Annotated in this window: 37 protein-coding genes and 2 pseudogenes (1 of these 39 running past the window's edge); 12 read left to right on the forward strand and 27 right to left on the reverse strand. The window is 67.8% G+C overall.

Annotated features, from left to right (window positions below):
- Positions 1 to 1,247 precede the first annotated feature (1,247 nt).
- Positions 1,248 to 1,823 (forward strand): hypothetical protein, encoded by a 576-nt coding sequence (locus IMZ11_RS25435; protein WP_228644862.1) that lies wholly within the window; start codon positions 1,248 to 1,250, stop codon positions 1,821 to 1,823.
- Between the two features lie 209 nt (positions 1,824 to 2,032).
- On the opposite strand, the gene IMZ11_RS25440 is transcribed toward IMZ11_RS25435, so the two are convergent.
- The 5 genes from IMZ11_RS25440 to IMZ11_RS25460 form a co-directional block, all read right to left on the reverse strand.
- On the reverse strand, positions 2,033 to 2,299 hold the full coding sequence (locus IMZ11_RS25440) for a DUF6461 domain-containing protein (RefSeq protein ID WP_228644952.1): 267 nt from the start codon (positions 2,297 to 2,299) through the stop codon (positions 2,033 to 2,035).
- 9 nt (positions 2,300 to 2,308) lie between these two features.
- Positions 2,309 to 2,974 (reverse strand): helix-turn-helix domain-containing protein, encoded by a 666-nt coding sequence (locus IMZ11_RS25445; RefSeq protein ID WP_228644863.1) that lies wholly within the window; start codon positions 2,972 to 2,974, stop codon positions 2,309 to 2,311.
- Positions 2,975 to 3,479: 505 nt separating this feature from the next.
- Positions 3,480 to 5,474 carry a hypothetical protein gene (locus IMZ11_RS25450; RefSeq protein WP_228644864.1) on the reverse strand — a complete coding sequence of 665 codons (1,995 nt, stop codon included), beginning with the start codon at positions 5,472 to 5,474 and terminating at the stop codon, positions 3,480 to 3,482.
- The gene (locus tag IMZ11_RS25455; protein ID WP_228644866.1) at positions 5,471 to 6,634 is read right to left on the reverse strand and encodes a 5'-methylthioadenosine/S-adenosylhomocysteine nucleosidase; all 1,164 of its coding nucleotides are present in this window, start codon (positions 6,632 to 6,634) and stop codon (positions 5,471 to 5,473) included. The genes IMZ11_RS25450 and IMZ11_RS25455 overlap by 4 nt, the downstream gene beginning before the upstream one ends.
- On the reverse strand, positions 6,631 to 7,362 hold the full coding sequence (locus IMZ11_RS25460) for an NUDIX domain-containing protein (RefSeq protein WP_228644868.1): 732 nt from the start codon (positions 7,360 to 7,362) through the stop codon (positions 6,631 to 6,633). The genes IMZ11_RS25455 and IMZ11_RS25460 overlap by 4 nt, the downstream gene beginning before the upstream one ends.
- Positions 7,363 to 7,567: 205 nt before the next feature.
- On the opposite strand from IMZ11_RS25460, the gene IMZ11_RS25465 reads away from it, so the two are divergent.
- Positions 7,568 to 10,150: a LamG-like jellyroll fold domain-containing protein gene (locus IMZ11_RS25465; protein WP_228644870.1), complete on the forward strand. Its 2,583-nt coding sequence runs from the start codon at positions 7,568 to 7,570 to the stop codon at positions 10,148 to 10,150.
- A 96-nt stretch (positions 10,151 to 10,246) separates the two neighbouring features.
- Positions 10,247 to 11,398, forward strand: a complete 1,152-nt coding sequence (locus tag IMZ11_RS25470) for a DUF6461 domain-containing protein (protein ID WP_228644871.1) — start codon at positions 10,247 to 10,249, stop codon at positions 11,396 to 11,398.
- 1,810 nt (positions 11,399 to 13,208) lie between these two features.
- Here IMZ11_RS25470 and IMZ11_RS25475 read toward each other — a convergent pair.
- The gene (locus tag IMZ11_RS25475) at positions 13,209 to 13,847 is read right to left on the reverse strand and encodes a hypothetical protein (RefSeq protein ID WP_228644873.1); all 639 of its coding nucleotides are present in this window, start codon (positions 13,845 to 13,847) and stop codon (positions 13,209 to 13,211) included.
- Between the two features lie 151 nt (positions 13,848 to 13,998).
- On the opposite strand from IMZ11_RS25475, the pseudogene IMZ11_RS25480 reads away from it, so the two are divergent.
- Both IMZ11_RS25480 and IMZ11_RS46310 read left to right on the forward strand, forming a co-directional pair.
- A pseudogene (locus IMZ11_RS25480) lies at positions 13,999 to 14,334 on the forward strand (IS5 family transposase); the annotation flags it as partial.
- Positions 14,335 to 14,449: 115 nt separating this feature from the next.
- A complete protein-coding gene (locus tag IMZ11_RS46310) occupies positions 14,450 to 15,550 on the forward strand; it encodes an integrase core domain-containing protein (protein ID WP_228644875.1) in 1,101 nt (366 codons plus the stop codon).
- A gap of 345 nt (positions 15,551 to 15,895) precedes the next feature.
- On the opposite strand, the gene IMZ11_RS25490 is transcribed toward IMZ11_RS46310, so the two are convergent.
- Genes IMZ11_RS25490 through IMZ11_RS25505 form a run of 4 tightly spaced genes read right to left on the reverse strand, consistent with a single transcriptional unit; the run spans position 15,896 to position 21,086 of the window.
- The gene (locus IMZ11_RS25490) at positions 15,896 to 16,645 is read right to left on the reverse strand and encodes an ABC transporter ATP-binding protein (RefSeq protein ID WP_228644877.1); all 750 of its coding nucleotides are present in this window, start codon (positions 16,643 to 16,645) and stop codon (positions 15,896 to 15,898) included.
- Between the two features lies 1 nt (position 16,646).
- Positions 16,647 to 18,530: a dipeptide/oligopeptide/nickel ABC transporter permease/ATP-binding protein gene (locus tag IMZ11_RS25495; RefSeq protein ID WP_228644879.1), complete on the reverse strand. Its 1,884-nt coding sequence runs from the start codon at positions 18,528 to 18,530 to the stop codon at positions 16,647 to 16,649.
- Between the two features lies 1 nt (position 18,531).
- A complete protein-coding gene (locus tag IMZ11_RS25500; protein WP_037936595.1) occupies positions 18,532 to 19,500 on the reverse strand; it encodes an ABC transporter permease in 969 nt (322 codons plus the stop codon).
- Positions 19,501 to 19,526: 26 nt separating this feature from the next.
- On the reverse strand, positions 19,527 to 21,086 hold the full coding sequence (locus IMZ11_RS25505; RefSeq protein WP_228644880.1) for an ABC transporter substrate-binding protein: 1,560 nt from the start codon (positions 21,084 to 21,086) through the stop codon (positions 19,527 to 19,529).
- Positions 21,087 to 21,325: 239 nt separating this feature from the next.
- Here IMZ11_RS25505 and IMZ11_RS25510 point away from each other — a divergent pair, with 239 nt between their 5' ends.
- A complete protein-coding gene (locus IMZ11_RS25510; protein ID WP_228644883.1) occupies positions 21,326 to 22,993 on the forward strand; it encodes a DUF885 family protein in 1,668 nt (555 codons plus the stop codon).
- Here IMZ11_RS25510 and IMZ11_RS25515 read toward each other — a convergent pair.
- The 13 genes and pseudogenes from IMZ11_RS25515 to IMZ11_RS25575 all read right to left on the reverse strand — a co-directional run bounded on the left by IMZ11_RS25515 (position 22,973) and on the right by IMZ11_RS25575 (position 38,367).
- Positions 22,973 to 24,223, reverse strand: a complete 1,251-nt coding sequence (locus IMZ11_RS25515; RefSeq protein ID WP_228644884.1) for an amidase — start codon at positions 24,221 to 24,223, stop codon at positions 22,973 to 22,975. The two genes, IMZ11_RS25510 and IMZ11_RS25515, sit on opposite strands and share 21 nt — an antisense overlap.
- Positions 24,220 to 25,422 carry a CaiB/BaiF CoA-transferase family protein gene (locus IMZ11_RS25520; RefSeq protein WP_031169941.1) on the reverse strand — a complete coding sequence of 401 codons (1,203 nt, stop codon included), beginning with the start codon at positions 25,420 to 25,422 and terminating at the stop codon, positions 24,220 to 24,222. Before IMZ11_RS25520 ends, IMZ11_RS25515 begins: the two co-directional genes overlap by 4 nt.
- Complete coding sequence (locus tag IMZ11_RS25525; protein WP_228644886.1) at positions 25,406 to 26,635, reverse strand: methylaspartate ammonia-lyase; 1,230 nt, start codon at positions 26,633 to 26,635, stop codon at positions 25,406 to 25,408. Before IMZ11_RS25525 ends, IMZ11_RS25520 begins: the two co-directional genes overlap by 17 nt.
- The gene (locus tag IMZ11_RS46315) at positions 26,635 to 28,575 is read right to left on the reverse strand and encodes a S9 family peptidase (RefSeq protein ID WP_228644887.1); all 1,941 of its coding nucleotides are present in this window, start codon (positions 28,573 to 28,575) and stop codon (positions 26,635 to 26,637) included. Before IMZ11_RS46315 ends, IMZ11_RS25525 begins: the two co-directional genes overlap by 1 nt.
- A gap of 126 nt (positions 28,576 to 28,701) precedes the next feature.
- Complete coding sequence (locus IMZ11_RS46320) at positions 28,702 to 30,315, reverse strand: CdaR family transcriptional regulator (RefSeq protein ID WP_228644889.1); 1,614 nt, start codon at positions 30,313 to 30,315, stop codon at positions 28,702 to 28,704.
- A gap of 304 nt (positions 30,316 to 30,619) precedes the next feature.
- Entirely contained in the window at positions 30,620 to 30,817 is a 198-nt protein-coding gene (locus IMZ11_RS25540; protein WP_374462728.1) for a hypothetical protein, read from the reverse strand.
- Positions 30,818 to 30,995: 178 nt separating this feature from the next.
- Positions 30,996 to 31,238, reverse strand: a pseudogene (locus tag IMZ11_RS25545) (IS5/IS1182 family transposase); the annotation flags it as partial.
- A gap of 63 nt (positions 31,239 to 31,301) precedes the next feature.
- On the reverse strand, positions 31,302 to 32,417 hold the full coding sequence (gene menC, locus IMZ11_RS25550; protein ID WP_228644891.1) for an o-succinylbenzoate synthase: 1,116 nt from the start codon (positions 32,415 to 32,417) through the stop codon (positions 31,302 to 31,304).
- 10 nt (positions 32,418 to 32,427) lie between these two features.
- Positions 32,428 to 33,942, reverse strand: a complete 1,515-nt coding sequence (locus IMZ11_RS25555) for a serine hydrolase (RefSeq protein ID WP_228644893.1) — start codon at positions 33,940 to 33,942, stop codon at positions 32,428 to 32,430.
- Positions 33,926 to 35,131, reverse strand: a complete 1,206-nt coding sequence (locus IMZ11_RS25560) for a pyridoxal-phosphate dependent enzyme (RefSeq protein ID WP_228644895.1) — start codon at positions 35,129 to 35,131, stop codon at positions 33,926 to 33,928. The genes IMZ11_RS25555 and IMZ11_RS25560 overlap by 17 nt, the downstream gene beginning before the upstream one ends.
- A gap of 1 nt (position 35,132) precedes the next feature.
- On the reverse strand, positions 35,133 to 35,951 hold the full coding sequence (locus IMZ11_RS25565; RefSeq protein ID WP_228644897.1) for a CoA ester lyase: 819 nt from the start codon (positions 35,949 to 35,951) through the stop codon (positions 35,133 to 35,135).
- Positions 35,948 to 36,928, reverse strand: a complete 981-nt coding sequence (locus tag IMZ11_RS25570; RefSeq protein ID WP_031169926.1) for a MaoC family dehydratase — start codon at positions 36,926 to 36,928, stop codon at positions 35,948 to 35,950. Before IMZ11_RS25570 ends, IMZ11_RS25565 begins: the two co-directional genes overlap by 4 nt.
- Positions 36,925 to 38,367: a M17 family metallopeptidase gene (locus IMZ11_RS25575; RefSeq protein WP_228644899.1), complete on the reverse strand. Its 1,443-nt coding sequence runs from the start codon at positions 38,365 to 38,367 to the stop codon at positions 36,925 to 36,927. Before IMZ11_RS25575 ends, IMZ11_RS25570 begins: the two co-directional genes overlap by 4 nt.
- Before the next feature lie 187 nt (positions 38,368 to 38,554).
- Between IMZ11_RS25575 and IMZ11_RS25580 the strand changes: the two genes are divergently transcribed.
- The 4 genes from IMZ11_RS25580 (at position 38,555) to IMZ11_RS25595 (ending at position 42,576) form a co-directional block, all read left to right on the forward strand.
- The gene (locus tag IMZ11_RS25580) at positions 38,555 to 39,682 is read left to right on the forward strand and encodes a M20/M25/M40 family metallo-hydrolase (protein ID WP_228644901.1); all 1,128 of its coding nucleotides are present in this window, start codon (positions 38,555 to 38,557) and stop codon (positions 39,680 to 39,682) included.
- Positions 39,683 to 39,696: 14 nt separating this feature from the next.
- Complete coding sequence (locus IMZ11_RS25585) at positions 39,697 to 40,461, forward strand: GNAT family N-acetyltransferase (protein ID WP_228644903.1); 765 nt, start codon at positions 39,697 to 39,699, stop codon at positions 40,459 to 40,461.
- A complete protein-coding gene (locus IMZ11_RS25590) occupies positions 40,458 to 41,777 on the forward strand; it encodes a M20/M25/M40 family metallo-hydrolase (RefSeq protein ID WP_228644905.1) in 1,320 nt (439 codons plus the stop codon). Before IMZ11_RS25585 ends, IMZ11_RS25590 begins: the two co-directional genes overlap by 4 nt.
- A gap of 394 nt (positions 41,778 to 42,171) precedes the next feature.
- Positions 42,172 to 42,576, forward strand: a complete 405-nt coding sequence (locus tag IMZ11_RS25595; protein ID WP_228644906.1) for a DUF6221 family protein — start codon at positions 42,172 to 42,174, stop codon at positions 42,574 to 42,576.
- Positions 42,577 to 43,697: 1,121 nt separating this feature from the next.
- Here IMZ11_RS25595 and IMZ11_RS25600 read toward each other — a convergent pair.
- Together IMZ11_RS25600 and IMZ11_RS25605 are read right to left on the reverse strand one after the other, a co-directional pair.
- On the reverse strand, positions 43,698 to 44,486 hold the full coding sequence (locus IMZ11_RS25600; protein WP_228644908.1) for a hypothetical protein: 789 nt from the start codon (positions 44,484 to 44,486) through the stop codon (positions 43,698 to 43,700).
- A complete protein-coding gene (locus IMZ11_RS25605) occupies positions 44,477 to 45,121 on the reverse strand; it encodes a hypothetical protein (RefSeq protein WP_228644910.1) in 645 nt (214 codons plus the stop codon). The genes IMZ11_RS25600 and IMZ11_RS25605 overlap by 10 nt, the downstream gene beginning before the upstream one ends.
- A gap of 913 nt (positions 45,122 to 46,034) precedes the next feature.
- Between IMZ11_RS25605 and IMZ11_RS25610 the strand changes: the two genes are divergently transcribed.
- Entirely contained in the window at positions 46,035 to 55,064 is a 9,030-nt protein-coding gene (locus tag IMZ11_RS25610) for a DNRLRE domain-containing protein (protein ID WP_228644956.1), read from the forward strand.
- A gap of 433 nt (positions 55,065 to 55,497) precedes the next feature.
- Here the strand turns inward: IMZ11_RS25610 and IMZ11_RS25615 are convergent, their stop codons facing one another.
- On the reverse strand, positions 55,498 to 56,196 hold the full coding sequence (locus IMZ11_RS25615; protein ID WP_228644958.1) for a transposase: 699 nt from the start codon (positions 56,194 to 56,196) through the stop codon (positions 55,498 to 55,500).
- Between the two features lie 60 nt (positions 56,197 to 56,256).
- Here IMZ11_RS25615 and IMZ11_RS46325 point away from each other — a divergent pair, with 60 nt between their 5' ends.
- A complete protein-coding gene (locus IMZ11_RS46325; protein ID WP_228644912.1) occupies positions 56,257 to 57,318 on the forward strand; it encodes an integrase core domain-containing protein in 1,062 nt (353 codons plus the stop codon).
- A 28-nt stretch (positions 57,319 to 57,346) separates the two neighbouring features.
- On the opposite strand, the gene IMZ11_RS25625 is transcribed toward IMZ11_RS46325, so the two are convergent.
- Positions 57,347 to 57,671, reverse strand: the end of a protein-coding gene (locus tag IMZ11_RS25625; RefSeq protein ID WP_228644914.1) for a helix-turn-helix domain-containing protein. The gene runs 464 nt beyond the window's last position; the window shows 325 of its 789 coding nt (coding positions 465–789); the start codon falls outside the window, past its right edge; it ends in the stop codon at positions 57,347 to 57,349.

Here is a 57,671-nt window from a genome sequence, read left to right on the forward strand (position 1 = left end):
AGATACCTGATCAGATTCGGGAAGGTACACCCCTTCCCGTCAGATCCACAGGTTTCAAGCATTGCTCCCTCTTCCCCCGTGACGACCGTGACCCGGACCGCCTGGCCGGTACCGGGCACCGTCGTCGGTCTGAGGCGCCCCGCGTGAGGGGGTCCGTGATCACGCGTGTACGTCGTGGTGCCAGCCGGGTCGGTGGTTATCCCGTCGCCTTTCTTGGGCCTATCGCTGAACCTCGGGGCGTGCCACGCTGCCCCAGAGGAGGCCGCGAAAAGTTCGGACCGAGGACGCCGGACCGGAGTTCCTCAGGAGGCATCTGAAGAAACGACAACGGATGCGTAGTTTGCCGTAGAGGATCTCCCCGACAGGGCGGTCGTGACGCCCTGCTTACGGCAATCCACGCATTCGAACCAGGTGCAGACCAGACCCACGGAGGAAAGCAAGTGAAGAGGACAAGAATGGCGTCGGTCCTCACAGCCGGCGCCCTCGCCATCGGGTTCTTCGGTGCATCGGCGAATGCAGCCACGCCGACGCAGACAGCGACGAGGGCTATGGCAGCGAAGTCAGGCTGCTCAGTCGTGCCCTTCACCCCACGTGTGGAAAAGAACTACAGCGTCGTGGCCACCAACTCCGCGAGCTGCAGGGGGCGGGTGCGCAACGTCCGCGTTGGCGTGAAGCTGTACCAGTACAAGAGTGGGTGGTATGTAGCGGACAAGAAGTCCACCTCCTGGGGAACCGTGTCCGTCTCGCGGTCCGGTTACGTTCAGAAGTGGATACATCCTATCCCAGAAAGAGTCTGCTACAAATATATTACGTATGCCTGGGCAACCTGGACCTATTCAAACGGCAGTCCTGGATCGGCGGGTCTCTATTCCGCCACCAAGAGATTATCGCCAGTCCGTTCCTGCTAGTGCCGTGTCGTGATCACGTGCTCGTCGTCGAAGATTGCGTGGGTCTTTTCGGGGGCGTGAAACAATCGTACTTATGAGGTGTCCTTCGCCTGTGGGTGCTGGAAGCGCAGAGAACTCCCATCATTCCAGGTCGGAGGGCACCTCCCTTCATTTCACGGCATTCAGGTCGGATTCGGATCGGTGCATCCAGGCTTAGTGATCTTGTTTGAAGCGTTCCGAGGCATGGAATCACTACGGGATTGCCGCCCTTAGATGACTTCGCCATTGTGGACCCAACCTCGACGGGCCCCCCAGTAGCACGTAGCGTGCGAGGTGATGACCCCACGAGAGGGAGCAGCCATGGAGCTCGAAACCATCCCTGCAAACCAGTACGGCATCGATCCGCGCACGCTGAAGGCGATGCAGTATCGCATCGAGCGCCAAGTGCCCCGCACCTCCAACGTCGCCACTTTTCACTTCACGCTGCGTGACGCGACCACGCGTGGCTATGAGCCTTTCCGCCAGCACACCGAGGCCAGCACTGGTGCCGGCGTCTACACGGAGGTGAACCTGCAGGGCAAGCTGGTTAGGATCAACTACAGCCACTCCGAGTACGTCTTCGTTCACGGGGATTACTTCACGGAGCTGAAGGAGTCTGAAGAGTGGCCCAGCGTCTATGTCATCGACTGGGTGTTCACTGAGCGCGCCGCCTGTAACGGAGCCTGGTGGGGCAACAAGCACGTCGAGGCCGGGTTCGCACAGATGATCAAGAATCTGGAGACGATACAGAAGTTCGGGAAGTGGGACTTAAACAGTGAGTACGACGACTACGAGGAACGTCCGGACCTGAATATCAGGATCGTAAACTCTTTCAACGCAGACGATGCCAAGGAGGGCATTAAGGTAGCCGTCAACGCCTACAAACGCAGGAATTGACGTACTCCGGGGAATGCTTGAGCGCTGGCCGACCAACGACCCGGCCGCGATACTGATCTTCAATTCGTAGTGTCGACTCCCGTTGTGATGGTCAGCGGCGGCGAGATTGGCCAGGACGCCACGTTTGAGCAGGGACCAGATGCCCTGTGCCGGATCTTGCGTGGAGACAATGACGCTCCACGCGTGTTCAGGATCTTCATAGCGGATCGTCATCGGTAAGGGTCAAGGTGGTCGGTGGGTCCGATCACGGCGGGGTCGGCGTAGCGGGCGGGGGACAGGTGGACGCCCGTGGCCCGTTCGGCAAGGGCGAGGGCCCGGGCGATGGGATTATCGGGGAACTCGGGTCGGTTGCCGTCGATATTCATGTCGAGGGCTTCGACGTCCGCCTGGAGCCGGTCGGGATCAAAACCCCAGCGGTAGGAGTAGGAGTACAGATCGAATGTGGTGACCAGCTGTGCGCCTGCCGAAAACTCTATCCATGCAGTTCAAGCCGCATGTGAGTACTCGTGGAGAACGCGGCCGAGCCGGTCTCGTCGGCGTACGTTTAGGTCGGTGATTCGCCCGGGGTCCATGATCGGATCGGGGACGGTACGCAGTGGGGCGGCTTGGTTCAGGGCTTGGTGGGCTCGGTGCTGGTTGTAGAACTGTTCGTACTCGCGTAGGGCGTGCCGCAGGTGGCCTTCCTGTTTGAGGATCTCCCATACCGTGGACGGTGCGACCTTGATGCCGAGCGTGGCGAGTTCCCCGTGCACCCGCCGATAGCCCCAGCCCGGATTCTCCCGGACCAGACGCAGGATGAGAGCGCGGGTGGAGCGAGCCGTGGGCGGGCGCCCGGGCCGCTTCGGCCTGCAGGTACGAACATGGCGCCGTTTCATCAGATCGCGGTGCCAACGCAGGACGGTGTCCGGCCGGACGAGGAGCCGCAGTCGGCGCAGGGCCTTGCGGGGCAGCGAGGTCAGCAGGGCGGCCAGAAAGGCGCGGTCCTCGGGCGCGAATCTCACCCTGGCGTCGGCGCCGAGTTGGCGTTCAAGCACGGTGATCTGGTGACGCAGGGCAAGTATCTCGACGTCCTTGTCCCGATCGCTCATGGGTAGCAACCGCAGCGCGGCGAAAGTGTTCGTGACGGTGAGATAGGCCAGGCGAAGGAGCACGGCCGATCATCATGCCGCACTTGGTTCCGTCTCCTGGGTCGCCGGAACTCGCGCCGCCACGCGAAGCCCTTGCAGGGTCATGACGTGGGCGGATGTAATTATCGGCAGGCGCAGTCCAAACGATCTACCGCGTGCCCGGACCGTGCCCAAGAGCAGCCAACGAGCAGCCATCGGCCGTCTTCTACTCGGTCCAAGACCGCAGCGAATCGAGAAACCGCAGGTCAGGGGGCGTACTTATAAGTAGGGCGGGTGGGACTTGAACCCACGACCCACGGATTATGAGTCGCCTTGATCAATGCCGCCCTGTGCCTCGGTGTGCCAGTTTCTATCATTCCGTCCGTTGTTGTCCATGCGGACGTGCCAAGCTATGACGGCCCATTTCACCCCGTGCCGCGTACACACGAGCAACCGCCGAGCAACCATCCCGGCAATAGCTGAACCAACTATCGAGCAATCGCCGAGCCCACTCGGCGTTCTGTGAGGAGGGAGGCGGTGTCGCCTATGGTCAGGACTCGGGGGCCTGCATGTCGTCCGTGAGGTTTCGTGTACGGTCCTGTCCGCGCCGGCGTTCCTGCAGAATCCATTCCTTCCCTTCTGCGGCGATCCCTTCCAACACGTGCAAGGTGTGGCGAAGACCTGCGGCGTCCAGCGTTACATCAGATACCGCTCCAGGATGCTCCCCCTGTTGGATCTCCTCCGCGTCCGGGCTGACCCGAACGCGGATTTCTTGCCCGTTGACGAGCGCGAGTTCGAAGGTCCGTTCATCGTTGTCCGCCTGGCGCACTCGTAGGGCCGCGATCGCCTCGAACCGGTAGTTGGCCCGCTGCCGGGCGTGAAAGGTGCCTCGTTCGAAATCGAGGGTGACGGTGAGCTGACGCACTCCATCTTGAGTGAGGACGAAGATGAGGATCTGGTACCTCAGGTAACGCCAGGGGCCGTTCCGCACTCGCGCACGCTTGCTCGACGCGGCGGGCGCTTCGATGAAGGCGTGGGCGATGACGTTGCTCATGGTCAGCTTGTAGTGCTGTAGTGCCTCGCTCAGCAGCACTTTCCGGTCGCAGTCCAGCCAGTCGGCCATTTCCCGGTCTTTGGGCTTGTCAGCCAGCTTCGCCTGCCATCGGGCGAAGGCCGCCTTGCTGTCCTTCAGTACCTGGTCGCTTTCGGACTTGTCAGCCGCGGCTCGGCGACGCTCCAGGGCGATGCGTAGCCAGGCACGGGCGGCGATCCAGCCGCCTGCCAGCGCGAGCAACGAGGAACGCGCCCCGCTCAGGGGAGTGACCAGTACCGCACTGCCAGCCGCCCAGATCCCCCCGCCGAGGAGCACGGTGATCCCGAAGACTGCTGCGGCTTTGGTGGGCGTAGGCGTGGCGAGTTCCCTGCGGTAGCTCCACAGCGTGCCTGTCTCCCAGCGTCGCCTGACGTCGCCGGCCCGGTAACGGATCAGCCAGGCGATCTTCTCGACGCCGACTCTTGTCTCCCGGTACACCTCGACTATCTCGTCGCGGATGCTCCCGCGGATCCCCGCCGTCGCAGCCAGCCATATGTCGCGGTTCGCGCCCCGCGGGACGTATTTGGCGAAGTAGTAATCGAAACGTTGATCCACTTTGCTGGCGAAACCGTCGGATGGAGCGCTCCAGCGCAGATGAGGCGTCGCATACTCCCGGTCCTTGGCGCGGCGTCGCGCTGTGCGGAAGCGCCATTCCACAGTGTTGCGCGCGCCGAAATAGCCGCCGGCGATGCTCAGAAGGTAGGGGAGGAGTGCGGAGATCCGGCCTCCCTGCACCAGCAGGAAACCGATGTGGATCGCCGCGGCGCCGAAAACCGCCGTCGCCGTCACGGCCTGGAGCCAGGTGGTGAAGGGAATCGCGGCCGGCCGTGGTTTGCGCTCCCGAGGGGGAAGCGGATCCGGCTGGAAGAACTTCCAGACCCGGTCTCCCCGCTCGCCGGCTGTCCGGCCGAGCTCAGCCTGGCTGACGGCGCGGTGCCACATCTGCTCCTTGAACGATCCGTCCAGGAACAGTTCCAGGTGCCGGAGAATGAGGAAACGCTGAGAAGAGCCGAGTTCGTCGAACTCTTTGAACAGGAGGCGGAGATCCGCGTCGCGTTTCTCCGCGCACGCCAACAGACGGTGAACCATCCTCACGCCATCCGCCCATGGGTCATCGCCGGTGAGCCGGAGGGTGTTCGGAGCATTCCGCAGCTGGGCTGCCTCTTCCTTGGACAGTTCGAGCCGGGTTCTGCCGCTCATCAGAGCGAGCAGCCAGTAGAAGCAGGCTCTGTTGGTGAGGTGCCCGGTCGCGACGGCTTCGCTGATGAGCTCCCAGGCCCGCCCCGAGGCACCGCTCTCGAGGAAGTGGACACCCGTCTCGAACTTCTCCGCCGGGGAGGCGTTTGGGGACGTCGTATAGGTGTAGATGTCGCCGTGTACAACGCCCGCCTGGACTCCGACGTAGGCGGAATCCCGGGCGATATTAGTTGCGGTGTTGTCGAACGTACTCATGACAGCCCCTGGGCTAAGGCGATGATGACCGCAAGTTCCCCAGCCAGCTCGGCTACGTCGCCGATGAGCCCGCGTACCTTCTTGAGCGCCAGCACCAGCTTGCCCCGGTTTTGCGGCGTGTTGGTCTTCAGTGCCTCGTCGGCCGCGTTAAGTTCTGCCTCCGCCGCCGCGTAGGTGTCTTCGTCCAGGTGTCCGGCGGTTCGTGTGCGCTGGAGCTGGGCGCGGAAGCCGGCGAGCGCCTCCTCGAGATCGGTCGTCGGGGCGTTCGGCTCTAGGGTGATGCGGATGCCGCCGTGCACGGTGCCGGCCTGGACTCCCACCCTTGCGTTCCCCTGTGCGATGTTCCGGGTCGTCTCGTGCATGGGCAAGGTCCTCGTCGTCTCCGCTGCCATGGGCTGGCCGCTGTCCTGCTTCTCGAAGGCCAGTTCTTTGGCCAGAACCGCGGCGAAAGCGGCCGCGTTGGCCACTGCTCGCGGCTGCCACTGCTCGCGGTCCATGGTCTCCTTGGTGCCGTCGGCCCGGTCGCTGATGCCCCGTATCACGACCACCGGCAGCGCCCCGTTGAGGTGTCCGGCCTGCACCACACCGGCGCCTTCCATCTCGATCGCCAGGGCGTCGTTGTAGTGGTCGCGGATCCACCGAGCGTGTGCGGAAAGTCGGGAATTCAGGACCACTTCGCCGGCGGCGATCGGCCCGAAGTGGACTTCCGGCGTATGGCCGCGAACAGGGAGATCACGTATCCACGAGCCGGTACGCGCGATGTGCCGGGCGATCTGGTCGGCGGCGTGCGATGTCTCCCAGACTCGGGGGCGGCTCTTGAACCCGTCGTCCTCGCTTGTCCCACCGTGGAACGCGTAGACGTGCGTCGCCACGACCACATCTCCGAGGGAGATGTGGGAGTGCAGGGCACCCGCCACTCCCACAAAGAGCAGGGCGGCGGGGGCGAACTCGGCGATGGCGCGTTCGGTCAGGACCGCCGCTGACTGATTGCCCTTGCCGACGTGCGCCAGCGCCACTCGGCACCGGCTGTCCACGAGACGGCCGACCTCGAAGCGGGTGCCCTGCTGGTGCCGGTGCAGGCGCGGGTCGACCAACTTCTCCCGGATCGCCTGGTATTCCAGGTCCAGTGCTGTGAGAATCACGATCGGTCGGTGGTTCACTGCTGCTCCTTGTGTGTCGATAACTCGGTGGGACGGACCATCGGCGGATACAAGACCTTGCGCGGGCCTGCTTTGAACAGCCGTGCCGGCCGCCCGGTCGCGGACTTCCGCTCCGAACCGGCCGCGACGATGAATCCGCCGGTCTTCTGGACCTTGCGATAGAAATTCCTGGGGTCGAGCCGGATCCCCCAAACCGCCTCGTACACCTCCTGAAGATCGGTGATCGTGAAGGTGGGCCCGCAGAAGGCTGTCGCGAGCGCGGAATGTTCGAGCTTGACGCGGGCGCGCTCGACGCCGTCCGCCACGATCCGCCGATGGTCGAAGGCGAGCTCCAACTCTCCGGAAAGCACTCGATCGACCGGCTGCCATTCGGCGTTGGCGGCGTCCGTTCCGGCCGTCGGCTCGGGCAACCACGGAGCGATGGCCAGATAGGCAACGGACACCACCCGGCCGCGCGGATCGCGACCTGGATCGCCGTATACGCCCAACTGCTCCAGGGTGAGGGACGCGACGTCCATGTCGGCCTCCTCCGAAAGCTCTCGGTGAGCCGCGGCGGTGATGCTCTCTTCGGAGTGCTGAAGGAAACCGCCTGGCAGCGCCAGCGCACCCTTGTACGGCTCGATCCCGCGCTCGACGAGCAGTATCTGCAGGCGTGACTCACGCAAGGTCAAGATCACCAAGTCGACGGCAAGCAGAACGACGGGAGGTGTCCATTGCTCATCGGTCATGCGGCGAGGCTAGTTTTTTGTCAGATTGACAAAAATAGGTGTGGCGGTGACAGACACCTATCCCTTGTCGTTGACCTCAGGCGTCGGGAGCGATGCTGCGCCTGCCGACATGGCATCCGCGCAGGTAATCCGGCTTGCCGACTTCTCTTGGTGTGCGCCCGCTCCGGCTGCCAGAAGGACCCCGATCGCGGCAGAATGATCACGCGTGCTCTTTCGCCTGGCCTATCTGACCGTCACGAACGCCTTCGCCGCACTGCGGCTGCTTCCGATGGGCGACCGGGACAAGGATGCCGAGATTCTCGCACTACGTCACCAGATCACCGTCCTTGCAACTCGGCGTCGGCGCCAGGGTAAGGTTCGCCCCCGAAGACCGGGCCCTTCTCGCCGCCCTTCTGGCGTCGCTGCCCCGCGAGGTTCTACGCCGAGTGCGGCTTATAGTCCGCCCGGCGGCACCCAGTCGAGTGTGACGGTCCCGTCCGGGAAGCTGACCGATGGGTGGCTAGTCCGCTGGCGTGTCCGCGCTGTCTCAGCGGCTGCTTCCTCTGCCTGGTCGGACTGGCAGTCCTTCACTGTCAGCCTGCCCAAGCCCACCGCTACCGGCCTGGCCATCACCCCGTCGAAGGTGGTGGACGGCGTGACAGTGACCACCACGCTCACGCCCATGCTGGAGGCCACCGTCACCCATCCGACCGGCCAAACACTGCGAGCTGAGGCCGAGATCGAGCACGACCCGACCGCACCGCAGGGACAGGGGAGCGGCCAGATCTGGACCGGGAGCGTGGACGACGTCGCCTCCGGCACCCAGGCCAGCCTCACGGTCCCGGCGGGGGAACTGGCCGACGGGTGGAAGGTGCGCTGGCGCTTGCGCGCGGTCGCCGAGCAGGTTACCTCGGCCTGGTCGGACTGGCAGCAGGTCACCGTCGACGTCACCCAGCCCGGCGAGGAACCTCTGGCGCAGACCACCGGACCGGTGATCCGCACCGACCAGAGCTTCACCGTCGCTGCCTGGCTGCGTTGGAGTGACAAGGACGGCGCGTACACGGTCATCGAGCAGAAGGGCACCCACACCGCACCGTTCCGCCTCGGCAACGATCCCGACCGTGGTCTGGTGTTCACATTCACCAGCGCCGATGGGGCCGACGCGCCGACGGAGGGCGTGTTGTCGGACGTTGAACCGCCGGTGAACGAATGGTTCCATCTCGCCGGTGTCTACGACGCCACGGCAAAGACGGCCACGCTCTACTTGAACGGTGATGTGGTCAAATCAGAGCCAATCAGCTTCCCTGCCTGGAACGCGGAGAGCCCGCTGACCCTCGGCACGAGCATGCGCGGCGACCTCGATGAGGTCCACGCTCTTCAGACAGCGCTTCCGCAGGTGGAGGTGAGCAGACTCTACGGGTTCACCGACCCGGTGGCCGCGAGTCCTGAGAGCACCGCGACTCTCCGGCAGGTCACCATGTTGGCGCGGTCTAGGAAGTTCCCCTACAACCGTCTCACTCACGAGGACTGCGCGACGGCTGTTGGCACTCCCGAGCGCCCCGCGTGGGAGGCCTCACTGCTCGGCCCGATCAGGCGGGCCTTTTACTACAAGAACTCCTACAACATGTGCTACGCCATGTGGATCGGCGAGAGGGAGGAAGACAACGACCTGGAGGACGAGAACGATCTCTTCGAGATTGCCAAGTGGTACGGCCGTCTGACACTGGTCTTCCACACCTACGTAGGCAAGGCACACGGCAACACCCAGGCGCGGGATGCCAAGGCAGGCGTGGACAGTCGGCAGGTCAAGGTCTGGGCGCGGCTGGACAAGGTCAAGTTTGTCGACCCCGACTGGACCGACCGCAAGTTGCGCATCGCGCTCGGTCAGAACGGGCTCAACTGCCGGGCCACCTATGTGGAGGACGGTGTCACCAGGTTGGCGCCGCACGGCAGGGAGGCGTTGGTCACCAACTGGCGGGACGGCGGCGACTTCGAGTTCACGTTGGGCATTCCGTGGGATGGACTTCCGCACGGCGACAAGGTCGGCACATGTAGCGTCGAGCCCTACGTCAACTTCACTTCCAATCCCGACCTGACGGATCGGATGTGGTACCTGAACCCGTTCTTCAGAGACAAGAAATACACCCAGTCTTTCGTCTGCGACAGCGCGGACTGGATTACGGCCTATACAGGTGGCTGTATCGTCGGTTCCGTGGCACCTATCTTCATTCTCGACGCTAATGAGAAGGGAAAGAAGTCGGTCGAGAAGAGCGTCGAGAATATTTACAACTCGCTATATAATCCCGGGGCGACTCTTCCTGTTCCTCCGGCCGGAGTGGTCAAGAAGGTTCCCGGCGCCTGGAACGTCAACAACTACGGTTGCGCCCGAATTGGCACACAGCCAGGGGGCTGTCTGCATCGGACCCGGGATACGGCCATACACAAGAAGAATCGCGACGTAGCCATTCCGGCTTGTCTGGCTCAAAGAGCGTATACGCGCCCGGAAAGCTGCGACGAGTATCCGTTCGCCACCACGCTTGAAGGGGCGGGTTCAGGGCCGCACTTCTCCGTGAAGATCATGCACGAGAGTGACAACTGCTCTTCCGGTTCACGGCTGTCGGTCTTCTACCAACGGCACCGGATCAGAGAGCGGAGTCCGTTCTGGGTCGATGTGATTCAGAAGGGGCACACGCGGCCCGCAAGCGGGGCTCCCGGAATCGTGGCCACCGAAGCAATCTTCCCTGAGGAGATTCTCGATCTCAGAGGCTGCGGTATCGATGGGGTCGACACCCCTATCGGTCCGTGGTGATCAATTAGGATCAGATGATGTTCGACGGCGTTGCCGGGGCAAGCCTGCCCCGGCAACGCCGAACGAGATGCATGCCTGCCAGCCACTCGAGGAACGATGAACGAGGCTCTCGCCTTCTACTCTGACGCCGATCGGCTCTTCGCCGATCCGGTGTGCATAACTTGGATCAGGGGCGTCGCCGTTGAGGACGTGTTGAGGGAGTTCGGCGCTGATCCAGAACAGGCCATCGAGGCGACATGGGCTCAGGTGTACGCCGCGGCTTGGGGTGACGACGATGACAACGGCGCGGAAGCGGACGGCGATGACGGAGAGGACTACGACGGGCTCAGTGGGGTGCTGCTTGCCGCCGCACACGACGGCGGCGTGGTCGTGGTCGAGCCGCTGTCGTGTTTGGGGACCGATAGCGCGTTGTTGCGAGACCTGACGGCCGCGGGTGGTGAGGCGCTCAGCCTCTACTGGACAATCAATCTCCAGGTATCGGTTACGTCGGCGGTCGGCGGTCGCATCGTGGCCACCTTCGACCCGCTGGAACTGTTCGCTGCCAGCGGTGACGACCCCGACGCTGTGTCAGAGTGGTTGCGCTCTTTGCCGGTCACGGAGACGCAGTGGCGGGAGGACTGGATGGCCGTCGCTTTCGCGCTTGGAGAGCGCCTTTCAGGCATTCGCGTCCACAGGGATTGGCTGGCACGACCGCACCTGCTCAGCCGTACCGCCCCCCATAGCAGACGACCTGAGCTGTTCCTGGACGCGCGGATGCGTGCCCTGGTCGCTGCCGACCCTCGTGTCGCGGCCATCGCCGCCCAGCCTGACCACGACAAGCTTCCCGAGATTATCCGGATCGCCGCCGAGATGGCGGTAAGGAGCACTGGCATCCGTGGAGACGTGGTCGACAAGGCGATGAACCTGATCACGACGGGTGAGCGCGGAACTAGAGGTAGGGCGCTCGACGCCGAGCTCGCGCTGATGGCCGATCAACTGCTGAAGCAGGCGCAGGCGGCCCATCAGCGTGACGCGCGAGGTGCCCCCTTCAATCCAGGCCATGACACCGTCTTCGGGCGCCTTCTTCTGGAGCGACAGGCGGTCGAAGCCCTGCGGGGGGCGCTGTACTCCGATCCGGAAACGGCCTCGTCGAAAGCGCTGGACGGCGCGGCCGCCACCCAGCTGAGCCACGACAACGGCGACGACATCCGGTACCGGACGCTCACCGCGATTCGACACTTCATCGTGCATGGCGAAAACTGGCTTTAACTTCAGCTGTCGATGGTTGGGTTCCCTAGCATGAATCCGAGCCAGCCGGTCCCGCCGGGTGGCTCGGGGGGATCTCACCTCCGGGCTCCCATAGAACGGAGAGTGACAATCTCAGCCTTGATTAGCGACACTTTACGGGCCACTCCCGCGCCACCCACCTGGGTGGTGGACGGAGTGCGTCCGCCTGCCGTTCCGGCAGCGTCCGCCGCAGCGTGTCGGCGAGGCCCTCGCGGCCTGATGCTTTTGGTGAACACCTTAGGCCCTCGCGGCCTGATCCACTACATCAGTGGTGTCCGTCGAACCGAATCAAGCCCAGGGTTGACTGGCGTGATCGCTAAGGGGAGCTGATGGGGATGTTGGCCTCTGCCGCCCATCTCTCGATTCTTGGCCAATCGGTGTTCGTCCATGCGCTGCGTTGCAGGGTGCCTGTGGGTGCCAGAAACTCGGCAACGCGGCTGATCTGCGGTTCGACGCTCGAGCGTTCACTGTGCATGATCATGCCGATAGCCGTTCCTCGATCATCGGACGCCAACGATCACAGACGGGCTTGAGCCGTAGGAGTCGGTCTGCTGGGCTTGCCTGGGTCGTGGCAGGCGGGACGATCAGGCTTCAACCTCAGCCAGCTACGGACATGGCTCGTGCGCGGGCGATCATCCCGGAGCCGAGGCCCCCGCCGGAGGCATATTTGATGGATGACGAGCGGCGGGGCCGATGCGATGCGCGTGAACCAGCGCCATATGAGCGGCGTCTCACGATCATGACTCGTACACGCTGGGTCCTGCTTGTCGCGGCTGTCGTCGCTCTGGTCTTGGCGGGGCTGCTGTGGTGGATCACGACCGAGGGCGCCCGGCAGCTTGATGGGCACATACGGCAGGCTCTTGAGAGTTATGAACGGGGGTTCGCAAGGGACGGTGCGGGGGCTACTCCGACACCTCTACCTCTGCGGCGGGATGGGTACGGCCCCCTTCTTGGCGCTCCGTCCGTCAAGAAAGTGACCGTTCACCGGGACGGACAGACGCTCACCGCCGAGTTCACTGGTGGGAAGACCACTGGGCCTTGCGGCGCGGACTACACCGCGCGAGCCGTCGAGTCTACGCATGCGGCCCTGATCGTGGTAGAGGAGCATCCACACGAGAGGGGAAGTAGCTGGGATTGCCTGGATGTGGGATACCGCAGGCAGGTGATCGTACGGCTCAGCCGTCCCCTGGGTGAGCGTGTGGTGCTGGAGGCCATGAGGGGGATGCCCGCGCCTGTTGATCTCATGAGATGACCCGGGCGACGGCGGGTTCGTGGTGGGCTTGGGTGTGGCGGATGCTGTGCACGGCGGGCGGCCCGAGCTGTCGGCGGCCGGAACCGGCCCCCAGGCCGCATGCCCGGCCTACGAACCCTGGCTCTGGTCGGGGCGATCATCCCGGAGCTGAGGCCCGCGCCGGAGCCCGCTCTTGCTCCTGGGGGATGCCTAAGATCACACTGGTCCGTATGGTTCGTGTCTGTCTACTCTTTTGCGCCCTGGCAATGGTTGTGACCACGGCGGCTTCCTCGATGCTGACCTTGTCGAGGAACGACGAGATGGGCCGCGCGTGTTTCCTCGGGGTTTCCGATCTGCGATCGGTGTCACTGCTGCTTTCGCTGAGCTCGGTATTGAGCGGAATCGGAATTGCTGTGGGCTCTGCGGCTGCAGGTAGGGAGTGGAAGATGCGGAGGAACGCAAGCCGTGGGCTAGTGCGGTGACCGGATAGGTTCCCCGGATCCTGGCTTGCAGGCGTGGCGCCCGGGTGGGTTCGGCGCGCGTTGCCAATCCCGGCTCTCGTCACAGCTCTCCCGCTTCGGGCCAGTTGGACCAATGGGTGTTTGGCGGCATGGTGGGCCGGTATCGAGTGGCGTCTCCGGTAGCGAGGACCTCAGCGATCTGCCGGAAGGTCTCGGTTTCGCTCGGAAGGTTCTCGAACAGATCCGCCTGATGCCACTCCTCCAGGCGCAGGATCACGGGAAGGTCCAACGGGACCCGGGAGCGCACTTCATGCTCATCGGCCAGGAGCAGATCCCGGTGGGCGGGTACCAGCAGGCGGCAGACGTCCCACATTGGCTGCCCCGCGCGAGTGTCGACCTCCATGGACCGCCCACGGATCTGCAGCGGCACGTCGCCGACGTAGCCGAGTTCGGGGTCGCTCACCTGCTCGGCGTTGTCCAGCCGGTCGTGGAAGTCGTTATTGTCGGTCCCCGGCCTACCGGAGGTGAGGCAGTTGCCGAATGTGTGGAGGACATCAACGAGGTTGGCGGCACGGTAGTTGAAGCCGACCAGTTCGACGACAAGTGCCCAGCGTGTCTCGTCGCGCATAAGGTGCATCCGCGTGTCGGTCGGATAGACATAGCCGTTGTCGAGGTTGGGAAAGCGGTAGTTCTCGGCCGCGTCGTTGAACTGGGCCAGGATGGCGTCAGTAGAGATCACGCAGATCATGGTAGAGGGGTGCCGGTTTGACTTTTCGATCAGCTGATCGCCTTTCGCTAACCCGGTGAACGTATGTGGTCACGGCCCTAGAGCGTGTCCCGCGATCTTTGGTGCCAGCTTGGTGTAGATCATTGGCGTGGATGAGGAGCGTCTGAAACGTCATGATCTGACCGATGAGGAGTGGGTGCGGCTGGAGCCGTTGCTGCCGGTGAGCACGGGGTGGGGCGCACGGTGGAACGACCACCGAACCGTGCTCAACGGGATCTTTCACCGGACGCGGACAGGCACAGTGTGGCGGGATCTGCCGCCGTCTTACGGGAACTGGAAGACGGTCTACAACCGGCATCGCCGCTGGTCATTGGATGGGACGTGGGAACGGATCCTGGATGAGCTACGGGCGGGGTGCGACGAGGCCGAGGGAGAGGACTGGACAGTCAGCGCCGACTCCACGGTGGTGCGTGCCCACCAGCACGCGGCCGGTGCTCGGCACTGCGCCTGCCGACAATGACATCCGCCCAGGTCACGGCCATGTTGGGCTTCGCGTGGCGTGCGCGAGTTCCGGCCTCCAGGTGAGGGCGACGCGTGCGGCATGATGATCGGCTGTGCTCCTTCGCCTGGCCTATCTCGCCGTTACGAACGCCTTTGCCGCGCAGCGATTGCTGCCGATGGGCGATCGGGACAAGGACGTCGAGATTCTCGCCCTGCGCCATCAGATCACTGTCCTTGAACGGCAGCTCGGCGCCGATACCAGGGCGAGGTTCGCGCCCGAGGATCGGGCTTTCCTGGCCGCGCTGCTGACATCGCTGCCGCGTGAGGTCCTGCGCCGGGTACGGCTTCTCGTCCGGCCGGATACCGTCTTGCGCTGGCACCGCGATCTGATGAATCGGCGTCATGCTCGTACCTGCCGGCCGAACCGGCGAGGGCGCCCGCCCACGGTCCGCTCCATCCGTGTCCTCATCCTGCGCCTGGTTCGCGAAAATCCATCGTGGGGATATCGGCGAGTGCACGGCGAGCTCACCACGCTCGGTATCAAGATCGCACCGTCCACGGTCTGGGAGATCCTCAAGCAGCAAAGGCTTGATCCGGCGCCCGAGCGGGCTTCCACCACGTGGGCCGAATTCCTGCGCTCGCAAGCCGATGCCGTGCTGGCCTGCGATTTCATCGAGACCATCACTTTGAACGGGCAGCGCCAGTACATCCTGGCGGTCATCGAGCACGCCAGCAGGCGCGTCCGCGTGCTGGGCACCACCGCGCACCCGAACGCGAGCTGGGTCATTCAGGCGGTCAAGAATCTGGTGATGGATCTGGAGGATGCGGGCTGCCGGACGCGCTACCTGATCCGAGACCGGGACGCCAAGTTCCCGGCTCTTATGGACGAGATCCTGTCCGATGCCGGCATCGAGACCATGCTCACCGGTATCCGGGTGCCGCGCATGAATTCGATCATGGAGCGGTGGGTGCAGTCGTGCCGCCGTGAGCTACTGGACCGCTGCCTGATCTGGAACGAACGCCACCTACGGTACGCCCTGCGCGAGTACGAACGGTTCTACAACCAGCACCGAGCCCACCAGGCCCTGGCCCAAGCGGCCCCGCTGCGTACCGTCCCGGATCCGATCACGGATCCCGAGCGAATCATCAACCTGAACATACGCCGACGAGACCGGCTCGGTGGCGTCCTTCACGAATACTCACATGCGGCTTGAACTGCGCGGACGGAGTTCTCGGCAGGCGCACAGCCGAAGGTCTCCACGGGCTGGGGGTTGATCGAGCGGAGCGCGTTGTCCGGCATCGGTCCGCTGGCTGCGGATTTCGTCCGGCGGGACCATACGCCGCACCTCACCGAGGCCATGCAGATGCGCAAGCTCGGTGTCGCGGTGGGGGCGGCTACGCCGGCGAGCTGCTTACCGACGGCCCCGCCGAGGATGACCCGGTGGTTGTGGTACGACGCCCGGCGGCGCAGGGTCAGCGCCCGCCGCCACCAGGTCGAGCGTCGAGTAGGTGTCGATGAGGAACGGCTTGGACACCTCGAGTCCGGCATCGACTCTCAGCTATGAGCGGCCATTACCCATCGTCATGGTCGGGACGGCTTCGAGGAGCTGCTTCGTGTACGGGTGCGCGGAACGCTCGATGACGTCCTCCGTCGTACCGTGCTCGACGAGCCGGCCGGACTTCATGACCGCGATCGAGTCGGCCATGTAGCGGACCACGGCGAGGTTGTGCGAGATGAACAGGATCCCGACACCGGTCCGGGTCTGGATCTCCTTGAGCAGGTTGAGCACGGCACCCTGGACCGAGACGTCGAGCGCCGACGTGATCTCGTCGGCGATCAGGACCTCGGGCTCGGCGGCGAGGGCGCGGGCGATGGCGACGCGCTGCCGCTGTCCGCCGGAGAGCTGCCGGGGGCGCTTGTGGACGTCGCCAGGATCGAGCCGGACCATCTCGAGCAGCTCGGTGACCCGGGCCGGCCGCTCCCGCCGCCCGCTCGCCCGGGGCAGGCCCTCGGCGATCGACGCGCCGACGCTCATCCGCGGGTTGAGGGACGCGTACGGGTCCTGGAACACGTACTGCAACGGCGGGCGGCCGCGCGGGTCGAGCCCCGCCCCCTTCCAGAGGATCGTGCCCGAGGTGAGCGGGGCGAGGCCGACCGCCGCCCGGGCGAGGGTCGACTTGCCGGACCCCGACTCGCCGACGAGCCCGACGACCGAGCCGGCCGCCACGGTCAGGCTGACCTCGTCGACGGCCGTCACGGCGCCCTGATTGTGGCCGTACCGGACAACTATGTCGCGGAGCTCGAGCACGTCACGCCTCGCTTTCTAGGACCGGCAGCAGCGGATGCCAGCAGGCGACGGCGCCGCCACCGCCCGAGTCGGCCAGTTCGGGACGCGCCTGCCGGCATCGGTCGTCCGCCCGGCCGCACCGGGGCGCGAACGCGCAGCCCGGCGGCAGGTCAGAGGCGTGCGGCGGGCGGCCGGGAATGTTCGCGAGCGGCCGCGACCGGTCCGTCGACATGTCCGGGATGCTCGCGATCAACGCGCGGGTGTACGGATGCGCGGCCTCGGCGAGCCCGCTGACCGGCAGTTCCTCGACCACCCGGCCGGCGTACATGACCAGGACCCGGGACGCGTTCTCAGCCACCACCGCGATGTCGTGGCTGATCAGCAGGACGGCGGCGTCGCTCTCCCGGGAGATGCGCCGCAGCAGGCCGAGCACCTCCTTCTGGACGGTCACGTCGAGGGCGGTGGTCGGCTCGTCGGCGACGATCAGCGCCGGCTGGGCCATGAGGCCCATCGCGATCGACGCGCGCTGGCGCATGCCGCCGGAGAACGCCATCGGGTACTGCTTCGCCCGCGCCTGCGGGTCGGTGACCAGCACTGCGCTGAGGCGGTCGACGGCTCGTCGCCACGCGTCCCGGCGGCCGAGGCGTTCGTGGGTTTCCGCGACCTCGGCGAGCTGGCGTCCGACCTTGAGCGTCGGGTTCAGCGACGACATCGGGTCCTGGAACACCATCGCGAGCGAGGTGCCGAGCAGCCGCTCGCGGTCGCGGGGGCGCATCCGCCGCAGCTCGTTGCCCTTGATCTGGTGCACGTCGGCCTCAGCGACGTTCGGGTACGAGGTGAGCTGTGCGGCCGCCATGGCGGTGAGGCTCTTGCCCGATCCCGACTCGCCGACCAGCCCGACGATCTCGCCGCGGCGAAGGCGCATGCTGACGTCGACGACCGGGGAGAAGGGCGCGGTCTCGCCGGGTACGGTGACGGTCAGGCGCTCGATCCGGAGCACCTCGTCGCCCGGTGGCGGCGTCTCGGCCGGGGCCGTATCCCGGCGCTGGGACCTGAGGGACGGGAGCCGGAGGTGACCGTGCTGGCTGCCGCCGAGGACCTGGGTCAGCAGCTCGCCGGCGAGGACGAATGCGAGACCCGCGACGACGATCATGATGGACGGCGCGAGCGCGGCCGCCGGGTTGGTGTAGATGGCCGGCAGCCCGTCGGCGAGCATGCGTCCCCAGTCGTACTGCGGCGGTTGCACGCCGAAGCCGATGTAGGACAGTGCCGATATGCTGAGCAGCGCCGCCCCGACCTGGCTGGTCGCGTTGATGACGAGGGGTTCCGAGATGTTCGGGATGACGTGGCGAATCAGGATCCGCCACCGCGGGACCCGGAGCAGTCGCGCGGCGGAGACGTAGTCGGCGTTCGCGACACCGCTGGCGGTGGTGTGGGTCAGCCGCGCGAACGAGGGCGCGAAGGCGATCGCCATCGACAGCACAGCGCCGCGCGCCCCCACTCCGAAGATCATGGCGAGGAACAGGGCGAGCAGCAGCCCGGGAAAGGCGACCATCAGGTTCAGGACGGCGACCACCGCTCGGCCGGCGCGCCGGCCGAGCACGACGGGGACGGTGCCGATGATCAGCCCGCAGGCCACGCCGATGCCGACGACGAGCAGAGCGAGGACGAGGGACAGCCGGGTGGCCACCAGCGTCCGCGTGAGGACGTCGCGTCCGAGGGCGTCCGTGCCGAACGGGTGCGCCGCCGACGGTCCCGCCTGGAGCGCGCCGCCCGCGATCTCCGTGGCCCGGTCGCCGAGCAGCAGCGGCGCCACGACGGCGGTCGCGACCAGGAGCAGCAGCAGGGCGACCGTGACCACGCCGAGCGGCGACGACAGGTGATGGCGGGTACGTGACCAGGACACGTCAGCTCTCCTTGATCGTCGAGCGCGGGTCGATGACGGCGATCGCGATGTCGACCGCGAGGTTGATCAGCAGGATGCCGGCGCCGAAGAAGAGCGCGACCGCCTGGACGACCGGGTAGTCCTTGGCGAGCACCGAATGCACGAGCTCGGCGCCGACGCCGGGCCAGGCGAACACGTTCTCCACGAGCACGGTGCCGGCCACCATCGACGCGAGGATCATGCCGGAGACGGTCAGCGTCGGGGTCAGCGTGTTCGGCAGCGCGTGCCGCAGGTAGATCAGCCGCGCCGGGAGGCGCTTCGCGCGCGCCGCCCGGATGTAGTCCTCGCCGAGCACCCGCTGGGTCTCGGCCCGGACGATCCGCGCCAGGTAGGCGGCCGGCCCCACGACGAGGGCGGTCACCGGCAGCACGAACGACGCGGGACCGGACAAGCCCGCGACCGGCAGCGCATTGAGGGAGACGGCGAAGACGAACACGAGTCCGACCGACACCAGGTAGTCCGGCACGGAGAGCGCAAGCCCGGTCACGCCGCCGAAGCCGAAGTGCAGGCCGCGGCCCCGGCCGTCCCGGGTGGCGATACCGAGGAGCAGGCCCACCGGTATCGCCACCGCGAGGCAGACCACGAACGCGGTCAGGCCGAGCTGGAGGGTCGCGGGCACCAACTGTGCCATCTTCTCCCGCACCGGCGTCTGGGTGTCCAGGGACGTACCGAGGTCGAGGTGGAGCAGGTTCCAGAGATAGTCCAGGTACTGCCGCCACAGCGGGTCGTTGAGCCCGAGACGCTCCCGGGTGGCCGCGATGGTCTCCGGCGGCGCCATCAGGCCCAGGGCTCCGCGTACCGGGTCGCCCGGCAGCGCGTGGACCATGGCGAACGATGCGGTGACGACGACCGCCAGCGAGACGACGAACCTCCCCAGCCGCCGGATCAGGAATACCGGCCACGGGTGCCTGGCGCGCAGCGACGACTTCACAGAACCTCCCATCCTCCCCGCCGTGCCTAGCGCAGAACCCGGAGCGAGGTGGGCTCCAGCACGCGGGCGACGACGTCGAACTTGGCCCCGTTGCCCCAGTAGAGGTAGGGCGAGACGGCGATCGGGGTGATGTCCGCGTCCTTGATCAGGGCGCCCTCGCCCGCGTTCCAGTCGGCGCAGCCGCCGGTGCCGGACTTCGCCTGCGCCGCCTTGATCGAGCTGTCGAAGACGTCGTTGTGCATCGAGCCGTAGTTGATGCCGCCATGCGACGGGGTGGCGCCGGAGAAGAACGGCACGAGCGTGGCCGGGTTGGACACGCCGAGGCCGATGAGGGTCGCGGTCCACGGGCCCTTGCCGCCGAAGACGACATCGGACCGCGCGTTGAACGACTGTCCCTTGAGGTCCACCTTGACGCCCAGCGCCGTCCACTTCTGGCCGATGTACTCGGCCGCCGCCGCGGTCGTGGTGTCCTCGTTGTCGTAGACGAACGCGACCTCGAGCGGCTTGCCGTCCTTGGCCCGGGCTCCGCCGCCGGCGGCCGTCCAGCCGGCCCGGTCGAGCAGCGCCGCCGCGGCGGCCGCGTCGTACGCCGGCTTGTTCGGGGTGACGGTGTCACCGCTGCAGATCTTCGGGTCGGTCAGCAGCCCGTTGGCCTCCTGTCCGAGGCCGCCGGTGGCGACCTGGGCCAGTTCCTTCATGTTGAGAGCGCCGACGAGCGCGCGCCGGACGTTGACGTCGGCGGTCGGCAGACCGGCGGCCTGGTTGAAGGTGAGCTCGTCGTCGATGATGCTGCCGCCGTCCGAGAACACCTTGGCGGCCTTGAGCCGCTGGGTGTCGGCACCGGAGAGGTACGAGATGTTGACGCCCTTGCTCAGCAGGAGGTTGGCCGTCGTGGTCGCGCTCGTCACGAGCTTGAAGGTCACCTTCGCCGGCATACCGTTCTCGGCGGTCGAGGCGCCGTTCGGCCCCCAGGAGTACCCGTCGCGGCGGGTGTACGTGTACTGGTTGCCGGCCTGCACGCCGGAGAGGACGAACGGACCGGAGCCGGCGGAGGCGGCCTTCAGGGAGTCGCGGTTCTTGATGGCGCTCGAGCAGACCAGCGGCAGCTCGGCCAGGTTCTGGAAGAAGAAGGGCGCGCCCTCCTTGAGCTTGACCGCGACGGTGCCGGCGGCCTTGTCGGCCGTTGCCGTGGCGCCGGCAGGAACGGCGGCGCCGCGCATGGGCGAGCCGTTGCCCTCGGCGGCCACGTAGTTGATGTTGTCGGCCACCGTCTGCGCGTCCATCGGCGAGCCGTCCGAGCAGGTGACGCCCTCGCGGACGGTCAGCGTGTAGGAGGTTCCCTCGCCGGTCCACGACTTGACGACGCTGGGCGCCACCTCGCCGGAGTCCAGCAGTTTGACGGGCGTGTCGTAGGCGAAGACGGCCATCATCTTGTTGACGCCGTTGACCGAGCGCTGCGGGTCGAGCGCACCGGGGTCGCTGTCGATCGCGATGGTGAGCGAGCCGCCGTCGGCATAGTCGTCGCCGGACGAGCTACCGGTGCTCCCACCGTTGGAGCAGGCAGCCAGCGCGACTGTCGAGCACAATACGGAAATCGAGACACGAAAAGGGCGATTTCGGACCATTGGCGTGTGACTTCCTCTGCGGCCGGCGGGACGAGCCAGCTCGGCGCTGGGTGATGTAACCCACGATTGAAGCCACAGCGCGGCAGCGATTCTTGTCCAAGCCCACAAAGGTGCCCGTGCTCGATCGTGGCCAGACCCAAGCCCCACGGTCGCCCCTCACTTTAACGTCGTCCGCCAGACCGTACCCGACTAGGTGAAACATGGATCAAATGACGGAGGGGTCCGGGTTGATGGACGTCGAAAGCCTCGGCAAGCGGTACCAGGAGCTCCGGTACCGCACGGCGCCCACCTGGGCGCACCTGATCGGTGAGTACTCGGTGGCAGGGCACTTCGAGGACGTCAGCGCGACGGCCGAGGCGGCCGAGCTCCGCGAGCTGCGCGAGGTGGCACATGCCGCCGCCGCGCTCGCCCGTACGCCGGACGGCACACCCGTCTCGCTTGACGGCGCGGTCCTCGCCTGGCAGGCCGCGACCAGAGCCGACGTGCTCGAACACCGGTTCGCCGAGCTCGACGTCGACCCGCTCTTCGGGCCGGTGACCCAGTTCCCGGGCCGGGTCGCCAAGCTGGCGCTCCCGTCCGCCAAGGTGGCCGGCGCCCTGCCGAAGAAGTACCGCGGCTTCGCGCGCAATCTGCGCGACAGGCTGGAGCGTCTCGCTGCGGGCCGCGCGGCCGGCCGTACCCCGGTCGCCTTCGCCGTGGCGGACACCGTGGACAGGGTGCGGAAGTGGCTGCACACCCCGCTCGAGGACGACCCGCTGCTGGCCGTCGACCGCGCCGCGCGCACGGATCACCTGCGCGCGGTGGTCGGCGAGGTGGTGCGCCCTGCGCTGGCCGACTATGCCAACGCGTTGACACGGGAGGTCGCGCCGTCCGCGCGGCCCGACGAGCGGTGCGGGCTGTGCTGGCTCGACGACGGCGATCGCGTCTACGCCACCCTGGTCCGCTCGCACACCACCACCGACCTCCACCCTGACCGCATCCACGAGATCGGGCTCGCCCAGGTCGCGGCCCTGGACGAGGAGTACGCCGCCCTCGGCCGGGAGGTCTTCGGCACCTCGGACGTGCCCGCCGTCATGGCCAGGATGCGCGACGACCCGGCCCTGCACTTCGACGACGCCGCCGGCCTCGTACGCGCCGCGGAGGTCGCCCTGGCCCGGGCGACCGACCGCGCCCCGGGCTGGTTCGGGCGGCTGCCGCGCGCCGCGTGCGCGGTCGAGGCGGCGACGAGCGGATCGCTCGGCCAGTACATGCTTGCGCCGAAGGACGGCTCGCGGGGCGGGACGTTCGTCATCAACGTCTCCGATCCGCGTGCCTGGGCCCGGTACGAGGTTGAGGCCCTCGCCTTCCACGAGGGCGTTCCCGGGCACCACCTGCAGATGGGCCTCGCCGCCGAGCTCACCGAGCTGCCGGAGTTCCGCCGCACCACCACGGTCACCGGCTTCCTCGAGGGCTGGGGGCTGTACGCCGAACGGCTCGCCGACGAGATGGGCCTCTACAGCAGCCCGCTGGACCGGCTGGGCATGCTGTCGTTCGACTCGCTGCGGGCCTGCCGCCTGGTCATCGACACCGGCCTGCACGCCAAGGGCTGGAGCCGGCAGCGGGCCAAGCGCTTCCTGGCCGAGCACTCCCCGCTGAGCCCGGGGCACATCGACGCGGAGGTCGACCGGTACATCGTGACGCCGGGCCAGGCCCTGGCCTACTTGGTCGGCCGGCTCGAGATCGTGCGGATCCGGCGGGAGGCGGAGCGCCGGCAGGGTGCCGGCTTCGACCTGGCCCGGTTCCACGACGTGGTGCTCGGCGCGGGGCAGCTGCCTCTGCCCTTGCTGGAGGCGCACGTCGCCGCGGCACTACCAGGCATCGTCGGGTAGCGCGCCGGGCGGGCGGCGGCGATGCCAGTCGCTGACCGCCTGCACGGCTTCGCCCACCACGAGCAGGGCCCGGTCGGCGCCGCGCCGGCCGACCAGCTGTGCGCCGACCGGCAGCCCGGCCGGCGAGGGCGACACCGGCAGGCCGAGGACGGGCAGGCCGGTGACCGACCAGCAGCCGGTGAGCTGGTTGATCCGCCGGCTGGCGAGGGTGAGATCGCCGTCCCCGGCAACGGGCGCGACGAAGGGCGTGGCCGGCACGGCGATGACGTCGGCCTTGGCGAGCACCTCGTCGACCCGGGCCCGCCAAACGAAGGCCACCGCGAGCGCGCTCTCGATCTCCTCGGTGGTGACCCGGCGGCCCGCCTCGATCCGCCCCTTGATCCCGGCGCAGACGCGGGCGTCGTGCCAGTACGGCCGGAGGTGGCGGATCGCCTCGGAGTTCTGCAGCGCGGCCATCGCCTGGTGCACCCGATCGACGTCGCGCAGGGCCACCCGCCGGATCTTCGCGCCGTGCGCGCCCAGCAGGTCGAGCAGGTCGCGGAAGCCGGCGGCGACCGCGGGCTCCAGGTCGTCGAGGAAGTACTGCTCGGGTACGGCCACGGTCAGGCTGGACAGGTCCCGCGGCGGAAGGGGCCGCGAGCCCGTGCCGGCCATGACCTCCAGGGCGATGCGGGCCTCGGCCGCACTACGCGCGAGCGGCCCGACGACGTCCATGCTGGGGCTCAGCGGCGTTACTCCCAGCGTCGGCACCAGCCCGTGGCTCGGGCGCAGCGTGGTCACCCCGCAGAACGCGGCCGGGTTGCGCAGTGAGCCGCCGGTGTCCGTGCCGATCGCGAGCCGGACCAGGCCCGCGGCGACCGCGACGGCCGACCCGCCGCTCGAGCCGCCGGGGATCCGGTCCGGGTCCCACGGGTTGCGGCAGGCGCCCCACGTGTCGTTCTGCGTGGTCGCCCCGAAGCTGATCTCCTCGAGGTTCGCCTTGGCGACGATCCGCGCGCCGGCGGCCCGCAGCCGGCGCACCACCTCCGCGTCGGTCACCGCCGCGGGCGGATGCGGGCCGCGGAGCCCGTCGGTGCGCACCGTCCCGGCGACGTCGATGTTGTCCTTGACCGCGATGGTCCAGCCCGCCATCGGGCCGTTCTTCTCGGCCGCGATGCCGTCCTCGATCAGCTGGGTGAAAGCGTTCAGCCGGGCGGCGAGCGCCACCACGGCGGCGGGAGCGCCGCTCACCGTTCACCGCCGAAGGCGCCGCCCCGTGCAAGATCGGCCAGTTCCGCGGCGCTCATGCCGAGTTCCTCCCGCAGGATCTGCTCGCGGTGCTCGCCGAGGCCCGGCGCGCGGTCCGGCGCCGGGTTCTCCCACCAGGCGCGTCCCGCCGTGCGCACGTGCCGTACCGTACCGAAGCTGGGGTGGTCGGTGTCGACGACCAGGCCGCGCTGCGCGGCCTGCGGCTCCTCGAAGGCCTCGCGCAGCCCGTTGACCGGGCCGCACGGCACGCCCGCCGCCGACAGCAGGCCGACCCAGTGGTCGGTGCCGTGCCGGGACAGGGCGGAGTCCAGCACCGCGTCCAGCTCGGCCTGGTGCGCCTGGCGGCCGGCGAGCGTCGCGAACCGGGGATCGGCGGCGACCTCGGCGACGCCCAGCACCTTGGTCAGGCGCTCGAAGAACACCGGCTTGACGCAGGCGAGCATCAACCAGCCGTCCGCGGTGGGGTAGGCGCCGAACGGCACTACCGAGGGGTGCGCCGACCGGGTCTTGCGGCGGGTCTCGTGCCCCCGGGTGAGGAACCAGGTCGCCGGGTAGGAGAGCATCGCCATCGCCGTGTCGAAGAGGCTGACGTCGCACTCGCCGCCGACGCCGTCGCGCCGGGCGACGTGGATCCCAGCCAGCAACGACATCGCCGCGACGACTCCGCCGCAGTAGTCGACCAGCGAAAGGCCGCTCTTGGTCGGCGGTCCGGCCGGGTCGCCGGTCAGGTCCATCCACGCGGCGAGACCCTGGACGACGTAGTCGTACGCCGGCTCCGCCCGCCGCGGCCCGGTCATCCCGTAACCGGACAGCGAGCAGACCACCAGCCGCGGATTGAGGTGGCTCAGGTCGGCGTACCGGAGGCCGAGCTTGTCCGGCACGTCCCCGCGCAGGTTGTACATGAGCGCGTCGGCGCCCTCGACGAGGCGGTGCAGCACCGCCACGCCGGCCGGAACCGAGAGGTCGAGGCAGATGCTGCGCTTGTTCCGGTTGAAGCTCTGGAAGAAGAGGCTGTCGTCGTCCTCGGCGAACGGCGGGACATGCCGCCCGATGTCGCCGCCCGTACGCGCGTCCTCGATCTTGATCACGTCGGCGCCGAGCTCGGCGAGGTGCAACGATCCGAACGGGCCGGCGCCGTACTGCTCGACGGCGATGATCCTGATGTCACTGAGTCCCGTCACGTCTGCTCCTGTGCTCGATGACCGCGTGGGTGCGTGCCATCTCATTCCTGGTCACCATCACTGCCTCGTCAACGCCCATGCCGGGCCGGGCCAGCAGCACGTCCGCGCCCGCGCCCATCGCGACGTGGGTGGCGATGCGGGCCGACAGGTCGGTCTCGGTGCACGACCCTCCGAGGTACGCCGCGACGCCCGCGGCCCGGCAGGCGAGAACGGACCGCACGGCGTCGTCGAGGCTGCCGACGTCGGGCATCTTGATCTGGATCATGTCGGCCGCCCGCGCGTCGAGGAAGGCCAGCACGTCCTCGTGGGTGTTGCACCACTCGTCGGCGACGATCTGGACGCCGGTTTCGTGTTTGCGCAGGCGCAGGAGGACGTCGATCTGGGCCTCCCGCGACGCCGCGCGCATCGGCTGCTCGACGCGCAGCGGGAACGGCGCGCACTTCTCGGCCAGCCGGGCGAGGAAGCTGGCCACCTCGGCCGTGGAGGGGAAGACGTCGCCGAGGGTGCCGTAGCAGTCGATGTGGATCACCGGCTGGTAGTCGTCGTCCGGGCGCCGCGCCAGCACCCGGTCGCGTACCCAGCCGACATAGTCCAGCAGCAGGTGGCCGCCGGGCCCGACGAGCAGATCGGCGTTGTTGATCAGCCCGTGCGGCAGGCTCTCGACCCGGCGCAGCACCATCCGGTCGACCGCGCCCCGCCGGTCCTCGCCGGACTGGGCGAGCAGCGGGACTGGACCGATCGGATCAGCGCCGCCGTACTCGGCGGCGACCACCTCGGCCATCGTGCGCCGGGTGGCGTTCGCGGCCGCATCGAGCAGGGCCTGGCTGACCCCGTACGCGACCGCTCGTGGCAGCCCGAGCGGCGCGATCAGGGCGGAGGTCTCCCGGAACGAGTCCACGGTCGCGTCCAGCAGGACGTCGCGCAGCACCGGCAGCCAGCGGTCGTGGGCCGCCTCCGCCAGCAGGACGGGCTCGCGTCCGGAGCCGCCGGCGTACTGCACCGACACCCCGGCCCCGGTGGCCACGCGGTCGTCGTCGAGGAAGAGCAGAATCTGCAGCGACTCGCTGGGCTGGCGGATCGCGCGGTAGCCTGGGGTGAGCGCGGGGCCGTCGTAGAAGTAGCCGTCGCGTACCGCCCCGGCCTTGATCGCCGCCTGGTCGTCGTTGCTGTAGGTGCCGATGCCGGGCACCGCCAGAATCCCCGAGACGCGCATCAGCCGGCGTACCTTGTCACCCAGTCCACGACCCGGGCGTTGTAGTCGCGCCGGAACCGGGGCGGGCTGTTGAACAGCATGTTGTGCGACGCCTCCGGGTAGATCACGATCTCGGTCTGCACGCCGAGCTCGCGCAGCGCCGTGTGCCACTGCCTGGCCTGGTCGAGCGGGCAGCGGACGTCCGCACCGCCGTGCAGGAGCAGCGTGGGAGTGCGTACGTCGGCCACGTGGGTGATGGGCGACATCGCCGCGTAGTTCTCGGCGTCCGCCCAGAACGCGCCGCCCCACTCGCTGGTCGACAGGGCGCGCCGGTTGTCGGTCGTGCCGGCGGCGCTGCGCAGATCGCTGATGACGCCCCCGCCGACGGCCGCGGCGAACCGGTCGCTGCGGCTGGTGAGGTAGCAGGTCATGTAGCCGCCATAGCTGTAACCGGTCACCGCGATGCGGTTGTTGTCGACGAGCCCCTCGGCGACGAGCTCTTCGAGGGGCTCGAGGAAGTCCGCGGTGTCCGAGGTTCCCCACCGGCCACTCACGGCGCGGGCGAACTCCTCGCCGTAGCCGTCGCTTCCCCGCGGGTTGAGCAGCAGTACGGTCCAGCCGCGCGCGACGAGCTCGTGGTGGTAGAGGTGCACGGCCTCCGCGGCGCCGTTCCAGGCGTTGTGCGGGCCGCCGTGGATGTCCAGCAGCAGCGGCTGCGGGCCGGTGGCGTCGGGGTCGCGCATGACCCATCCGGTGACGGCCGTCCCATCGGAGATGGTGAACGTACGCTCGGCGCGCGGGGCCAGACGCCGGTCGCCGAGCCGCTCGCGATGGTTGGTCAGCTGGGTCGACGTGCCGGTCGTGAGGTCCAGGACGTAGATCTCGCCGAACGTGTCCGGCCCGTTGCCGAGGAACGCGACCAGTGTGCCGGCCACGCTCAGGCTCGAGACGTTCTGGTCGGGCGCCGCGAGCAGCGCGGTGGGGGTGCCGCCGGTCTCGGGCATCGTGTACGGCACGACGTAGCCGCCCTCGCGCACGCAGAACAGGACCGTCCCGAGCTGCGGCACCACGCGCGGCGTCGAGCCGGGATAACCGGGCGCGCCGTACATGACCTGCCGGTCCATCTGCTCGGTGAGGTGCCGGGCCGTGCCGTCCGCCGGATCGACGAGGAGCAGGCCGGTGAAGCGCGCGGGCCCCTCCGGGTGGCCGCAGACCAGCAGCCGGGTGCCGTCGCCCGTCCAGGCGAGCGGCCCGGCGCTGCCGGATTCCGGGCCCGCCGGCCGCGGGACCCGTCCGGGGTCGCCGAGGTCGATGGCGTACGCGGCGGATTGCCGGGTGAGGTCGGCGTCCGCGGACATGGCGGCGGAGAAGGCGATCCGGGTGCCGTCCGCCGACCAGGCCGCCCCGGATGCGCTCCACTCGCCGGCGGTGATCTGCTCGCATCCGCCCGTGCCGACGTCGGCGACGTGGATGTGCTGCCGCGGGGCGCTCAGCACGCCGGCGCCGTCAGCGTAGTAGTCGAGGCGACGGCTCACGACCGGCGCGCCCCACGCCCACGTGCCCTCGGACTCCGGGGGATCGGTCGGCGCGGTGAACAGCAGCCGCGAGCCGTCCGGGCTGAACGCCGGGGCGCCCGCTCCGCCAGGCCGGCGGGTGAGCTGCCGCGCCTCGGACGTCCCGACGTCGAGCAGCCAGATCTGGGGCCGGCCGTCGGTGGTGCGCAGGAAGGCGAGCAGCCGGCCGTCCGGCGACCAGGCCGGGGCGCAGTCGCCGACGCCGTCGGTCAGGCGGCGCGGGTTCCCGCCGCCGGTGGGCACCAGCCACAGGGTCTGCTCGACGCGGTCCGCGTCGAGGTCGTCGGTCTGGACGACGTAGGCGACCGCGCTGCCGTCCGGGCTGATCGCCGGTTGCTTGGGTACGTCGATCCGCCGGATGTCGTCGACAGTCAGATAGCGGTTCACACCGGTCCTCTCGTCGGTTGCCTGGATGCCGGACACCGCTGATCGTCACAAGTCCGGGGGCGGCGGCGCTGGTGTCGCGGCACGAAATTGCGGGCGCCGGGTAGCGCCGCGCGACGAGGCTGCCGGTCAGGAGCGCATGAAGAGCCGGAACTGGAGCATCAGCGACAGCCGCTCGTCGTGGTTGTCCAGGCTTATCCCGGAGACCTCCGCGACCCGCTTCAGGCGGTAGCGGAACGTGTTGGGGTGGACGTGCAGCGACGCCGACGCGGCGATGTTGTCGCCGAAGTGGTCCAGCCACGCGCGCAGTGTCGGCACCAGGTACCCGTGGCGCTCGTCCTGCTCGACGAGGCGGGCGAGCGGCCCGCTGAGGCCCATCCCCCGCGCCGACACCAGGTCGGTCATCTCCATCATGAGCAGCTCGTACGCGTGCTCGACCGTCGAGCAGACGCGGTCGCCCTGCTGCGCGCTGCGGGCCAGCCGCAGCGCGCGGTCGGCCTCCTCCCGGGCCCGCGGGAGGGCGTAGGCGTCGGGCGCGACGGCGCTGACCCCGATCACCGCGGCGGACCGCCGCCCTACCCGGGCGAGGAAGTCCTTCGCCATCCGCTGACCGCGGTCCGAGTGCGGGTCGGCGGCCGGGGGCAGCGGAACGATCCCGTACACGATGTCGCCGACCAGCGCGGCGGAGGCGCCCGGCTGGACGGTGCCGAGGTGCATGTCGAACGCGTCACCGATGCGCAGCAGCTCGGCCGCGCGGTCGCCGCGCAGGCGTGCGGGCTCGTCCTCGCCGTCCGGGAGCGCGACCGCGAGCACCAGCATCGGGCGGCGGGGCAGGCCCAGCCGGGCCGCGACCTCCTCCGCCTCCGGGCCGCCGGCCAGGACCTGGGCGGTAAGGTCCGAACGCATTCGGCGCTCCACGTTGGCGTTCGCGCGGTGGCTCAGCAGGTGCACGGCGACCGTGCCCTGCAGCTCGCGGAAGGCCTGCATCCGCTCGTTCGAGAGCGGACCGGGGACCGCGGCCCACACTGAGCCCAGGATCTCGTCGTCGGCCCGGATGCCCAGCACGACGCGGGGCATCGTGAAACCGCCGTACCCGCTCTCGGGCGGATCGACGAAGAGCGGCTCCTGGGTGCGGTACAACTGGCGGAAGACGCCGCGCTCGGTGAGATCCTGCGTGGCCCAGGGCGTGACCTGGCGGTTGAGGATCGCGCCGATGCGCGACGGGTCCGCCTCCTCCTGCCGGATCGAGAAGGCGAGCACCCGGGAGTCCCGGTCCTCGACCGTGACCGGCGCGTCGAGGATCTCGGCGATGGCGTTCGCCAGGGCGAACAGGTCGCCGGTCGGGACGCCACCGAGCGGCGCCGCGAGCGCGGGGCCGGACGAGCCGTTCACCAGCGGCGCGAGGGTCGCGGCGAGCTGGATCCAGGAGTTCTCGTTGCCAAGCGCGAGCACCGGCGCGACGGTCCGCGGGCCGGTCAGCGAGGCGACGGCGCTCTCGTGGACGATGAGCGCGCCGCCCTGGCGTGCCACCCGCTCGCTGAGGGCGGTGAGCTGCTCACCAGCCTGGACCCCGACGGCAAGAACCAGGGGGCGCCGCGACCAGGCGACCTGGTCGGCCGGGTCGAAGATCACCAGGCCGTCGACGATCCGGTCGAGGTCCTGGCCGTCGAACGCCGGGCGGAGCAGGGTGTGGCCGGCGTCCTCCAGGATCCGGGCCAGCGTGATCGACGGTCCGTCTACCACGACGGATGCTTCTGGCTGCTCCGGGCGCCCCACAGCCGTGATTCTAACCACGGCCGGTTGGCCCGATCTTGTTCCACGGCACTATCGGCCTGCTCGATCTGGTGCGGCAGCACCATCTTTACGGGGCTTCGGGGTCACTGCGGGATGGGCGGTAGCGGTCGCCGCTGTCTATGAGGCCGCTGAATATCAGCGTTTCATCGGTCTGCTCAGCCCGAGGTTGGTGGGTGGTCCGGGTGCGTGGTGGTCGGTCGAATGTGTGGGTAGGCCGGTGGGGTGTGTCTGGGCCGTCCGGGACCCGGGGTCGTCAGGCGGTGGTCAGGGCCCAGGTCCCGGCTGTGCGGGTGAGGCCGCGGTTGATGAGGTTGCGGAGGTTGAGCGCGGCGGTGCTGCGTTTGAGCCAGGCGTGGTTGTTGGCGGTGCCTTGGTAGCGCAGTTTGAGGCGGCGTCCGCCGCGGCCGGCCAGTTGGGAGATGACGCGTTCGACGTTGGGTCGGTGGCGCATGTAGCGTTCGCGCAGCGCGGGGTTGGTTGCCCAGTCGCGGCGGGTCGTGCGCAGTACCGCATCGTGTTCGTGGCGCCGATCGCGTCGCGCAGGTCACCGGTGCCGTAGGCGAATCGCCGTACCACTCCCGGCGTTGGTCGCTGTCGCTGTCGCTGTCGCTGTCGCTGTGGTGCGTGCGTTCGGTGGTGTCGGCGTCCGACAGGTCCAGCAACGTCTGCAACGTCAGGATCGAGGCCGCCACCGACGCCGGCATCGATGGACGGCCCTTCCCGGACGGAAACAGATCAGCGAACTGCTCGTCCGGGAACAGCGCACCGCGATGCTCGGCCAGAAACGCGAACATACTGCCCTCGGGCACCAGATGACCCACCAGCGCGGCGGCGTCGAGAAGCTCCCGGTCTGCACGCTCCACACCCCGCACCCAGAAATCATCGCATCTCGGTATAAATCACTACAGACGACACGCCGATTCTTCAGCGGCCTCCTATAGGGGTAGCCACTCGGTGTGAACTGTTGCTGCGGCGAGGGCTTCGGGGTCGGGGGTGACGCCCAGGCCTGGGCCTTCCGGGACTGACATGTAGCCGTCGCTGAGTTCGAGGGGTGGGGTGATGTCCTGGTGGTAGAAGCGCGACGAGGCGGAGATGTCGCCTGGTAGCCGCATGCCGGGCAGGGCGGCCAGGGCGGCGTTCGCGGCGCGGCCCAGGCCGGTCTCGACCATGCCGCCGCACCAGACCGGGACGTCGTGGGCTTGGCAGAGGTCGTGCACGCGCCGGGCCTCGAGGTAGCCGCCCACCCGGCCGGCCTTGATGTTGACGACACGGCACGCGCCCAGTCTGATCGCGTCGGCCGCGGCCCGGGCGGAGGTGATCGACTCGTCCAGGCAGATGGGGGTTCGCAGGTGGCGGGCCAGCTCGGCGTGGCCCAGCACGTTCTCCTCGGCCATCGGCTGCTCGATGAGCAGCAGGTCGAAATCGTCCAGTTTCCGGAGTTGGTCGACGTCGGCGAGCGTGTACGCCGCGTTCGCGTCGACCTGTAACGGGATGTCGCCGAACGCGTCCCGGATCGCGCGCACCGCCGCGACGTCCCAGTCTGGCTCGATCTTGAGTTTGATCCGCCGGTATCCGTCGGCCAGGTAGGCGCCGACCGCGGTGACCAGCTCGTCGAGGGTGTCCATGATGCCGACCGAGACGCCCGCCGGCACCGACGTGTGGACGGCGCCGAGCGCGCGGCTCAGCGGCATCCCCAGACCCCGTAGCTCGGCGTCCCAGACCGCCATCTCGAGCGCCGCTTTGCTCATCCGGTGCCCGCGGAAGCGATCCAGCGCGGCGCTGACGAGGTTGACGTCGATGGCGGGCAGGTCGCGCAGCGCGGGCACGAGGAAGTCGCGCAGCGTGATCATCGCCGCGCCGACGTACTCCGAGGCGTACAGCGGGTGCTGCGCGGCGACACACTCGCCCCAGCCCTCGGCGTCGGCGGTGACGGCGCGGAGGATCAGCACGTCTTTGGTCGTCTGGGTGCCGAAGGAGGTGCGGAACGGCGACACCAGGGGCAGCCGGAGCCGCCGCATCTCGATGCCTTCTAGCGCGGATACCTTACCCATCAGGGTCACCTCAGTCCTCGGTCCGGGTCAGGGGGATGTTGGCGTACGCCGGGCCGGCGTCGCCGACCGTCAGCACCTCGCCGGTCGCGGACAGGTAGCGTCCCGGGCCGGCGGCGGTAAGCTGCAGGGTGATCGGGTCGTCGAGGGAGCCCCCACTGGGCAGGTCGATCACGGCGTGGTCCCCGTCCTGCCGCAGGCGGTACGGCGCCATCGGCACCTCCCCGACCCGGGATTCGTAGTCGCCGGCTAGGCCGGGTTCGAGCGTCGACGGGCCGAGCTCGGGCACGGCGGTCCGGTACCGCACATCGCCGGTGGCGGCGTCGAGCTGGTAACGGACGTGCCCGGCCGCGTCGCGCAGGAACACGGACCGGCCGTCGACGCCGTGAAGTTCGCCGTCGCGGGCGACGATGTCCCGGATGTCACCAAGGCGCCCGACGTACCGGCCGGCCGCGTCCCGCGGGTAAGGCGAAGTCGCCGCCGGGGGTGGGGTGGCCTGCGAGCCGTGGCCGTCCGCGAGCCGCCGCACGATGTCGGCCGCCAGCTCGTTCTGCAGGTCGTGGTCCACGGAGTTGGTGAGCACCGCACCGCCGATGCCGAGGTCCGGCAGCCAGAACACCTGGCAGAGGAAGCCGAAGCCGGCCCCGCCGTGGTGCAGCACCCGGACCCCGGGCGCCCAGCGGTCGACGTAGAGCCCCAGCCCGTACCCCTGGGTCTGCTCCTCGGTCAGCCTCGGGAAGTCCAGGTGTTGCCGGGCCAACTCGGGCCGTAGGACGCCGTCGCCCTCGCGCAACTGGAATCGCAGGTAGCGCAGTACATCCGCCACGCTGGTGTAGAGACCGCCCGAAGGCACCATCGGCACTCGCCGGGGCACGTCGCGACCCGCGCGGGCGAACGTGCGGGAGTGCCCGAGCGCCCGGTCCTCGTCGCCGTCGAAGGCGCCGAAGTCGAACGTCGACCGGGTGAGACCGAGCGGCTCGAACAGCCGCCCGCGCATGAACTCGGCGAACGTCTCACCCGCTGCAGTAGCCACCACCTGGCCGGCGAGGTCGATCCCGAGGTTGGAGTACTCGTGGTGGTGGCCGACGGGGAACCGCAGCCAGGTCTCGGGGATGCTGGCGAGGTGCTCCTCGAACGTGGCGTCGCCGACCTCGTAGTTGGACCCGACCGGCGCCTCGTGGGTGAAGCCGGCGGTGTGGGTCAGCAGGTGGCGCAGGGTGATCCGGCGTTCGGGCCGCTCCTCGAAGTCGCTGTGTACGGTGAAGTCCGGCAGGTGGCGCAGGATCGGCTGGTCGAGGTCGACCAGGCCCTCCTGCACGGCCAGCAGCACGCCGGTCGCGGTGACCAGCTTCGACGTCGACTGGACGCTGAACATGGTGCGGACGCCGATGCCGCTGCCGAACCCCTCGGCCCACAGGACGCCGTCGGCATCACACAACCCTACGGCGACCCCCGGAATCCCCCGCGACCTCGCTTCGCGGGGAACGGCTTCGGAGAGGTACGCGATGAGCTCATCGACCCGCGACATGACCCGACCCTTCTTCGGTACGACCCCGCGCCGTCGACGATCCGGCCAGGACCGCCTCGTATCCGGCCGGATCGGTGACCCCCTCGGTGTCGAAGAGGACGAGCGTGGATCTGGGCCGCAGCAGCGAACCCGCCCGCGAGTCGAGCCGCAGCCGCCGGAGACCGGCCAGGCCGGCCGCGCCGCTCTCGCTGGTCGCGACGCCGAGCGCGGCGAGGTCGCGGACGGCCGCGGCCACCTCGAGGTCGGAGACCCGGATGGCGGCACGGACGCCCCGCTGCAGCGCCGGCCATGCCACCAGCGAGACCTCGCCGCAGTTGAGCCCCGCCATCGTGGACTCGTGCGGTCCCGGCACCGTCACCCGTTCCCGGGCCGCCAGGGACTGCCATAGGCAGTCGGCCGCCGCCGGCTCAGCGGTGACGACGCTGCACGACCCGCTCGCGAGGCTGCGGACCGCGGCCGAGGCGAACGCGCCCACGCCCACCGGGACGAGCGCCAGGTCGATCGACGCGTCCGAGCCGAGCGCCGCGGCGAGCTGGCGCCGGGTCTCGGCGAAGATCGTCGAGTAGCCGGCGGCCACGGCCTCGGGGATCCGGGTGTACCCGGGCCACGACGTGTCCGAGACGAGCAGCTCGTGCCGACCGTCGGGCCGGTCCCGCTCCGCGCTCTCGGCCGACCGGCGAACGGCGTCGTCGTACGATCCGGCGACCACCTCGACCTCGGCGCCCTCACCGCGGATCGCATCGACGCGTGCCTCGGCCATGTCCGCGGGCACGAAGATCCGGCTGTTCAGGCCCAGCCGGCGCGCCAGGTACGCGATGGCGCGGCCGTGGTTCCCGTCCGTGGCGGCCGACAGGACGATCGAGGCGCGCAGGGCGCCGGCCGCCTCGGCGAGCGCGTCGAACGTCGGGAAGGGCACGCGGCCGATGTGGCCGGCGATCGCCACGCTGACGGCCCAGCTCGCACCGACGACCTTGAACGACGGCAGGCCGAGGCGCTCGACCTCGTGCTTGACGAGCACGTGCGCGACGCCGACCTGGTCGGCGATCGCCGGCGCCGGCACCAGCGCGGACTCGGCGAATCCCGGGATCGATCGGTGAAAGTGCTCGATCGCGTCCGGAGGGCGTTCCGCCCAGCCGTCGAGGGCCGACCACGCCGGGTTCCACAGGACGTTACTCTCGAAGTGCGCCATCTCAGTCCCCAGTTCCCCTTTTCTCATCGATGGCCGAGCCGGCCAAAATCCGGCGCGCGCGCTCGACGACCGGGGCGTCGACCATGACGCCCCCGACGGCGACCGCACCCTGCCCGGCCGCCGCGATCACCTCGCGCGCCCAGGACACCTCCTCCGGCGACGGCGCGAAGGCGGCCCGGATCGCGCCGGCCTGGACCGGATGGACTGCGAGCTTGCCCGCGTAGCCCTCGCGGCGCGCTCGCCCGGCGTCGGCGAACGTGGCGTCGTAGTCCCGCAGCGCCATGGTCACCCCGTCCACCGGCGCGGGCTTCCCGGCCGCGCGGGACTCCAGAGCCAGCCGGCTCCGGACCTGCCTGACGACGTCGGACTCCTGCTCGCAGCCGAGATCGAGGGCGAGGTCGACAGTGCCCAGCATGAGCCGCTCCACCCGTTCGACGGCGAGCATCTCGGCGACTCGCTCGACGCCGGCGGCGGACTCGACGAGGGCCGCCGACGGCACCGGGAGCAGGTCGCACACGCGTTGCAGGTCCGCCGCCGACTCGGCCTTGGGCACGACCACGCCCCGCAGGCCCGCGCAGCCGACCAGCGCGCGCAGATCGTCCGCATGCCACGGTGATCCTGCCGGGTTCACCCGTACCCAGGCGGATCCGCCGACGGCGAGCCAGCCCGCGACGTGGTCCCGGGCCGCCGGCTTGGCAGTCAGCGCCACGGCGTCCTCCAGATCGCAGATGATCTGGTCGGCGGCGCTCGCGGCCTTCGCGAAGCGCTCAGGGCGGTCGCCCGGGACGAAGAGCCAGGCCGGGCCTCGTACGGTGCTCATGCCACCAGCGCCGCGAAGGTCCAGTCGAGGACGGCTCCGCGACCGGCCACCGACGTCTGGGTGTTGAGCACGGCGATCGCGGTGCCGTCCCGGTAGGGCGTGACGCCCCGCACCGTGACGCGGCTGCGCACTGTGTCGCCTTCGAAGACGGGCGCGACGTGGTCGCACGCGAACCACTCGGTCACGATCACCAGCCCCGGGACCATCCGGCAGGTCTGGCTGAGCGCGAGCCCGATCGTGTGCCCGCCGTAGACGAGCCGGCGGCCGCCGGCGGCCTCCGCGTCGTGGTGCACCGCCGCGATGTTGACGGTGAGCCGCGCCAGTTCCGGCGCGCTCGAGACGACGTCGCCGGCCGCTAGCTCGAAGGTGTCGCCAGCCGCAGGCGGACCGCCGGGCGAGGGCGCCAGCGGCTTGAGCGACCACTGCGCGAGCCAGTCGGGGGCCGTCGCCACGTCCGGCACGGACGGTGCGGTGAAAAGGCCGTCGACGTGGGGGCCCGCCTCCGGGGCCGGCCCGGACCCGTCGCGGCAGGGCAGCAGCGCGCACCGGTCGAAAGCGAGGATGACACGTCCGGTCTGGTCCCGGGTCACGATGCTCAGCACCGCCTTGCCGCGCTCGGGCCGGTCGGGCCGGGACCGGACCCGGCGGAGAGCGACGACCTCGGTCGAGGTAACGAGGGTGTCGCCGAGGTACGGCGTCGCCCGCGGCCGCAGCCCCCGGTAGAAGAGGTTCGCCACCACCTGGCGGGTCACGACGCTCGACTGGCCGACGGCCACGTCCCAGACCACGCCGGGATACGCGAGGCCGGGACGTCCGGTGACCCGCTCGGCGAGCGTCTCGTCGAGGCAGAGCCGGAGCCGGTCGCCGAGGATCGCCCGGTGCTGGGCATGGAGCCCGGCATCCAGCGTGACGGCCGGCGCGGTGAAGGTGTCGCCGACGGCGAGGTCGTCGAACCAGGGACCGTCCACGACGCTCATGCGTCCTCCTCCAGTGCCGGCGCGCCGGCGGTCAGGTAGCGGGTGAGCAGGCGCACCCCGCGGCCGTTGGCGCCTGCGGCCCACCGGGCGTCGGCGGCCGGGCGCATCACCGTGAGCCCGAGGTCGAGGTGCGCCCACGGCACGCCGGACGCGAACGGCTCGAGGTACAGCGCCGCGGTGATGGCGCCGTACGGCTGGGGCGCGTCCGGGTCGAAGTTCCGGGTGTCCGCCACGTCGGAGGCGAGGGTGGCCCGGTAGGGCTCCCACATCGGCATCGCCCACCCGGGCTCACCGGCCGCGCCGCCGGCGGCCAGCACCCGCGCCAGCAGGGCGTCGTCGGTGCCGAAACCGGCCCACATGTCGGGGCCGAGGCCGGTGACCGAGGTCAGCGTCGCCAGGTCGACGATCGCGGCAGGGCTGGCCTCCACGGCGTACGCCATGGCGTCCGCGACCACGAGCCGTCCCTCGCAGTCGGCGTCGGTCACCTCGACGGTCCGGCCACCGCGATGGCGCAGGACGTCCCCGATCCGGACCGCGTCCGGGCCCGGCATGTTCTCGGCGCACGGCAGATAGGCCCGCACCGGCGCGTCGGAGCCCAGGCGGGCCAGCGCGACGAGGGCGCCGAGAACGGCGGCGGCGCCGGCCATGTCCGCCTTCATGGTGAGCATGCCCCGGGTGGGCTTGAGCGACAGGCCGCCCGCGTCGAAGGTGATGCCCTTGCCGACGAGCGCCGTGTGCGGGCCGTCGCCTCCGCGTCGCAGCTCGATCAGGCACGGCGGATGCACGCTTCCCCGGCCCACGCCGGCGATGCCGCCGAATTGCTCGCGCTCCAGCGTCGCGGCGTCGTGTACGCGTACCTCGAACCCGAGCGCCTCGCCGAGTTCCTGGCACACGGTCGCCAGCCGCGCCGGGACGAGTTGGCCGGGCGGCGTGTTGATCAGGTCCCGAGCGAGGTTGGCGGCCGCGCCGAGCGCGACCCCTTCCCGTACGGCATGCTCCGGTCCCCCGTGCCGACGCGGACCGGGGTCGAGCCGGGCGAGCAGGTCGGCGACGGTCCAGTCGGGGCGGTATCGGTACGTGCCGAGGGTCCAGCCCTCCGCCGCGGCGACCGCGCAATCCGGGTCGGCCTCCCAGCACCCGATCGCGTCGAGCACCGCCGGCGCGGATCCGCAGTGCCGGGCCGCCGCCATCGCGGCCGCCCGCACGTGGTCGAACGCCAGACCCGGCCGGGGATCACCGACGGTCACGTAGACGAGGTCGGGGCCGTCGAGGATGGGGACCCGGGCCACGTCGCCGGGCTCGGCCGGGCCGAGGCGAGCCCCGATCGCGTGCACGTCAACATCAACGCCGGCCTCCGCGAGGAAGCCGGCGACCGGGGCCGGCACCGCCCCATCGGTCCCGACCGGCACGACGACCACGTCCGCCACCCGTTCCGTCACCTGGTCCTCCTGAACACGCGGGCCGCCCGCTGCGCCCCGTCTCGTTTGAGCAAGCTAACCGGCGGCGCCGGCCGCCGTCGGTGTCGAACACCCAACCTCGGGACCGCCTTTCATGTCGGGCCACAAGAGTCGCCACCGCACCCGATGAAACGTTGGCGGCGCCGTCCAAAGCGCCGGAGGAAAACCCATGAACGCACCGTCCGTCGGCTCCCGCTCCCGGGTCGCCGGCGTCGTCGCGGCGTCGGTCCGGATGATCCGCTGCGAGTCACCCTCCACCGACCTCGCCGCGGTCGCCCGCAGCGCCGACTGCGTCGCGCGGGTCGGCGAGGAGATCCTGGGCCGCCCCGCCGAGCCGATCGTCATCGCCGGCCGCACCCACCTGCGCTGGCGGTGGGGAAAGGAACCACCTCGCGTGCTCGTGCTGGGGCACCACGACACCGTCTGGCCGCTGGGCACGATCGACACGATCCCCTGCACGGCCGGCGACCGGATCCGCGGGCCCGGGTGCCTGGACATGAAGGTGGGCCTCGCCCTCGCCTTCCACGCCATCGCCGCGCTCGACGACCCATCCGGGGTCACCCTGCTGGTCACCGGCGACGAGGAGCTCGGCTCTCCGACCTCCCGCGAGCTGATCGAGGATGAGGCCAGGGGCTGCGCCGCGGCCCTGGTACTGGAGGCCGGCGACGACTCCGGCGCCCTGAAGACCGAGCGCAAGGGCCGTGCCCACTACGAGCTGACCTTCGCCGGACGCGCGGCCCACGCCGGCCTGGAACCGCACCTGGGCGCGAACGCGCTGATCACGCTGGGCGCCGCCGTCGGCGCCGTCGCCGCGCTGGCCGACGACGCGGCGGGGACCAGCGTGACGCCGACGATGGCTTCCGCCGGTACGGCCGTCAACACGGTGCCGGACCGGGCCACGCTGACGATCGACGTTCGCGCCCGGACCACCGAGGAGCTGCGGCGGGTCGACGCCGCGATCCGCGGCCTGGCGCCGGCGAACGGTGATGTCACCGTCGAGATAGAGGGTGGCATCGACCGTCCGCCGCTCGATGCCACGATGACGGCCGGGCTGTTCGAGCGGGCCCGCGCCGTGGCGGATCGGCTGGGCATCGGCCCGCTCGCCGGCGTCGCGGTCGGCGGCGGATCGGACGGCAACCTCACGTCCGCTGCCGGGGTGCCGACCCTGGACGGCCTGGGCGCGGTGGGCGGCGGGGCGCACGCCCGCCACGAGTGGGTCGACGTGGCTCGGCTCGGCGACCGTCTCGCCCTGCTGACCGGGCTGCTCGCCGACCTGCTCGGCGAGGCCAGGCGATGACGCCGGAGCACGGAGTGTCAGTCCGCGAGGCGGCCGGGCTCGCCGACCTCGAGGCGATCGCCGCCCTCTTCAACCGGGTCTGGGACGGCGCGCCCGACTCCAGCCAGATCACCGTCGCGTTGCTGCGCGCCTTCAGCATGACCGGCAACTACGTCGCCGTCGCATTTGTTGGGGAGCATCTGGCCGGCGCCGCGGTCGGGTTCCTCGCGCCGCACAACGGATCCCTGCACAGCCACATCACCGGGGTCGAGGCGAAGTACCGCGCCCAGCAGATCGGCTACATGCTCAAGTGCCACCAGCGCGACTGGGCGCTGGGCCGCGGCATCGGCTCGATCACCTGGACGTTCGACCCCCTGGTCCGTCGCAACGCGTACTTCAACCTGGTCAAGCTCGGCGCCCGGGCGACGGACTACCTGCCCGACTGCTACGGCCCGATGCACGACGGGCTCAACCGCGGCGAGGCCAGCGACCGGCTGTTCGTCGAGTGGGACCTGCTCTCCCCAGCCGCCGTCGGGCCGCCCGAGGGCGACCATCGGCCGCTGATCACGGTCCGCGACGACGCGCTCCAGGTGGTGCCGTGGACCGGCGGGCCCGCCTTCGTCCCGGTCCCCGAGGACATCGAACGGGTCCGGGTCGAGAACCCCCTCCTCGCGCGGGCCTGGCGTGCCCACGTACGGGACGTGCTGGCCGGGGCCCTGGCCGGCGGCGCCGAGATCGCCGCCTTCGACCGGCGGCACGGCTACCTGATCACCTACCCAGCCAAGACAGGAGAACGATGACAGACCATCCGGACGTCGTGACGATCTGCTCCGACCTCATCGCGATCGACACCAGCAACTACGGCAAGGCGGGCAGCAAGGGCGAGCTGGCCGCGGCCGAGTACGTCGCCAGTCTCCTACGCGGGGCGGGGTACGACCCCGAAATCATCGAGTCCGAGCCGACCCGGGCCAACGTCGTTCTCCGGGTCCCGGGCGCCGACCGGTTGCTGCCCGGCCTGCTCGTCCACGGGCATCTCGACGTCGTCCCCGCCGAGCCGGAGCGGTGGACGGTGGCGCCGTTCGAGGGCCGGGTCGCGGACGGGTACGTGTGGGGCCGCGGCGCGACCGACATGAAGGACACGGTCGCGATGATGCTCGCCACCCTGCTGCGGTGGGCGGCCGACGCGACCGGACCACGACGCGACGTGGTCTTCGCCTTCGTCGCGGACGAGGAGGAGGACGGTGCCCTCGGCGCCGAGTGGCTGGTACGCAACCGACCCGAGCTCTTCGCCGGGGTCACCGCCGCCGTCGGCGAGTCGGGCGGGCGGCCCGTGCCGGTACGGGCGCCCGACGGGACGGTACGGCGGTTCTACCCGATCGCTGTCGCCGAGCGTGGCTCCCTCCACATGCGCGTCCGCGCGACCGGTACGGAGGGCCACGGGTCACGCCCGAACCCGGACAACCCCGTCGCCCGCCTGGTGACCGGCCTGGCCCGGATCTCGGCGCACCGGTGGCCGCTGGCGCTGACGCCACCGGTGCGCCGGCTGCTCGACACCGCCGTGCGGACCCTCGGCCTCGACGCCGACCTCTCCTCCGACGAGGGCGTCGAGGCCGTCCTCGACCGGATCGGGCCGCTGCGCGAGTACGTCGAGCCGTCGCTGCGCTGCTCGACGAACGTCACCGTGCTCGACGCGGGCTACAAGTTCAACGTGGTACCAGGCGAGGCGCACGCCGAGATCGACGTACGCTCGCTGCCCGGCACCGAGGACGAACAGCTCGCCATCATCGACGAGTTGCTGGGACCGTCCGTCACCCGGTCATTCCTGTCCTACCGCCCCGCGATCGGGGCCGGCTGGGACAACGCCTGGTACGACGCGATGGCCGCGTCGGTCCTGCGCCACGACCCGGACGGCGTGATCGTCCCGTTCTGTATGGGCGGTGGCACCGACGCCAAGCCGTTCGCCGAGCTGGGGATGGCGGGCTTCGGCTTCGCCCCGCTCGGTGAGGACCCCGACGGCCGCACACCAGCCGGCATGCACGGCGTCGACGAACGCGTGCCGATCGCGTCCCTGCGCAGCGGCCTCGACGTGCTGGACGACTTCCTGCGCACGGTATGACCCGCTACGGCGCCGCGAACGGACCGGTTGCATCCCCGCCTGACCCGCCGGGCTGCTTGGCTGGACCACGGCGACCTGCCCGTGCTGGAAGGCACGCTGATCCGGCTCACGGTGCAGCACCTGCCCGGTGACCGTGACCCGAAACCGTTGTGGCTGCGGTCGTCCCGCACCGGCGTCTGTCCGTCGTGCCCGACCTCTGATCCCGAACCTCAGGCGAGACAGGCCCGCTGGAAGCTCCAACGGGCCTGTCTCGCTCGTCATGAACCGGGCACTGCGACCAGCCTCTGGCCCCAGACAGAGAGACGTGTTTCGGGGATTGCCGCCCCACGCCGCGCCGTGCGGGCTCATGATGGATACGTAACTCTCCCCGCGAGTGATGAGGTCTGCGTCCCCGATGGATGACCTGATCGCGTTCGTGCAGGCTCGTATCGACGAGTCCTGGCAGATCGCCGCCACGTGCGAGCCGGGCCGCTGGTTCCCCTCACGTACGGCCGAAGATCCGAAGTCCTTCTCTCGTCAGGGCGTGTACGGCCGCCAGTACGTGGAGGTGTCCGACTGCGCTCAGCCGCGGATCGCGGTCACCCTGGACGCTGCGCATGAGCGGCACATCGTGCACAACGACCCGGCCCGGATCCTGACCGATCTGGCCGCCAAGCAGGACCGTCTGAAGTACCTGGCTCACGTGGCCGGCGGGAGCTGGGTCGATGCCGGAGAGCACGCCCAGGCCGAGCACCTGCTGCGCCTGGAGGCCACCGCCTACGACTGGCACGAGGACTACCGCCCGGAGTGGCGTCCCTGACAGCGCTCTCCGAGACGGACACGACGTCGTCCATGCGGCGCTCGGCTACCGCCCGGAATCCAGACAAGCGGGGCGGCGGGCAGGTCCAGGCCGGCACGCAGGTACTACAGAGGTGAAGTTCATCGGCCCGGTGTGCGCGTCTGGTTCGCGTCGCTACGTCCCTGAACCAGCAGAGTTTCCGGGTGGAGGAGTTGCGGCAACCAGCAGATTATTCGTCCGCTGGTTGCCGAATTACGAGCCTCAACTGCCGGGATGTCGCCCATTTGTCGGAGTCGGCGCATTTGGAACGCCCGTGACCGCCGGAATGCCGCAACCGGGCAGAGAAGCCCTGTGGGGCGTTCGGTTGTAGCCTTGCCTTGATCGTCACATTGGTCTGACCTGAAGATCGATCTCTGGGTGATCTACCGTGTGCCCGGAACGTGCCCGGTGCCCGTGAAAGTCCGCTGGTTGAGCTTCCCGGCGGCGTGCACGCGAGCAAACAACGAGCAACCAACGGGGGCCTGCTTCTCGGGCCGAGATCAGCCCGTATCGAGAAATCGCAGGTGGCAGGGCATATTCACTGATCAAGCTGAGTAGGGCGGGTGGGACTTGAACCCACGACCCACGGATTATGAGTCGCCTTGATCAATGCCGCCCTGTGCCTCGGTGTGCCGGTTTCTATCATTCTGTCCATCGTTGACCCCGCTGAAGTGCCACGTTGTGATGGCCCATTTCCCCCCGTGTCGCGTACACACGAGCAATCACCGAGCAACCAACAGGGCAACCGCACGAGCAACCATTGGGCACCCTGGCGAGCGATCAACGAGCAACCATGGAGCAGCCAACGAGAAACTGAGCTCGCTTGACTTGAAAGCCGGGAGGAGCGTGGTCTGTCCACTAGACTAGCCACGCTGCTCGACGCCCGTCGACGTGATCGGACTCGGCAGTGTCCTCAGGGGTACCGGTATGCGGCTTGACCTGGCCGGATGATTAATTGGTGCCCGCAGAGTCGTAGCGTTCGCCCAGATTCATGTAGGGCCTGCTTCCTGTACCCTCGTCGCCGCCGTGCTGGGCGGCTGCATTGAGAAGCGTGTGCCCGTAGCCGTGTGCTGTCGATTCCAGAATCGACAGCACACGTCAGGCTACTCGGAGAACCCGTGCTTCTTGAGGCGGTCGATCATTTGATCCATGGTCTTGGGTTCTAGCCAGGCGGCTCTTCTTCCGCCCTTCAGTGGCTCGCGACCTCCTACGAGAGTCCGTTCAGCGCGCAGTTGAACAAGGCCCGGATCCTCCAGAACCAGCCCTTGCGGCCCGACAGCCATGATCTTCGCGCCGTCCGTGAGAGGGTCGCCCGGATCATAGACACTCTGCTCGTACGGGGGCCTTTCCGAACCAAAGAGAAGGACGCGAGTTCCCGTTGGGATTGATTTCTCAAAATCCGCTGGAGATCGTTCGATCTTCCATTGCTCTACTGGAACGGAATCGTCTCGGATTACCGCACCTTGGTCGAATTCAATGAATGCGATGTTGCCTCGCAGTGAGGGAGTTCCTTTGACTCCCTTCAGTGGGTGTGTTATGCGCACCCTCATGAGGACCCGGTAGTCAAGTGGGCCTCCCGGAAAACTGTTGAGAATTGGCCCTTGCTGCCACCCGTCTACTACCCCCGCTGCGACGATTTGTTTCTTTTCAGCAAGAGCCTCTGGAGAATAGATAATCTCATAGTCGGCTTCGGATGTACGAAGCGCCGACAACTTCAAGGAGCCGTTGGATGGCTCCACATAGGGCTTTGCCTGTGTCGTGTCAGCTTGTACGGATGGCATGGCCGAAGATCTTTCTGTGGTGGCGCATCCGCCGAGCACGAGAACCGATGCGACCAGGAATCCAGCGCGACGGAGTTTCATATTCATCGGCCCTCTCTCGATCACGGCCACCAGGCGTTGACGTGGTCCTTGTTGTGGCTGTTCAGTTGCCATATCCATGGGTCACTCACGGGCGGGGCGCCGGGCTGCGTGACATGTCCGCTGACCATGCAGTCCCACTCGCCACCCGGGGGAATGCCGCCCAGTCCTCCGTCCGCATCGTAGTGGGCCAGCCCCAAGCTGTGCCCCAACTCGTGACATACCGTCTTGATGTACTGATGGTGAGGGTCATCGGCTGCGTCTACCGCCGCTTTGTTGATTTTTACGAAGCGCATGTCACACCAGCCGGGCTGGGAGGCTGTTCGAACTTTGCATGTGGTGGCGTCGCCATACCCGTCCTGGACCCACGCTTGAAACCAGGCGACGTCGGTTGCCGGGTCCCCGTCTTCGTTAGAATTCTTAGTATCGCAGGGATCCTGGAAGGGAACACCTGGAATGTCCGTTGCGCTGACCAGATAGTTCATTGCGCCGGGGATGTATGAGCGTATCGAATCAGGTACTGAGGTCGTGTAACAGTAGCTGTGGGTGCTCTTGTCGGGGTAGATGCCGTCCCATGGCCAGGGAGTGGCCGATGCGGACGACACAGTGGTTGCCATTGCAAGTATTGCAATCGAGCCGATGGTTGTGACGCGGCGCATTGCGCGCATGCATTTCCCCTTCCTGTAAACAGGAGATAGCGCGATGACGTGAAGTCATGCTCTTTGAGGGCGTCTCTTGGTGATCTTTGTCGATCTGTGCCGGATGTCAAGATCCATCTTTGTGGTGTGATCATCACGCTACATAAAGTGAGGTGGGTATGTATTCGTGCCGGACGTGGTGAGTGGGGGCATATGAAGGTTCAACTGTGACACCCGAAATTCCCAGGCCGTCTGGGAATCGGTCATGCCCTCGGCGAAGTGGTCGGCCGCCCGTATCCGCATCCGCTCCCGGCGTAGCCGCTGCTCCGCGGTCAGACTGCCGCGATCGGGATGCCTCATGCACTTCAGGTAGCACCGCGACGATGGGCTGCCAACTCGTGTCGAGGTCGGGGCATATAACCCTCGCTTTTGAAGGTTTCTAGTCGCAACATTTCCATGGCTCGGCGACGCAGGGGCGGCTCCAGTTGCATCACAAGGCAGGACGTATCCGGCGGGGGTTCGGCTTTGAGCCAAACAGGGGAAAGCGTCAGGTCGCGGGATGTCTGGCTGAGGGCCGCCTTGTCTTCCGGCGCTTTGGGTCAGCCAGGACGCCCAAGTATGTGACCTAGATCATATGGGGCCTCCTGGATGCGGCCCCGACGCCTGTGAGCTGCCTCAATTCAAGCTGAAGACAACCTGGTCAACTTCCGCATGACAATCCGTAGTCAGATCAATTCAGATTCGATCTTGAGATAGATCGAGATAAGAGCGCATGATCCAGATCAGTTGGCTCAACTGGGCTTAAGGGGCGACGGGCCGGACCTTGTGCCGTACGCCTCCTGTTGATGGAGGGTGCGCCTTGTTGCCTTTCGGCGTTGGAACGCGACGTCATGGCCGGTCACGCCAAAGGGGGCTGCTCGTCGCGGCTACTGTCGTCTTGGGGGTGTTCCTTGCCGGGGTAGGCGTTCCGGACGGGCTGGCTCAACCGGCGGCTGCCGACACCACTCCGGCCGCCAGCCAGGAGTCATCCGTCGAAGGTCAGCCGATCAAGGTTGCGCCCCCGTCAGCCAAAGGCGCCGAGGACCTGCACTCGGCGCCTAAACGGCCGGCTCCGGTGTGGCCGAAGGCCGGATCTGCGCAGATGAATTTGACAGCGGACAAGAAGCCGATAACGGCGCCGGGGCTGCCGGTGACGGTGGCTGCGGCCGACCCATCTGACGCCGCTGACCTCCTGAAGCGGTCGGTGCCAGGTGCCGCGAACCGGAAGGCAGCCAAACAAAAGGACTCGCCCACCTCCGTTCGGGTGGAGACCTTCGATAACACCGTGGCCAAGCGCCTCGGGGGCATCGGTGTCGTCCTGCGCCTGACACGCGCGGACGGCGGCTCGGACATCGCTCCGGCAAAGGTCAGTGTCGACTACTCCTCGTTCCGGGGGGCTGGAGGCGGTGGATTCGCCTCCCGCCTGACGCTGATCAAGCTCCCTGCCTGTGTTCTTGACGCTACTGTCACCCAGGAGTGCACCAGAAGGCGCGTCCTGGAAGGGCGTCAACTCCCGGTCCTCAACGACGTCAAGAGCGGAAAGCTCACGGCGGTCGTGGGCGTGGCGCCCGCAGCCGGAAGTGCCGCCACCACGAGTAGTGGCACGGCGGAACTGGCCGATGGTGACGCGGTATATCTGCTGGCGGCCTCGGCCGCGGCCACCGCCTCGAATTCGTCGGTGGGCGACTTCTCCGCGACCGATCTCAAGCCGTCAGGGACGTGGCAGGTTGGGCCGTCAGGTGGGGCGTTCACCTACAGCTATCCGATCAGCGCCCCGCCGCCTCCTGCCGGGAAGGCTCCGGAGCTCGCTTTGCAGTACTCCTCGGCGTCGGTGGATTCGCTGACCTCGCGGACGAACAACCAGTCCGGGCTGACGGGGATGGGGTGGGAGCTGAACTCCGGCTTCATCGAGCGCGCGTTTGTCTCCTGTAAGCAGTACGAGCTGGACAACCGCGGTGGCGGCAATCCGTACCAGAAGGGGTGGGCGGACCGCTGCTGGCAGTCGCCCTACGGTGACGCGGATGCCTCGAAGCTGACCCTGTCGGTCGGGGGACACTCCTCCGACATCGTCGAGGACCAAAGCACCGGGCAGTGGCGGACTGTCGAGGACTTCGGCTGGAAGATCGAGCAGATCAGCAGTGGCGGCGATTCGGGCCAGCCATGGTGGCGGATCACCACCCAGGACGGCACCGTCTACCGGTTCGGATATCACCGAGACTCATCTCTGCAAGTTCCGTTCATCGGCGACAACGTCGGCGAGCCATGCCACGACAAATACCCCACGTCCGCCAGCCAGGATGTCGTGTCCTCGCTGTGCACCGCGACCTGGCGGTGGCAACTCGACCAGGAGGTCGATCCCAAGGGCAACGTGATCGACTACACCTATGAGCGGGAGGAGGACTTCTACTGCACCCTCGCGCTGGACTTCGAAAGCTCCTGCGATCCCGAGTATGATCGCGCGGCGCATCTGCAGCAGGTGACCTACGGCTCCAACGAGAACGTGTCCTCCTCCTCTGCGACCGGGCGGATCGTGTTCGCCACCTCGCCCCGCTCTTCAGGCAGTGGTGCCCCCAGTGATGAACCGGTCTGTGACGGGACCGGGTCGGAGTGCATGTACGGGGTCGGCCCGGTCTTCTTCACCAGCCAGCGGCTCGACACGATCACCACCCAGACCTGGAGCACGGCGACAGGCGGCTGGGACGACGTGACCCGATTGGAGTTGTCGTACGAGTGGATGAGCGATGTGCTCGGCGACTATTCGATGCTGTGGCTGGACTCCATCCGCCGAGTCGGACTGGCCGGCGGGCCCGCCATCGAGATGCCGCTGACGACGTTCGACGCCGTGATGCCCGACAACTCCACCGCCGGTGGTTTCCCGGTGTCGTTCCCCCGGATCAGTACGGTCAACAACGAGCTCGGTGGGCGAAGCGAGGTCACGTACGGGCAGGCCAACCCCTGCCCGACCCCGTGGGTGTCTCCCCCCACAGAGGGATGGGACACCCTCACCTACGACTGCTACTTCGTCACGACCGGCAGCTACTACGGCGAGGACGACAAGCTGTACTTCAACGGTGACGTGTACCGCAAGTGGCTCGTCATGCAGGTGACCGACAAGGACTTGGTCGCCGGTTCACCCGATGTGGTCACCCGGTACGACTATGTGGGAGATCCCGCCTGGGCGGTGCCGGAAAACCCCTTCGCCAACCCGTTCGACTGGCAAAGCAGAGACGACTACACCGAGTTCCGCGGCTATCCCGAAGTCCGCACGATCGTCGGCAGCGGCAACGACCCGAACGGTTTCAGCATCACCTCCTCAACGTTCTTCCGCGGAATCGACGGCGACCAGGTGACCGACTTCGACGGCGGCACCTTCGACGACTTCCGGGAAATGAACGGGAAGGCCGTGCAGGAGCAGACCTGGCGGGCGACCGCGACCCAGCCGACGTATGCGTGCGCGTACCGGCAGTGGATGGCCGGCGCCACCTACATCCGCAATGATCGGGTCTCCTACAACAACCACAACTGGGAGGTCATCAACGAGACCGGACAGGGTGCTCCGGGAACATCGGGATCCACCGGCTGGAACGACCTCGGCGCCTGCCCCGCCGGCATACCCATGCCCGGCGGACTGAGCGAGGTGTCTTCGACCCGCTACGAGTACGACGCCACGACCACTGGGAATGGCCCGGATCGCGACCCGTACCGGGTTGATCGAACCCGTCAGGTATCGAGAGAGAAGACTACCGGCGGCTGGCGCTACACCGAGGCCAAGACCGAGTACAACACCGACGGTCTTCCGACCAAGGTGAACGACTACGGGGAGCGCGGGAACGGCAGCGACAACACGTGCACCGCGATCACCTACGCCCGCAACACCTCCGGCAGCGCTTGGATGATCGGCTACAAGGCGTCGGAGGAGAAGCACGCGGGGGATGACTGCTCAGCGGGAACCTTGCTCAGCCGGTCGGTGACCCTGTACGACGGCTCGACAAGCCCGGGCTCCAACACCCCGACCCGCGGAGACGTCACCGAGACCCGCAGCTACTCCACCGCTGGCAACTATTCGACGGCGAAGACCACCTTCGACGATTATGGACGTCCGCTCACCACGACCGACCCGCTGAACAAGACAACGACAACGACGTATTCACCGGCGGTGGGGTGGCCCACGGGCGGCGTGACGATCACCAACCCGCTGGGGCACGCGGTGACGACATGGTCCTCCCCCTATCACGGGCAGCCGGTCGGGATGCGGGACGCCAACAACAACAACGTCAACATCGACTACGACGTGCTCGGCCGCACGCTGCTGTTGTGGACGCCGGTGGCGCCGAAGTCGGGCGACACCCCCGCGGCCAAGGTCTCCTACACGATCCCGAGCACGCTCAGTCCGGTGAAGACGACAGTCTCCCGCCTGCAGTCGGGCAATGGGACATCGGCCAAGTGGGTGTCCACTCACACCTACATCGACGGTCTGGGACGCGCACGCGAGGTGCAGACCGCCTCTCCGGCAGGTGGACGGATCGTGCAGGTCACGACCTATGACACGCGCGGTATGACTGCGGCGGCCTCCGGTCCGGTTCACAACAGCTCCGCCCCCGGTTCAGGGCTGCTGAACCCTGAACTGACGGAACTACCACAGTGGTCCAAGCCGATCTACGACGGTGTGGGACGGACCACGGCGCAGATCGACATGTCCACTTCCAGCGAGCTACGCCGTACGACGACGAACTACCTGGGCGCAGACAAGTACGAGGTCGTTCCGCCCACCGGTGGTAAGACCGTCTACTACACCGACGCCGCCGACCAGATCACCAAGATCGAGGAATGGCTGGCCGGGGCGGGCTCACAATCGCTGGCCGCACGCGCCATCGCCGGTCCGCTGGCCTCGGAGACCTCCACGAGCTCTGCTATGAACACCACGGCTGAGCACAAATCCACCGCCGACCGTACTCGCGAAGAGGTGCCTGCGGAGCAGGTGTCGGACGCCCGGATGCAGGCGTCCGCGGAGGCGAAGAGGACCGGAAAACCGGTCGCGGTGCCGGAGCTGACCTCGGCGGTGAGTTCCACGATCGCCAACACGGACGGCAAGACGCTTACCACGACCATCAGCACCCGCCCAACAAAGATCAAGCGGGACGGCGCCTGGGTGCCGATCGACACCACGCTGACAGAAAAGGGCGACGCCCTGGCGCCCAAGGCCGGGCCCACGGTGAAGGTGTCCGCCGGCGGTACGGGACCGTTCGCCACCCTGGCCGATGACACGGGCAACTCGATCGCGCTGAGCTGGCCGACCCCGCTGCCCCGCCCCACCATCGAGCGCAACAAAGCCCGCTACACCGACGCGGCCGGCCCGGGCGCCGACCTGGTGGTCACCGTGCTGCCCGGCGGCATCCGCCACGACATCGAGCTGCGCGAACGCCCCGCCACCCCGCCCACCTACCGCATCACTGTCACGACCACCGGGTGGAAGCTGCAGCAGGACGGCCAAGGCCGTCTCACGCTGACCGACAGCGCGGGCAAGCTGGTCGCCCCACTGGCCCAACCCGTCATGTATCCACAGCCTCACCGGTCCGAGAAGGCCAAGGCGAAGGAGGCCACGGCCGGTGCCGAGGCCAAGGTGAAGGCCAAGGACGGGCACCGCAGGCGCAGCGGCCACATCACCACCCACTTGACCCGTGACGGCGACCACCAGGTCCTGGAGCTGACCCCGGACGCGGCGTTCCTGGCCGACCCGACGCTCACCTTCCCCGTGATCGTGGACCCGACGGTGAATCTGGACACGCAGGCCGACACGTACGTCGCCGATTGGGGACCCGACTACTCCTGGTGGGATGACGACCGACTCGATGTCGGCTCTGGGAATGTCGACGGGGAGATCAGTATCTCGCGGGGATATCTGCAGTTCGACACCTCCACGCTCGTGGGCAAATCGGTGACGCAGGCGCAGCTGTCGCTGTTCAACTGGGGCGCCCCCCAGTGCGGGGCGTTCGGCTCTGGCATTCAGGCGAGCAGGGTCACCTCCTCCTGGGACGCCTACGACATCACCTGGAATAACCAGCCGACTACCACCAACGAGGATTCGGTGGTCCGCCGGGACGCCTACGAGGTGGACCTGTGCCCGGACGGCTCCGGCGGAACGATCACCTATGACGTCACCGCGATGGCGCAGGACTGGGCCGCGGGCCGCCCCGGGTACGGCGTGCAGCTCCGCGCTGTCGACGAAAGCGGGGTCGAAGACTGGCGGATATACGACTCCACGGAAACCACTTTCAGCGATGCGCAGCCGCCGGCACTGACCGTCACCTACGCGCTGCCGTCCTCTCCCACGGTCAGCAACCTGTCGATCACCCCGGTTACCGGGGCCGCGGGGTCGTCGACGACGCCGACCCTACACGCCATCGTGTCCGACCCCGCCGACGGCGGTCTGCGGGCCGACTACGAGATCGAGCACGACCCCGCCTACCCCGCCGAAGGCACCGGCCAGATCTGGGCCGGTAGCTCCGCCAGCGTCACCTCCGGCAACGACGCACCTGCCGCGGTCCCGGCTGGGAAGCTGACCGACGGGTGGCACATCCGCTGGCGGGCCCAGGCCACCAACACCGGCGCCTCTGTCTCCTCGGCCTGGTCGGCCTGGCAGACCACGACCATCACCGTGCCGGACCTAATGGTCGACCAGCTGCAGGTCACCCCGTCGCAGGTGCTGTCGGGGGAGACGGTCACCTCCACTCTCACCCCCGCACTGGCCGCCCGGGTCACTACCTTCGACTCCGCCGCGTCGCGGGTGGAGTTCGAGCTGGAGCACGACCCCGCCGACACGCAGCATGGCACCGGCCAGATCTGGACCACCGGCACCGACAACGTCGCCTCCGGCACCCAGACGACCGTGACCGTCCCGGCTGGCAAGCTCGGCGACGGGTGGAAGATCCGGTGGCGGGCGCGTGCGGTCAAGGGCACCGCAAATTCCGACTGGACCTCATGGCAGTCGGTGACGGTGGACGTCCCGGACTTCTACACCACCACCTACGAGTACGACCGCAACGGTCAGATGACCAAGATGACCGACGCGAACGGCAACGTCCGCACGTTCACCTACGACCTGCTCGGCCGCCGCACCCAATCGCACGACCCGGACGCGGGTGACTCGCAGCAGGCCTACGACGCCGCGAGCCGACTGCTGTGGTCGACGAACGGGAAGAGCGAGAAGGTCTCCTACTCCTACGACGACCTCGGCCGCAAAACCGCCGTATGGGTGGGCGAGACGGAGACTGGAACCAAGCTGGCCGAATGGGTCTACGACACCGTCGCCAAGGGCCAGCTGACCTCCGCCACCCGCTATGTCGGAGACAAGGCCTATACCGATGCGGTCACCAGCTACGACAGCATGGGCAGGCCGAGGACTTCGACGCTGACGATTCCCTCCTCTGAGGGGTTGCTGGCAGGGACCTATACCTTCACCACCAGCTACACCACCTCTGGCGCTGTCGCCACCTACGAGATGCCCGCCGCGGGCGGCCTCCCCTCCGAGACGGTCACCTCCACCTACACCGACCTCGGCCTACCCCAGGCGCTGACCTCCAACATTGGCGGCGGCTTCACCTATGTCGCCAACACGACGTACTCGAAAATCGGCCAGATGGCCGAGCGCTCCTATGGGGCCGACGGGAAGATCAGACGAAACCTGATCTGGAGCCCGACTACCGGCTGGCTTGAGCGCATCACCACCACGACCAAGGCCGACACCAGCGGCCCCGTCGTCAGCCAGGACGACCACTACACCTACGACATCTCCGGTGAGATCACCCAAATCCTGGACGCCGCCTCCGCAGCCAGCGGCAGCCCCGGCCAGTCAGAATGCTTCACCTACGACGGCCTGCACCGCCTCGCCCAGGCCTGGACCACCACCGCATCTGCCTGCGGCAGCGGCGCGACATCGGCCGATAACCTTGGCATCGACCCCTACGCCCAGACCTACACCTACGACGCGGTCGGGAACCTGACCACCCTCACCGACGGCGGTCAGGCCTCCACATACACCTACCCCGCATCAGGCGGGAAGCGGCCGAACGCAGTCACCTCCATCACCCGCCCCGGCGGCGCCGACACCTACAGCTATGACGACGCCGGCCAGATGGTCTCCCGCAGCGTCACGGGTAAGGCGGGCACCTTCGACTGGAACCAGCTCGGCCAGCTGGAGAAGGCCACCATCGACGGCCAGGACACCACGATGGTGTACGACGCCGGCGGCGAGCGCCTCATCCGCCGCGACCCGGATGGCAAGAGCACGCTGTATCTCGGCTCGATGGAGATCGAGATCGACGGCAGCACCATCACCGGCAAGCGCTACTACACCACTCCGGACGGAGCCACCGTTGCCATGCGCAACGGCGGCAGTGGCGTCACCTGGCTGATATCCGGCCTGCATGGCACCGCCCAACTCGGCGTTAACGACTCGAGCGGCCAAGTCTCCCGGGAGCGTTATCTGCCGTTTGGCCAGCGCCGCGGAGCCGACGACCTGCCGTTCACCGACCACGGCTTCCTCGGCCAGGTGGAAGACGCCTCCACTGATCTGACCTATCTGTCCGCCCGCTACTACGACCCCGCGATTGCCAAGTTCATCTCCACCGACCCATTGCTCGACCTGCGTAAACCTCAATGGAGTAATCCATACGGATATGCCGGTAACAATCCGGTCGGACTTTCTGACCCCAGCGGGCTGTCACCGGTGGCCTGTGAAAAAGGCCCAAACTTTACGGAATGTCAACAAAGTGCAGCCTGGTCGGATTGTCTGAAACTGCACACTGAAAAGTGGTGCAGGAACGAAGTGGCAAGAAAGGCTAAGCTGGCCCTTCAAAGCGCTGTAGCTCAGAGTGCCCTGCAAAGAGAAATTATGGAGGGGAGGGTATGTCAGGGAACAGACGCAATTTCCGTGATGTTCTGTGCTGTCAAGAATGACGATGGAAAAGGAAAGGGGCCGCGTCCGTTTGACCTAGGCGAAGCGGTTGGAATTATAGCCACCGGAATGCTCTTGGCAGGGTTCGGTCCAGAAGAAATTGCTGGCGCGGTCGCAATGCAATTGGGGGCTCGAGTAGCGGCCTCGGTTATTACAAGGCTTGGACCGAAATTCGCACGGATAGCAGCTAGAGCCAAGGCTATCTTCAATAAGTGTAATAGCTTCATGCCTGGCACTGAAGTGCTGATGGCTGACGGTGCACATAAGCCGATTGAAAAGATCGAGATAGGCGATCGAGTAATCGCCACGGATCCAATAAGCGGCGATACGGTAACTCGACCTGTTGTCGCCTTGATAGTTGGCGAAGGCGACAAAGATCTTGTTCGGATCGCCGTGGATACAGATGGTCGGGGCGATGGCGAGATAGGGATCGTAGATGCTACTGACCACCACCCCTTCTGGGTCTCCGGACAAGATCACTGGCTCAATGCTAGCCAGCTGTATCCAGGAGCGCGCCTGATTACGCCTGATGGCAAGGCCGTGGAGATCCTGGCTATTAGCAAGTCATCTAAACTGAGCCAGAAGGTCTACAACCTTACAATCAGCGATATTCACACCTATTATGTGGCTGCTGGAGCTGCAGATGTTCTAGTCCACAACGGCGAAGACTGTTCTATTGATCCTAGTGCAGTTCGATTTAGTCAGGACAGTGTCTCGGCGAAATTTAAGGACGGGCGCACCCTTGAGCAGATGGCGGAGGATCTTCGATCTGGTAAACTAGACCCTGAAGACGTGCCGGAAATTCGTCTGCTCGAGCGTGGCGGTCAATTGTATACACTGGATAACCGTCGCCTTCTAGCATTTCAGCGAGCCGGTATTCCTGTTCGGTATCGCATGGCTACGGCCGCTGAGATCAGACGTGATGCATTTAAATTTACCACAAAAAATTCGGGTACCTCGATTCGAGTAAGAGGGGAGTAGCATCTTGGATGCAAGTGAAGATTATTCTATGTTTGCTAACATCCGTTCAAGAAATGACCTTGCGGATCATGTCGACGCTCTCCGGGCTGACCTGATCTCCGCGCGAGAATCCTGGGAAAATGTTACTTTAGAGCGATATTTGGAGGCCATGGCTGCCTGGTTGCGTGACTCGGAAGGGATTATGGGGGGCGCGGATTCGAATACTTGGAGAATCGTCGCGACAATTTTGACCGCTGCGGCCGTTTATGAATAGGAGTATTGGCCCAAATCTTTCACGATCTTGAGTGGCTTGGCCGGATCTAAGTGATCTTGGAATTTTGATGTGTGGGCATGGTGAAGGCCCGGCGGAGTGCGCCGGGTGTGGCCCTTGGTCTCCCCTGGCGGGCCGGTTGGGCGGGGCCTTTCGTCTCGCGCGGGCGGGGTGGTGCTGTGGTCAGGGCGGCGGTGTCGCGAGTGCGCGGATCTTGGCCCAGGCGAGGATGAGGTCGGTGGCGTGCGGGTGGTCGTCGGCGAGGCGGATGATCCGGTTGCGGGCGCGTCTGACCAGCCAGGCGGGGGCTTTCAGGAGCCGCTCGCGGAGCCGGGCGGGGGTGGCTTTGCGCAGCTCGGGGTGGTGGTCGAGGATGAGTAGGCGCAGGTGGGCCAAAAGGTCGGCGGCGAGCATCGCGGCCAGGCACCAGGCCTGGTTGGCCGCGAAGGCGTAGAAGGGGAACCGGCCCAGCCCGAGACCTTTCTCGTGTTTGATCACGGTTTCGACGCCTGCGTGGTTGCGGTGGAACACGTCGTGGCGCTGGTGGTGGTGTCCGGGCAGGTCGTGAGCGGTGGCCTGGAAGCGCTGGCTGCGTTTCTTTTCGATGTCGCTGGCTTGTTTGCGGTGGCGCGGGTGCAGCGGTTCGACGCGGGCGGCGACCCTCATCTGCTCGGGCCAGCCGTCGGCCAGGGTGAGCAGGCCGGTCAGGTCGGCGACGTACGCGCCGGTCCGGATCTTCCCCTCGGGGGTGACGGCCGGCGACCATGCACGCGCGGGCACCATGACGATCGCGGAGCGGACCGGCTCGGTGACATCGAAGCCGACACTGTAGCGCCAGTCATAGCCCTGCTCGCAGGCGTGGTGTACCGCGTCAAAACGCAGTAACGATGGCTCTGACTTGTGGTTTGACGGGGTCCGTCCCTACAGACAAGATCGCCTCTTGTGTTTGTCCGCCTGCTCTATCTGATCGCGCTCCGGGTGTTCGGCTGGCTGGTGGTGCTGGGCCGCAGCCAGGCGTCCAAGGACGTCGAGATCATGGTGTTGCGGCATGAGGTGGCGGTTTTGCGGCGTCAGGTCGCCCGTCCTGAGTCGGATTGGGCCGATCGGGCGGTGCTGGCCGCGCTGGCCCGTTTGCTGCCGACGGTGCTGCGCGCTCATCGCCTGGTCACGCCGTCCACGCTGCTGGCGTGGCACCGTCGTCTGGTCCAACGCGCCTGGATGTATCCGAATCGCTCTGGCCGTCCGAGGACGAGTAAGGAGATCCGGGACCTGGCGGTGCGCCTGGCGCGGGAGAACCCGGCCTGGGGATACCGCCGGGTGCACGGTGAACTCATCCGGCTCGGCCACCAGGTCAGTGAAGCGACTGTGCGGCGGATCCTGCGGCGTCGGAGGTTCGGCCCTGCTCCTCGCAACGTCGACACCTCCTGGCGGACGTTCCTGCGCACCCAGGCGAAAGGCCTGCTGGCCGTCGATTTCTTCCACGTCGACACGATCTCCTTGAAACGCCTGTACGTGCTGTTCGTCATGGAAGTCTGCACCCGCCACGTGCACATGCTCGGTGTGACCGCCAACCCCACCGGCGCATGGACGGCACAGCAGGCCCGTAACCTGCTCATGGATCTGAGGGAGCACGTTGGCTCCTTCCGCTTTCTCATTCGCGACCGAGATGCCAAGTTCACCGCTGTCTTCGACGAGGTCTTCGCGGGCGAGGGTGTGCGGGTGGTGAAGACGCCGCCGCGCACGCCGCGGGCCAATTGCTATGCCGAGCGGTGGGTGCGTACCGTCCGGGCCGAGTGCACCGACCGCATGCTGATCTACAACGAACAGCACCTACGGTCGGTCCTGAGCGAGTATGCCGATCACTACAACGGACATCGGCCGCACCAGTCCCGCCGACAGCAGCCACCCGATCATGACGAGAGGACTGTTGTGCCGCTGGAAGGCCCGATCAAGCGCCAGAAGCTACTCGGTGGGCTGATCAACGAGTATTACCGAGCCGCTTAGCCGCTTCGAAGAACGTGCAGCTCAAACCCTATGCGATGGGTTTTGACGCGGCGCAGGGGAACTTGACATCCCTGTCTCGGATCAGAAAGCGCGCCCGGCAGCCCACATCTTCCATGTCCATCACGAGATTCCTGATGGCCTGGATGACCCAGTCGGCGCTCGGGTGGGCGGTGGTGCCCAACACGCGGATGCGCCTGCTGGCGTGCTCAACGACGGCCAGAATGTACTGACGCTGTCCGTTCAGGATGACGGTCTCGATGAAATCGCAGGCCAGCAGGGCGTCGGCTTGGGAGCGCAGGAAGTCGGCCCACGTGGTGGACGCCCGCTGAGGTGCCGGATTGAGCCCTTCCTGT

This window comes from Microtetraspora sp. AC03309, assembly GCF_020826795.1.
GTDB lineage: Bacteria > Actinomycetota > Actinomycetes > Streptosporangiales > Streptosporangiaceae > Microtetraspora > Microtetraspora glauca.

Bases quoted from the DNA above. Each gene is read 5' to 3' on its own strand.
- IMZ11_RS25460 (WP_228644868.1), bottom strand. From the start codon at position 7,362: ATGACCGATGAGCAATGGACACCTCCCGTCGTTCTGCTTGCCGTCGAC.
- IMZ11_RS25555 (WP_228644893.1), bottom strand. From the start codon at position 33,942: ATGTCGCGGGTCGATGAGCTCATCGCGTACCTCTCCGAAGCCGTTCCC.
- IMZ11_RS25570 (WP_031169926.1), bottom strand. From the start codon at position 36,928: ATGAGCGTCGTGGACGGTCCCTGGTTCGACGACCTCGCCGTCGGCGAC.
- IMZ11_RS25510 (WP_228644883.1), top strand. From the start codon at position 21,326: ATGGATCAAATGACGGAGGGGTCCGGGTTGATGGACGTCGAAAGCCTC.
- IMZ11_RS25540 (WP_374462728.1), bottom strand. From the start codon at position 30,817: ATGCGCCACCGACCCAACGTCGAACGCGTCATCTCCCAACTGGCCGGC.
- IMZ11_RS25580 (WP_228644901.1), top strand. From the start codon at position 38,555: ATGAACGCACCGTCCGTCGGCTCCCGCTCCCGGGTCGCCGGCGTCGTC.
- IMZ11_RS25605 (WP_228644910.1), bottom strand. From the start codon at position 45,121: ATGCGCGCAATGCGCCGCGTCACAACCATCGGCTCGATTGCAATACTT.
- IMZ11_RS25565 (WP_228644897.1), bottom strand. From the start codon at position 35,951: ATGAGCACCGTACGAGGCCCGGCCTGGCTCTTCGTCCCGGGCGACCGC.
- IMZ11_RS25525 (WP_228644886.1), bottom strand. From the start codon at position 26,635: ATGCGCGTCTCGGGGATTCTGGCGGTGCCCGGCATCGGCACCTACAGC.
- IMZ11_RS25590 (WP_228644905.1), top strand. From the start codon at position 40,458: ATGACAGACCATCCGGACGTCGTGACGATCTGCTCCGACCTCATCGCG.
- IMZ11_RS25560 (WP_228644895.1), bottom strand. From the start codon at position 35,131: ATGGCGCACTTCGAGAGTAACGTCCTGTGGAACCCGGCGTGGTCGGCC.
- menC (WP_228644891.1), bottom strand. From the start codon at position 32,417: ATGGGTAAGGTATCCGCGCTAGAAGGCATCGAGATGCGGCGGCTCCGG.
- IMZ11_RS25435 (WP_228644862.1), top strand. From the start codon at position 1,248: ATGGAGCTCGAAACCATCCCTGCAAACCAGTACGGCATCGATCCGCGC.
- IMZ11_RS25450 (WP_228644864.1), bottom strand. From the start codon at position 5,474: ATGAGTACGTTCGACAACACCGCAACTAATATCGCCCGGGATTCCGCC.
- IMZ11_RS25595 (WP_228644906.1), top strand. From the start codon at position 42,172: ATGGATGACCTGATCGCGTTCGTGCAGGCTCGTATCGACGAGTCCTGG.
- IMZ11_RS25470 (WP_228644871.1), top strand. From the start codon at position 10,247: ATGAACGAGGCTCTCGCCTTCTACTCTGACGCCGATCGGCTCTTCGCC.